Source organism: Bradyrhizobium sp. 956_D2_N1_4 (assembly GCF_052076025.1).
GTDB lineage: Bacteria > Pseudomonadota > Alphaproteobacteria > Rhizobiales > Xanthobacteraceae > Bradyrhizobium > Bradyrhizobium barranii.
In genome coordinates this window covers 4707481-4764232 of the sequence record NZ_CP197237.1, presented here as the reverse complement: position 1 = coordinate 4764232, position 56752 = coordinate 4707481, and the positions used below count along the sequence as shown (strand labels likewise).

Below are 56752 nucleotides of genomic sequence, written 5' to 3'. Positions count from 1 at the left end.
CAGCAGATAAAACATGGATAAGGCAACGACGGATCCTGTCATCAAGAGATTGCGCCATACCAGGCCATAAAGGGCACCAATCATCAGAACGACGAACAATGAACCCGATACGCCGAAATCCGAGATGAACCAGGTGAACGCGGAGTGCCAGGTTGTCCAGAGACTCCAATCGTATTTCTGTTCAATGACCGGAAGAAGCGTATGGAAGTACCAGCTGTCGCCAAGAAGGACCCTGGCCTTCCTCAAGATGACCAAGGAGTTGGTAAGTCCCAGCCCGAGTCCATAGTCGGTTTCTGCCAGCGCGAGGGAAAGTCCATAGTAGCCGACGCCGAGATATCGCGTCACGGTCTCGTAGCCCGGGTACAGCGCCGGCGGAAGGATTCCGTAAATCGCTCCGGATCTCTGCGCGTCAAGATTCAAAGGCGTGAAGTGGCCTATGTTCGAGGCGGGATCGCGGAACGAGATGAAGAAGACGAAGATCCACAAGAACAAGGCCGTGCCAACGACTGCGGAGGAGAGCAAGATCCAGATCGTGCGCCGTGAGGTCAGTCCTGAAAAGAGATAATAGAGCCCAAAGGTCAGCGGCAGCAGCACCGACAATTGGAATAGACCGCGATTAACGCCGATGTGCGTGTAGACCAGCAGAAAAGTGAGACAGGCGAAGATGTACGCAATCCGGTAGGGCCACCCTAGCCGACGCCAATGCTGAATTGCTCCGGTCAGCGCAAGAAAGAAGAGCGGGCTGAACAAGGCGAACGCATACTCGAAGTAGGTCCACCATCCTCGCGTGAAGTTCCTCGCAACGAAGATATCGTAGTTGTAGTTCGCGCGCGAGAGCTGAAGCGAAACCGGTGGAAGGAGCGAGTCGGTTCGCGCCACGGACAAGATCAGCACGCTGAGAACCATGACCAGAATCGCAACTTTGATCGTTGCAGTTTCGCGATGACTTGCGATGGGCGATCGCCACGGAAGTGATGCGAGGGTGCCGCCGATCGAGCCAATGAAGAACAGGGCGATGGCTGCCGTGAGATAAAGGTAGACGTACTCCGGCTGTCGCACTGGCCAGGGCCATGGGCCGAAACGAAAGGCCAGGACTGTCAATGCAAGATAGATCGTCATGGCAACTGGCGCGCCGGCCAGCCGAAGGACACTGAGACGCTCGGGAGTCCTAAAAGCCATGTGCACCGATCTTTGTGACGATAGGAATCATGACGACATCAGCTGGTGCGTCGAAAGCGTCCAAACAGGCGGGCGATCGGTTGCTTGAGCTGAGGGGGGATCACCGCGCGAACGAGTCTCGACATCGCCTTCAGGTTGAGGCTTGCAGGATCGTATCTGTAGGCGGTCATGATTGACCGGGCGAACCGGGTCAGCTGACCGTTGCGTAGATGTCCGCGAGCTGCAACGAGGTTGGCGTTGGCTACCGCAAGGTTCTTGCTGGCCCGAAGCGAGCTGGGACAAAACGGGCCATCGAAGAACTTGTCCGCGACGTAGATGAACTCATCGACCAGCTTGTCCGACACGATTCCGCTGATTGAAAGAGATCCGGAATGGACCCTATACAGCGCCAGCACCTCTGAATTGAAATCGATGCGGCCAAGACACCCCACCCGCATCCAGAATTCGCGATCTGGTCCGAGCTTGCAGTGAGGGTCCCACCCGCCGACCGCGTCATATACGCTGCGACGAAATATTGCGCCTGGGCCAATGTAACACTCCTGTTCGATCACGAGTTCGGCCAGGGAAAACGGCCGGCCCCCGCGCTCCCTGACGACCCTGCCGTTCTGATCGATCAGATTCGTGTTTGGGAATGTTGCGACCGCCTCAGGTTCCGCTTCCAGATGCTTGACTAGGGTGGTGACCGCGTCCGGGAGCAGGATGTCGTCGTCGCTCAGGTAACCGAGATATGTTCCGCTTGATGCGCCCCAGCCTGCGGTCAGAGCTGCGACTTGTCCGGCGTTCGATTGTCGCAAGACTTTGACGCTCGGAGGAAGCGTCGCGAGATACTCTCCGGTCGAGTCGGTCGAACCATCGTCGACGATGATGAATTCGATATTGCGATAGCTTTGATTGAGGACCGAGTTCACCGTCTCCGGCAGATATTTGGCGCGGTTATAGGTGGGCGTCACTAAGCTTATCAGTGGCAGTTCCGTCAACATATATCTCCAACTTTGTCCCTGCCACACCCGAAAGTTGCCGGTGATCCGTGATTACTACAGGCTGGCTATCTGGCGCAATTCCCAGTAAATCATCGAGCTTAGTCTTGCGACTTTCGGCCTTGGGGCGACCCGTCGTGCTTCGCGACCGCCGTGGTTGCGGTCAGCTGGCCGGCGATGGTCTCCGTCGCGCGACTGACACATTCGCCTGGATTCGAGATCGCGTTCCTTTTGGAAGGGAATATTCCGCGCTTGACGTTGCCAAATGTCGATATTGCCGCGACAGTATCGTTCACTTCCGGCGCGTGAACCAGATCATCATGAAAGTCTTGGCATTTAACAGGCACTATCTGCCGGGCTTCAAAGCGGGTGGTCCGATCAGATCGCTGGCGAACATGGCTGAAGCGCTCGGCGACGAGATCAGATTTTTCATCGGGACAACTGATCGCGACCTGGGGGACGCCGAACCGTATCCGGAGGTTGATACGAGTGCCTGGATCAGGATCGGCAAGGTCGAGGTTCGATATTTTGCACCCGGAGCCGTTTCCATCCGAGCCATCCGCGCCCTGATTGACGAGGTTCGGCCTGACTGTATTTATCTCAACAGCTTTTTCGACCCGATCTTCAGCTTGCGCGTCTTGGTCGCTCGGCGAATAGGTCTTATTCCACGCATACCATTGCTTCTTGCGCCGCGTGGAGAGTTTTCGCCCGGGGCCTTGACGCTCAAGAGCCTGAGGAAATTGGCCTACATCAAAAGCGCCTCGGTGTCTGGGCTGACTCGGGATGTCATGTGGCATGCTTCGACCGCAATCGAGGCTGACGATATTTCCCGAGCGATGTCGATCGGCTCGTCTTCGATCGCAATCGGATCTGATCTGGCCACCGCGCCGCCTTCAAATGCCGCTTCAGCGTGGAGTCCACGTGAGAGTGCTAGTCCGTTTCGCCTTTGTTTCTTGTCCCGCATATCGCCCAAAAAGAATCTGACCGGCGCGTTGCGGGCGGCCGGCCTCGCGAAGGCGAGCATCGTTTTCGATATCTACGGGCCGAAGGAGGACGAGACCTATTGGGCGGAATGCCAGAAGCTCATCGACGGGCTGCCACTGCATGTCCGTGTCACCTATCGCGGGGAAGTCGCGCACCAGGACATCGCGTCGGTCTTTGCCGGCTATGACCTGTTCTTGTTTCCGACGTTAGGCGAGAACTACGGGCACGTCATTTTCGAGGCAATGAGCGTCGGGCTCCCTGTGCTCACCAGCGATCAGACCCCGTGGAACGATCTGCGCGAAGCGGGCGCGGGATGGGCAATTGCGCCGGACCCGAGCACCGTCGCGGCTTGTATAGATGAGGCGGCGCATTGGACGTTGGCCGAACAGTCCGCGGCGAGATCTGCGTGCATACGATATGCTGAACTAATCTTGCAGGATTCGCAAAGCATCGAGCAGAACCGTCAGTTGCTTTTTGCCGCCGCGAGGATTGGAGGAGGATGATCGACCTCCATGTCCGATCTCTCGTGAACTCCGGCGCAATGCAGCGCGCGCAACGGCGTTCCAGAGCCCCGGGGCGGCCAATGATACCTCTGGCCCGGATGATCGCCGGGCCGCGCGGGAACTCGTCGTCGGCTGATCGTCGCTCCAGGGTAGGTAAGCCGACGCCAAGATCTGTTGGCAAATATCCTGGGGATTAGAGCCGGACTGGCTGTTGGTTCACGACGATGGAACATATTTCAGCGATTCTGTGCGCGACCGGGATTCTTGGCCGACGATGCTTCGGCTGATTCGTGGCAGGATTGCAGACGGGCCCGCCAATGGCGCTGGGCCGCGGCCAATCCAGCTCATCAGAATGGTTCGGGCGGTCGTATCGGACCTTTACCGTGGGTTGCGTATCCGCTTTAAGACATTCGGCGGAAGCTGTGAGCGCGTCAGGACAATAGGATGCCGTTTCGGATACTGGTCACCGGCTCATCAGGCTTCATCGGCGGGGCGGTCTGTTCCGCCTTGTCGTCCGCCGGGCATCATGTCAGGGCGGCGTCGCGCAAGCCGGGCAGAGTGGGGAACAATCTGGAATGGGTGAAATTGCCCGATCTCGAAACCCAGTTGGACTGGCATCCGCTCCTTGAGGGCATCGACATCGTCGTGCATCTGGCCGCAATCGCCCACCGGAGCCGCGTCGATAGCGGCAACTACACGCGAGCCAATCGTGTTGCGACAAAAGGCTTGGCAGAGGCCTGTCGGCATCACGCGATCAAACGCTTGATTTTCATGTCGTCCATCGGTGCCCAGGCGGGCTCGGCGGCGGATGGCCTCGTTACGGAAAATGACAAGGCGTGCCCGGTCACGGCTTACGATCGAGCAAAGCTCGAGGCGGAAGAGGAAATTAAACTCTCTGGCGTGCCATTTACGATTCTCAGGCCCGTGATCGTCTACGGGCCGGGAGCCAAGGCCAATATCGCGTTGATCGTCCGTATTGCGGCGCTGCCTATTCCGCTGCCCTTTGGAGCGTTCCGCAATCGACGCTCTCTTCTATCAATTAAGAATCTGTCAGAAGCAGTCTTGTTCTGTCTCAGTGGATCCGCCACGCTGAACCAGACCTTCATCGTTTCCGATCCGGAGCCCATCACTATCGCTGAAATCTTTGCCACGCTAAGGGAAGGAATGGGACGTTCGCCTGGACTAATTTCGATACCGCCGCAGGCACTCAAAGCCATGGTGATTGCAACAGGGCGCCGGTCGCTTTGGGATCGAATCGGGCGGGAGCTCGTTGCAAGCTCTGCCAGCTTGCAGAAGGCTGGATGGTCTCCTCGAGTTGAGACCAAGGCGGGCCTCCGTGCCATAGTCGAGCCGCCGTCGGATCGTTGGAGTGATTGATGAAGCGGGCGTTCGATTTTGCAGCCTGCGCGCTGTTTCTTTTGATTTCCTGGCCGGTGCTCCTCGTAATCGCCATCGCCATTCGGCTTCAGAGCCCGGGTGCAGCGATCTTTGCGCAGGTTCGCGTCGGAAAAGGCGGGCAGCCATTTACCTGTTACAAGTTCCGGACGATGTGTGCGGGAACCGCGAATGTTCCTACCCATCAGGTCGAGGCGTCCTCGGTCACCGCGCTCGGTCAGTATCTTCGGCGTTTCAAGGTCGATGAAATCCCGCAGCTCTACAACGTGCTGGCTGGCGATATGAGTCTCGTCGGACCTCGGCCTTGCTTACCGTCCCAGGTGGCCCTGGTTGAGGCGCGCAAGCGATTAGGCGTCCTGACGGTTCTGCCTGGCATTACGGGCCTTGCGCAAAGCCGGGGTATCGATATGTCGGACCCCAAGCGTCTGGCTGAAGTGGATGCCGAATATATCCGTAGACAAAGCTTTGCCGGAGATCTGAAGCTGATCTGGTCGACCCTTCGCGGGCATGGTGTCGGAGTCGATCGTGTCGTTCGGGACAAGACCTCTGGTTAGCAACACCAGGCAGCCGAACCCTGCGTTCAGATGACGATCAAGACGGTTTCTTGACGCGCGATTGATCAAACAACGGGTGAAAAGTCCGAGGCTTCCAGCCGAAATCCTGTGATGCAGGCCTCGAATCGAAAATCATGTCTTTCGTCATGCGAGTGCCCATCGCCACGTTCGCACCTGGAAAGAGTGGTTTCGCGAAAACGAAGGCGGCCTTCCAGAGGGCCGCTGGAATCGAGACGGTTCGTTGGGGTATCCCCATTCCTTCGAAAATCCGGCCTATCATTTCACGATAAGTCAGCGTCTCGCCGCCGGGGAGCGAATAGAACTTGTTCGCAGCGGAAGCGGCTGATGCTGCTGCAATGGCTCCGACGGCCAGGTCCTCTGCATGCACCGGCTGTCGGAGGCCCGAGCCACCGCCGACCAGCGGCATGAAGCCAAATCGTCGTATGAGGCGCGAGAGCGGCGTAATGTTGGTGTCACGGCCGGGGTCGTAGATCAATGTCGGACGCAAGATCGTCCATTCGACATCGTTGCGTACGCAAGCTAGCACGATCTTGTCTTCAGCCTCGGCGAGCCTTCCTAACAACTCCCGCTCTTCGGCGACCTCGCTATCTCGCTTGGTCATGACACTGGTGGAGCTGAATACGACGATCCGCTTCAGCGAAGGATTGAAGATATGGGGAAGCGCGTCCGCCAACAGAATAGCATCGGCGGTACAGTAGAGGGTCGTGAACGCCGAGAAGTTCAGGGCTTCGGGCCTTACGAGGTCACCGCAAAACCAGTCGACGTTTGCAGCGCTCTTTCGTGATCTGGAGAGGGCGAGCGGCCGTTGTCCGCTCTGCAGCAGCAGCCGGAGAATATGGCCGCCGACCAGCCCCGTGGCGCCAATAACCAGGCATCTTTCTGCGTCCGCCGAACTCATTCTGGAAATCATTGCTGAATGATCCAGAATCGCACGTCCAGAAAACAGCGTCCAGTGACGCCTTTGCAGATTTGACCGAATGAAGGTTCCCCTTGTTCGTTTTGCAATTGCTCAAACTCCGGTTCGTCAGGACTGCGGTAATGATCGCGGCAACATTGTAGACCTCAGGGTGTTATTCTATTATTCGACCGCAGTGAGATCTGATCGCAACAAGCTAGGGGTATGACAGTGGCTTTGTCGAATATGCTGGATGTCGTCAAGATCAAGCTGTTCCCTCCGAACTATGACGCATGGATCGCCAAAAGCCACAAGTACAAGGAGCGCCTTGCTTCGTCAGGGGCGGCCTATGCAGACCAGTGGCGGCCGCTGGATCGTCTCAGTTTTGCCGACTACAGCGGTGACATCATCAACGCGTCCCACCAGCACCTTGCTGACGCGCCGCTCGGTCATCAGGGCGTTGAATTCCTGATCGAGCTCGGCATCACCGGCTATTTGCGGCGGGGCGATGCGCTGAAGCTTTATGATCTGGCGTTCCGAGCCCCCGGAGATATTCTGGAGGCTGGCACCAACAAGGGACTATCGACCTCGATCCTGGCGCAGGCCGTTCATGATCGAGGCCACGGCTCCATCGAGACAATCGAGCTGGACCGCGAAAACAGCTCTGAAGCCGAGCGGAATCTAACAGGACGCCCAGGCAGCGAGAGCGTGACATTCATCGTCTCGGATGCGACACGACGCATGAGCGAGCTTGCTGCGGAGGGGAAAAAGTACGGCTTCATTTTCATCGATCACTGGCACGGATATCAAGCTACGATCGATGCCGCCGAACTCACCAAAAAACTTCTGGCCGACGGCGGTTTCGTCATGTTTCACGATTTCCTCGATCCCGGGAATGCGGATCGGCGACACGTGTATGGTGTCTACCAGGCAGTGCTCGACCGAATAGTTGACGATGATCGCTTTTCCTTTGCGGGCGTCTCCGGCTGTTGCGCGATCTTTCAGTATAGTGGTGTTCAAAACGCTCTGTAGCGCCTGAGAAGCTGCCAAGGTTTGCGAACGGTTATGAGGGTGGCGAACCACAATCCGGCGGACGTCTTCAGCGCCCAGGAGTGGCCAAGCTTCGCCGTCCGGTCATGATCGCGCCTGATCGAAATCCGCTCTAGCGAACCGCTTCCCGGGCGGGGTTTGTGCCGGTCGGCTGCTCGGCTTGCCCTTCCTTTGGCCGCTCAGCGGCTGGAAGTTGGCGCAGGCGTTGGCGCTCCTTCATCCAGGCATCGTACTCCGGGGTGCCCGCCCGTGGCGGTGCGTCGGCCGGCAGGCCGCCGGCCCATTGCGGGACGTAGTCGCCCACGCTGGCGGAGAGCTTTTCGTTGACGGTGCCGCAGCCGGACAGCCCCGCGGCGAGCGCTACGAGGGTGAGGACGGTGCGGAAGGGCTTGAGCATTGTGCGCGCGCGAATTCAGTCAGGTTGGACGCCGGGTTAGGCTGGCGCGGGAAGAGTAGTCTTCAACAAGGTAAAATAGACTTATTCGAGGTAGGTATTTGGCTACCAACTTGCAGTGAACCGAAGCCTCGCCGGTGTCCGAATTCTGCAAAAGAAAGACGAAATTCTCCATCCACGCGGCCGGCCGCTTTCTAGACTGTTGTGCCAAGGGGCGCGCGACAAACTGGCTTGGTCGGCGGCGGGGCTTTTTCGTTGACAGGTCCATTTTATTTGTACAATCGTACAAATAGGAGCGACCAGGATGGGGATGCTCGGGTTACCCGGACGTAACCACGGCATCGCTCCCTGTCGTCGGCAATCGGGACGCGCGGCTTGCGCCGAATGGTCGCCAAACGTCCGATTGACAATAAGGGCGCGAAAGACGCCATGTGGCGCGACATCGCGCGTGCGTGAGCTAGGGTTGAGCCAAGGACCGGGCACTCGGTCCGGCGCACAAGAGGTCAGGAATGAAGGGGAGGGACATCTGATGTTCGAACGGAAGACGTTTTCTTATAAGGTCTCTTGGACCGCAGCAGCGGCCGCCATCGCCGGCCTCGCGGCCATCGTGCCGGCCAAGGCCGAGGACACCGTCAAGGTCGGCCTGATTCTGCCGATGACCGGAGGTCAGGCCTCGACCGGCAAGCAGATCGAGAACGCGATCAAGCTCTACATGCAGCAGAAGGGCGACACCGTCGCCGGCAAGAAGATCGAGATCATTCTCAAGGACGACGCCGCGATTCCGGACAAGACCAAGACGGCCGCGCAGGAGCTGATCGTCAACGACAAGGTCAATTTCATCGCCGGCTTCGGCGTGACGCCGGCCGCGCTCGCGGCCGCGCCGCTCGCAACCCAGGCCAAGATCCCGGAAGTCGTGATGGCGGCCGGCACCTCCATCATCACCGAGCGCTCGCCCTACATCGTGCGCACCAGCTTCACGCTGGCGCAGTCCTCGACCATCATCGCCGACTGGGCGGTGAAGAACGGCATCAAGAAGGTGGCGACGCTCACCTCCGACTACGCGCCGGGCAACGACGCGCTGAACTTCTTCAAGCAGAATTTCACCGCCGGTGGCGGTGAGGTGGTCGAAGAGGTGAAGACGCCGCTCGCCAATCCCGATTTCGCGCCGTTCCTCCAGCGCATGAAGGACGCCAAGCCCGACGCGATCTTCGTGTTCGTGCCGGCCGGCCAGGGCGGCAACTTCATGAAGCAGTATGCCGAGCGTGGCCTCGACAAGGCCGGCATCAAGGTAATCGGACCGGGCGACGTCACCGACGACGACCTGCTCAACAACATGGGCGACGCCGTGCTCGGCACGGTCACCGCGCATCTGTATTCCGCGGCGCATCCCTCGCAGATGAACAAGGATTTCGTCGCGGCCTACAAGAAGGCCTACGGCAACCGTCCGGGCTTCATGGCCGTGAGCGGCTATGACGGCATCCACCTCATCTACGAGGCGCTGAAGAAGACCAATGGCGACACCGACGGCACCAAGCTGGTCGAAGCCATGAAGGGCCAGAAGTGGGAAAGCCCGCGCGGCCCGATCTCGATCGACCCCGAGACCCGCGACATCGTGCAGAACATCTACATCCGCAAGGTCGAGAAGGTCGACGGCGAGCTCTACAATGTCGAGTTCGCGACCTTCGAAGCCGTCAAGGATCTCGGCAAGACCAAGAAGTGACGCGCGAAAAGCGCGTCATCCCCGAGCGCGCTTAGCGCGCATCGGGGATCTCGACGTGATGGAAATGGATTCCGGGTTCAGCGCTGCGCGCTGCCCCGGAATGACGAGTGATTACCAGGGTTCACCCGCTTCCGATGACCTCTATCCTCACCAACCTGTTCGATGGCGTTGCCTACGGCATGCTGCTGTTCGTGCTCGCTTGCGGGCTTGCGGTCACGCTCGGCCTGATGAACTTCGTCAACCTCGCCCACGGCGCCTTCGCCATGGCCGGCGGCTATGTCTGCATGGTCCTGGTCAACCGGATGGGCTGGCCGTTCTTCGCTGCGCTGCCGCTCGCCTTCGTCTCGTCGGCTGCGATCGGCATCGTGCTCGAGCGAACGCTCTACCGCCATCTCTATGCGCGCAGCCATCTCGACCAGGTGCTGTTCACGATCGGTCTGACGTTCATGTCGGTCGCGGCCGTCGACTACATCCAGGGCTCGTCGCGCGTCTTCATCAACTTGCCGGCTGCGCTCCAGGGCCAGTTCGACGTGTTCGGCGTCGGCATCGGCCGCTACCGGCTGATGATCATCGTGATCTGCGGCCTGCTCACTATTGGTCTCCAGATGGTGCTGGCCAAGACCCGGTTCGGCAGCCGGCTGCGCGCCGCGGTCGATGATCCCCGTGCCGCGAGCGGCCTCGGCATCAACGTGCCGCAGGTGTTCGCCTTCACCTTTGCATTCGGTTGCGGGCTTGCCGGCCTCGGCGGCGCGCTGAGCGCCGAGATCCTCGGCCTCGATCCGTATTTCCCGCTGAAGTTCATGATCTACTTCCTGATCGTGGTCACCGTCGGCGGTTCGTCCTCGATCACCGGGCCGTTCCTGGCCTCGCTCCTGCTCGGCATCGGCGACGTCGCCGGCAAATATTATGTGCCGAAGATGGGCCCCTTCGTGATCTACACCATGATGATCGTGATCCTGATCTGGCGCCCGAACGGCCTGTTCGGCCGCACGGCCGCGCGTTGAGGCCGCCGATGAGCGCTTCCTCCGACGTCGGTTATCACGCCCAGCGCCACGCGCGCTGGCACTATGGCGAAGTCGCCTTCTGGCTCGTCGTGCTGGCCTGCGGCTTCGCCTTTCCCACGCGCTATCTGATCATGACTGACATCCTGCGGCTGGCGCTGTTCGCGATGTCGCTCGATCTCATCCTCGGTTATGCCGGCATCGTCTCGCTCGGCCACGCCGCTTTCTTCGGCGTCGGCGCCTACGCCGCGGGGCTTCTCGCCTTGCATGGGATCATCAGCGAGCCAGTGCTCGCGCTGATCGTCGCCGGCCTTGCCGCGATGGTGCTGGGTTTCGCCACCAGCTTCCTGGTGATCCGCGGCGTCGATCTGACCCGGCTGATGGTCACGCTCGGTATCGCGTTGCTGCTGGAGGCGCTCGCCGAGCGCTTCTCCAACATCACCGGCGGCACTGACGGCCTTCAGGGCATCGAGATGCAGCCGATCTTCGGCGAGATTGCGTTCGACATGTTCGGCAAGACCGGCTTCTTCTACTCGCTGGCGGTGCTGTTCCTGTTGTTCCTGTTCGCTCGCCGCGTCGTGCATTCGCCGTTCGGCCTGTCGCTGCGCGCGATCAAGAACAATCCGCTGCGCGCAGCCGCCATCGGCATCCCCGTCAACCGCCGCCTGATCGCGATCTACACGCTCGCGGCGTTCTATGCCGGCGTCGCGGGCGCGCTGTTCACCCAGACCACGGCGATCGCCTCCCTCGACGTGTTCGCCTTCGAGCGTTCGGCCGATTTGATGCTGGTGCTCGTCATCGGCGGGACCGGCTATCTCTATGGCGGACTGGTCGGCGCGGTGATCTTCCGTATGCTCCAGGAAGTGTTCTCCACCATCACCCCGCAATACTGGCAGTTCTGGATCGGCCTCGTACTGGTCGTGATCGTGCTGGTCGGCCGCCAGCGCCTGCACCGCTGGGTGCTCTATGTGCCCAACCTGGTCATCAAGCAGGTTGCCGGACGCAAGGCTGTCGTCGCTGTGCCGGAGAGCGACGCATGACCATTGCGCTCGAAACCCAGAACCTCGAAAAGACCTTCGGCGGCCTGCGCGTGACGCGGGACCTGTCGCTCAAGATCGAGCAGGGCGCCCGCCACGCGCTGATCGGCCCGAACGGCGCCGGCAAGACCACGGTCATCAACCAGCTCACCGGCGTGCTGAAGCCGAACTCGGGCCGGATCCTGCTCGAAGGCCAGGACATTACCGATCTGCCCGTGCACAAGCGCGTGCTGCGCGGCCTGTCGCGTACCTTCCAGATCAACCAGCTCTATCCCGACCTGACCCCGCTCGAGACCATCGGCCTTGCCGTCTCCGAACGCCTCGGCCATGGCGGCGACTGGTGGCGGCGGATGGGCACGCGGAGCGACGTCAATGGCGAGATCGCCGATCTCCTGAGGCGCTTCCATCTGCTCGACGTCATGAACGAAGAGACCGTGACGCTGCCTTACGGCAAGCAGCGCCTGCTCGAGATCGCGGTCGCGATCGCCGCCAAGCCGCGCGTGCTGCTGCTCGACGAGCCCGCCGCCGGCGTGCCCGAGAGCGAACGCCACGACATTCTCGCGGTCGTAGGCAGCCTGCCGCGCGACGTCACCGTGCTCCTGATCGAGCACGACATGGACCTCGTCTTTTCCTTCGCCGACCGCATCTCGGTATTGGTCTCGGGCGCGCTGCTCACCGAAGGTCCGCCCGACGTGGTCGCGCGCGACCCGCAGGTCAAGGCCGTCTATCTCGGCGAGGAGGCGGTCAATGTCTGACCTGCTCGCGATCGACGCCCTGCGCGCCGGCTATGGCGAGGCGGTGGTGCTGCCCAACATGTCCCTGCGCCTCGCCGAGGGGCAGGTGCTTGCGTTGCTGGGCCGCAACGGCACCGGCAAGACCACGCTGATCAATTCCATCGTCGGTGTCACCCGCCGCTTCTCCGGCTCGGTCGCGCTGGCCGGCACCGATGTCACGAGCTTGCGGCCCGATCAGCGGGCGCGGGCCGGCATTGGCTGGGTGCCGCAGGAGCGCAACATCTTCCGCTCGCTGACGGTGGAAGAGAACATGACCGCGGTGGCGCAGCCCGGCCCCTGGACGGTCGAGAGGGTCTACGAGATGTTCCCGCGGCTGAAGGAGCGGCGGAGCAATTTCGGCAACCAGCTCTCCGGCGGCGAGCAGCAGATGCTGGCGATCGGCCGGGCGCTGATCCTCAACCCGAAGGTCCTGCTGCTGGACGAGCCGACCGAGGGCCTCGCCCCCATCATCGTCGAGGAGCTTCTGAAGGCGATCGGCGCCATCACCCGGGCGGGCGGCATCTGCTCGATCATCGTCGAGCAGAACGCGCAAAAGATTCTGGGGCTCGCCGACCGTGTTGTGATATTGGAGCGCGGAACGATCGTCCACGACGCCCCGAGCGCCGCGCTGAAGGCCGACCCGTCGGTCCTCGAGCGCCACCTCGGCGTCGCAGGGGCGGCGGCCCACTAGAAATACGGGAGAGACAAGAAATGCAGCGAACCAAAGCCCCCTTCCGCGCCGACGAGGTCGGCAGTCTCCTGCGTCCGGCCAAGATCAAGGAAGCCCGCGTCAGGCTCGAGAAGGGCGAGATCTCGGCCGACGATCTGCGCAAGATCGAGGACTTGGAGATCGAGAAGGTCGTGCACAAGCAGGCCTCGATCGGCCTGAAGCTCGCGACCGACGGCGAATTCCGCCGCTCCTGGTGGCACTTTGACTTCCTGGCCAAGCTCACCGGCTGCGAAATGTTTCACCCGGACACGGGGATCCAGTTCGCGGGCGTCGAGACGCGGCATGATGCGGTCCGCGTGATCGGCAAGCTCGATTTCCCCGACGACCATCCGATGCTGGATCACTTCCGCTTCCTGAAGAAGTCCGCCGACCAGGCCCACGTCACCGCCAAGATGACGATCCCCTCGCCGGCGGTGCTGCACTTCCGCGGCGGCCGCAAGGCGATCTCCAAGGACGTCTATCCCGATCTCGACGCGTTCTACGAAGACCTAGGCAAGACCTACCGCAAGACCGTGAAGGCGTTTTACGATGCGGGCTGCCGCTATCTCCAGTTCGACGACACCGTGTGGGCCTATCTCTGTTCGCAGGACGAATTGAAGAAGGCGCGCGAGCGCGGCGACAATCCCGAGGGTCTCCAGCAGATCTATGCGCGCGTCATCAATTACGCGCTGGCCGAGAAGCCGGCCGACATGGTGGTGACGACGCATGTCTGCCGCGGCAATTTCCGCTCGACCTGGATCTCCTCGGGCGGCTACGAGCCCGTGGCCGAGACCATGCTGGCCGGCACCAATTACGATGGCTACTTCCTCGAATACGACTCTGACCGCGCCGGCGGCTTCGAGCCGCTGCGCTTCCTGCCCAAGGGCAACAAGGTTGTCGTGGTCGGCGTCATCACCTCGAAGTTCGGCGAGCTCGAGAAAAAGGACGACATCAAGCGTCGCCTCGAAGAGGCCGCCAAATTCGCGCCGCTGGAGCAGCTCGCGCTGTCCCCGCAGTGCGGCTTTGCCTCGACCGAGGAGGGCAACATCCTCTCCGAGGAAGAGCAGTGGGCGAAGCTCGGCCTTGCGGTCGAGATCGCCAAGGAAGTGTGGGGCCAATAAGGCTCCGCGCAGCCGTGAGTGACGGGGGCCTCTCCACACTCTCACTGTCATTCCCCGCGAAAGCGGGGAATCCAGTACGCCGGCCCCTCCGTATCTCACCGCTGTCTCTGGAATACTGGATCGCCCGGTCAAGCCGGGCGATGACAGCTGGGGCGAACGCGCGGCGCGCTTGACTACGGCGCCGTCCGCATCATCGGCCCCAGCATCTCGTGCACGTCATAGGTCATGACCGCGAGCAGGGCTGCGAGCGCGAGATAGGCGCCGCCATATTCGAGCTTGGTCTGGAGCGGCACGCCGTAATAGGCGACGTTCTCCGGCGCGTGCGGATCGTGCCGCCAGGCGCTGATCAGCTGCGGGGCCGCCAGGATCGCCACGATGAGCAGCATCGGGCTCGGCCGATACAGCATCAAGGCAACCAGGATCGGCACCCCGACGAACCAGATTCGCGGGCCGAGGACGGCCGTCACCCGGCCGCCATCGAGCGGTGAGATCGGCAGCAGGTTGAAGAGATTGAGGAACAGCCCCGCATAGGAGATCGCGAGCAGGAGGGCGCTGTCCTCCGATCTCGCCCACAGATAGACCGCGAGCGCCGCCGCTGTTCCGACCACCGGGCCCGCGATCGCCACATAGGCCTCCGTCTCGACATCGACAGGCTTGTCCTTGAGCGCGATCCAGGCACCGACGAATGGAATGAAGGTGGGCGCGCCGACGTCGAGGCCTCGCTGCCGCGCGGCGATGTAGTGCCCCATTTCGTGCGCGAACAAGAGTGCGATGATGCCCGCGGCGTAGCGCCAGCCCCAGATCGTCGCGTAGACCGCCAGAGACAGCAGCATGGTGCCGCCGCTGGTGGCGAGCTTTCCCCATTTCAGTCCGGAGAACAGCAGCAGGAAAAGCGTCTTCATGCGGCGCCGCCGGCGGAATCGTCGCGCGGCTTGCGGCGGAAGAATTTCATGACGCCGGCACCGGCCACTGCGAGGCCGAAGATGATGACTTTCGCGAATTTCAGCACGAAGGCGAGCGCCAGGGCAAACAGGCCGAGCTTCTTGGCGGCGACGCCGCCGACCAGCGCGAGCAGTCCGTATTCGGCGATGCGGTCGGTCGAGGCGCTGAAATCCTCGTAACGCTTACCGGATTGATAGGAGAGGTTGGCGAGCAGCTCGTGCGCCGCCCCCTTGTCTGTTGCGATCCGGCTCGAGTCCGACAGCAGGTTCAGGCTGAAATACCCGTCGCGCCCCAAAGCGTAGGTGTTGTAGTTGACGTCCTTGCGCGCGTCGTCCGGTGCGCCCTTGTCCTTGCCGAGGATCGACCAGACCAGCCGATGCGCCACGGCATCATATTTCGGCGGCTCGATCCAGCCGATCACCTCCATCTCGGGAAATCCGCGGGCGGCGCGGTCCTTGTTGGACTCTTCGACACCTTCCTTCAGGTTCTTCAGGAGATCGTCGGCGTTCCAGTCCTTGGCGGCATCATCCTTGATGTAGCCTTCCTTGATATAGTTGATCACCACCAGCCAGCGGTCGTTCTGACGGGTGCCGAGCACGAGGCCAACAAAATTCGTTTCGTGAACCGTGTTGCCGAGCGCGCGCATCACCCGTGCCGCTTCGGCCTTCGGCACGAAGAAGTCACCGGCCGGGATTTTCAGCGTCGCCTGGTCGATCAGGGGAATGTCGGCGGGGCCGGCCGTGCCCGCATTGCCGGCCGCCTGCCATGAGGCGGCCAGCTCCGCTTTGCGCGCTGCCTCGCTGGACGGAGCGTTTTGCGAGAGGCCGGGCTGTGCCCCGAATATGACGGACAGAATGATGCCGACAGCGGCGATGAATTTTCTCACAAGATTCCCCAGCGATCAGTACACCGATGCCCGGTGTTGCCGGCACTGTAGGATAACGATATGCGACAAAATAGAGCAGCCGCAGGTTGCGTGCGACTATCTCACGGGTTGTTGCAAATTTGGCGCGTTGGCGCGATGGCAGATGCTTCGTCCTCCGCTGTCATTCCCCGCGAAAGCGGGGAATCCAGTACGCTGCGGCTTCTCGGTGAATCACTGGTGTCTCGGATTACTGGATCGCCCGGTCGAGCCGGGCGATGACACCGAGTGAGTGGCGGGCAGCGTCGCACCTTTGAAAACCAGTGCGCTCACCCGCCCTCACTTCTCCGCCAGATAGACCTCGCCCAGCAGCGACGAGTTCGACCACGGCACCTGCTTGTTCTTCGTGCTCGAGACCACTTCCGCCCGCACGCGCGTCAGCATCTGCTGCACCTCCAGCCCCGGCGTGCCGAGATGGCGGGAGAGGGCGGCGGAGAACGGCGAGTTGGCGCCTTCGCCGTCGAGCGCGACCTGGCCCGGCGCGGTGGCGAACGCGATCAGCGTGCCCGCGCCCAGCGTTGCACCGGCGCCCAGGCTCGTTGGCGCTGCGAGGCCCGAAGCGCCCTCGATGCCTCGGTTGGTGCCGGCGGCTGCGACCTGCTGCGCCATCGGATTGTTGCGGCAGGCATCGAAGATCAAAATGTTGGTGCGGACCTGGTCGTCGAGGCCGGCCATGATCGTGTCCATGTCGATCATCGCCTCCGTCATGCCCGCGCCGGGCTTGAGCTCGACGTCGACGGGGATGAGATAGTTGCGGCCGTCGACCTGCACGCCGTGGCCGGCATAGTACACCAACGCGACCTGTGCCCGCGCCGCCTCGCGCAGGAAGTCGCGCGTCACTCTCTGCATCGCTGCGCGGTCGAGATCGATGCCCTCCGACACCGTGAAGCCGATGTCGCGCAGGCTCCTGGCGACGGCGCGCGCATCGTTGGCCGGATTGGGCAGCGCTTTCACATGCGCGTAGGCGCCATTGCCGATCACCAGTGCGAGCCGCTTGCCAGGCGTCGCCGGGGCAGGCGAGGGCGCAGGCGCCGCGCCCGTTTGCTGCGGGGCCGGCTGCGTCACCGGTGACGGCGCATCGCGCGGGATGGGGGTGAGCGCATCCGTCACCAGCGACAGCCGCACCTTGGCGGTCGCCTGGTTGGCCTTGCTGCCGGCATCGGACGCCACGATCGCCAGCGTCGCCTTGTAGTCGTCGCGCGCATGGGCGTAGTCGCCCTTCGCCTCATAGGCCAGCGCGCGGTGGATATAGCCGGAGATCAGCACGCTGTTCGGCGGCGTCATGATGTTGACGGGCGGTTTTTCTTTCGCAAGCCGGATCGCCTCGCTGCCGTCGGCAATGGCGCGATCGAGATCGCCCCGCACGCGCCAGATCGCGGTGCGATTGATCAGCGGCTGCGGCAGTGTCGGGTCGAGCCGGATCGCCTGGTTGATGTCGGCAAGCGCGCCGTCGAGATCGCCGAGCGCCTCCTTCGCGATGCCGCGGTTCTGGAACGAGAACGTCGATTTGGGCTGCAGCTTGATCGTGGCGTCGTAGTCGGCAATCGCCTTGGCGTAGTCGCCCTTGCCGCGCCAGGCGTTGCCGCGATTGTGGAAGATGGTGCCATCAGGCGGGCCGAGCTTCAGCGCATCGTCGAAATCGGCGATCGCGATGTCGTAGTCGCCCTTGTCGTAATAGGCCGATCCCCTGAGATTGTAGACCGCCTGGCTCGGCTGGAGCCGGATCGCCTCGGTGGTGTCGGCGATGACCTTCGAATAGTCGCCCTTCTTGTTCCAGCCCACCGCGCGCCAGAAATAGATCGTCGCGAGCTGCTCGCCTTTGAACACCTTCAGCGCCACGATCTTGTTGCAGGCGTCGATCATCTGGTCTGGCGGCGTGGTGTCGGTGGTGCAGAGCGGCCCGAGCTGGCTGCGCGCCTGCGCGAAGGCGGCCGCGGCCCACATGGTTGCCGTGAGCAGGCAGAGCGCGACGAGCAGGCGGCGCATGGCGATGGTCCCTTGAAGGAGAAGCGCTTGTTTGTTGCCCGGCGGTGCGCCGGGGTTCACGCGCTCGTCATTGGACGTGGGGTAAAGCCAAGAGAGGGTATTCCCTCGGTGGGCAGATTTTGCTACGACGCTGGTCCCAACAGTTCTGCCCACCGCTTTCCCACTCATGAAGAACGACGAAATCCTTAGCCAAATCACCGAGTTCTGCCGCAAGGCGGACATGGCGGAATCGACGTTTGGCCGGCGCGCGGTGAACGATGGGAAGCTGGTCCATCGCCTGCGCGAGGGAAAGCGCATCACGATCGACACGCTGGAGCGGATCCAGGCCTATATCGCCGCATCGACGACTGGCGGTCTGCCGCCGCCGCGGGGGCTCCAGGTGCCCCCGGAAAAACGCGATCCGCGCGGCAATTTCCGTTTCTTCGAGAACCGGCAGAAATACCTGTTGTTCGTCCACACCTGCAGCGAGAAGCGGGTGGTTGCCGAGCGCGTCGCGCTGGAGCTCGCCAGCATCCATCCGCGCCCCCCGGCGCTGCGCATCTTCGACGCGGGGGTCGGCGACGGCACGGTGCTGGCCCGGGTGCTGCGCGCAACGCACCAGCGCTACCCGCACATGCCGTTCTACGTCGCCGGCAAGGAGCTCAGCCTCGAGGACTTGCGGCTGACGCTGGAGAGGGTCCCGGACCGCATTTTCGAGCATCCGGCGTCGGTGTTCGTCTTCACCAACATGTTCTACTCCGAGGCGCCCTGGCTCACGCCGGCATCGCCTGCGGCGGCGGCGGCCACCGTCTGGCACGAGGTTCCGCTACGGGGCGCCTCGTCGGGCGAATTCGAGCAGCAGATCGCCGAGTTGAGGCCGTTCCTGGAACAGAACTGGCGCGCCGCGATCAGCCCGCGCACGGCCATGCCGCTCTACGAGCGGCCCGTCGTCCTGGTGCTCTACCGCGAGGACCACAGGTTCCTGCTGGATTCGACCATTCCGCGGCCGGGCCAGACCGAGGCCAATTTCGACCTGGTCATTGCATCCCAGCCCTACCGCGCCCTGTCCTCGGTCAATTTCCGGGCAAAACGGATCATTGCGCCGCTGGCGCGGGCGCTTCGGCCGGGCGGGCGCCTGATCGGTATCCACTCCCACGGTCACGATCCCGGCATGGAAATGATCCAGGCGATCTGGCCTGGAGAAAATCCTTTCGCGGTCAGCCGTCATGAGCTATTGCGCGCGGTAAAGTATGAGCTCGGGTCGTTGGGCCGTGACCTAAATTTTAATGCTTATGCGGACAACCGTTCGATCTTCAGGTATGATATGGAAGCGCTGCCCAACGAGGTGACGGGTACCATCGGAACCTCGACGGCCTTTGCAGCGTGGAATGCGGCGGTGTATGTGGCGCAGATCGAGGACGACCGATTGACAGAAATGACTCAAAACGGCCGCACTCTGGATGCCGCCCGGGACGTGCTGCGGAAGTACAACGGGCTCTGGTTTCTCGACGAGTCCTACGTCATCTCGCGACGGCGTGATTGACATAATCCAAGGTTAAACATCGCAAACGCCCGCCAGGTTAACGGCGGAACAAGGGGTTACTGATGCGCGCGTCCTATCTCTTCACCAGCGAATCCGTGTCCGAGGGTCATCCCGACAAGGTCTGTGACCGGATCTCCGATGAAATCGTCGATCTGTTCTACCGCGAAGGGCCGAAGGCCGGCATCGATCCGTGGCAGATCCGTGCGGCCTGCGAGACGCTCGCGACCACCAACAAGGTGGTGATCGCCGGCGAGACCCGCGGTCCCGCATCCGTCACCAACGAGCAGATCGAAGGCGTCGTGCGCGCCGCGATCAAGGACATCGGCTACGAGCAGGACGGCTTCCACTGGGAAAAGGCCGACATCGAGATCCTGCTGCATCCGCAGTCGGCCGACATCGCGCAGGGCGTCGATGCGCTGCAGCCGGGCGAGATCAAGGAAGAGGGCGCAGGCGACCAGGGCATCATGTTCGGTTACGCCACCAACGAGACGCCTGATCTGATGCCGGCGCCGATCTTCTACGCCCACAAGATCCTGCGCCTCATCTCGGAAGCGCGTCACTCGGGCCGCGAGAAGGTGTTGGGTCCGGACTCCAAGAGCCAGGTCACCGTGCAGTACGAGAACGGCAAGCCGGTCGGCGTGCGCGAGATCGTCGTGTCGCACCAACATCTGGTCGAGGACATCTCGTCGAAGCAGATCCGCGACATCGTCGAGCCCTATGTCCGCGAGGCGCTGCCGAAGGACTGGATCACGCCGAAGACCATCTGGCACATCAACCCGACCGGCAAGTTCTACATCGGCGGTCCGGACGGCGATTCCGGCCTGACCGGCCGCAAGATCATCGTCGACACCTATGGTGGCGCGGCCCCGCATGGCGGCGGTGCGTTCTCCGGCAAGGATCCGACCAAGGTCGACCGTTCGGCGGCTTACGCGGCGCGCTACGTCGCCAAGAACATCGTCGCCGCCGGTCTCGCCGATCGCTGCACCCTCCAGCTCGCCTACGCCATCGGCGTCGCGCGTCCCCTGTCGATCTACATCGACACCCACGGCACCGGTAAGGTGTCGGAGGACGAACTCGAGAAGGCCGCCGCCAAGGCGATGGATCTCACCCCGCGCGGCATCCGCAGCCATCTCGACCTCAACCGCCCGATCTACGCGCGCACCTCGGCCTACGGCCATTTCGGCCGCACGCCCGACAACGAGGGCGGCTTCTCCTGGGAGAAGACCGATCTCGTCGAAGCGCTCAAGCGCGTAGTCTAAGTACCAACGTCATTCCGGGGCGCCGCGACAGCGGCGAACCCGGAATCCTCATCCATCATGTCGAGATTCCGGATCGCCTCTTTGAGGCGATCCGGAATGACCAATTCAACAACAGGACCTCCGCTATGAATGCGAAGCCCGGCTTCACCGATTACATCGTCAAGGACATTTCGCTGGCCGACTTCGGCCGCAAGGAACTCTCGCTGGCCGAGACCGAGATGCCCGGCCTGATGGCCACCCGCGAGGAGTTCGGCCCGAAGCAGCCGCTGAAGGGCGCGCGCATCGCCGGCTCGCTGCACATGACGATCCAGACCGGCGTGCTGATCGAGACGCTGGCAGCCCTCGGCGCCGACATTCGCTGGGTCTCCTGCAACATCTATTCGACGCAGGACCACGCCGCCGCGGCGATCGCCGCCGCCGGCATTCCGGTGTTCGCCGTTAAGGGCGAGACACTCGCCGAATACTGGGACTACACCGCAAAACTGTTCGACTGGCACGGCGGCGGTCACCCGAACATGATCCTCGATGACGGCGGCGATGCCACCATGTACGTCCATCTCGGTCTGCGCGCCGAGAACGGCGACACCGCCTTCCTCGACAAGCCCGGCTCCGAGGAAGAGGAAGTCTTCTTCGCGCTCCTGAAGAAGCAGCTCAAGGAGAAGCCGAAGGGCTACTTCGCCGAGATCGCCAAGAGCATCAAGGGCGTTTCCGAAGAGACCACCACGGGCGTGCATCGTCTCTATGACATGCAGAAGGCCGGCACGCTGCTGTGGCCGGCGATCAACGTCAACGACAGCGTCACCAAGTCGAAGTTCGACAACCTCTATGGTTGCCGTGAATCGCTGGTCGACGGCATCCGTCGCGGCACCGACGTGATGATGTCGGGCAAGGTCGCGATGGTCGCGGGCTTCGGCGACGTCGGCAAGGGCTCGGCCGCGTCGCTGCGCCAGGCCGGCTGCCGCGTGATGGTGTCGGAAGTCGATCCGATCTGCGCGCTCCAGGCCGCGATGGAAGGCTACGAGGTCGTGACCATGGAAGACGCCGCCCCGCGCGCCGACATCTTCGTCACCGCGACCGGCAACAAGGACATCATCACGATCGAGCACATGCGCGCGATGAAGGATCGCGCCATCGTCTGCAACATCGGCCACTTCGACAACGAGATCCAGATCGCGGGTCTGCGTAACCTGAAGTGGACCAACATCAAGCCGCAGGTCGACGAGATCGAATTCCCCGACAAGCACCGCATCATCATGCTGTCGGAAGGCCGCCTCGTGAACCTCGGCAACGCGATGGGCCATCCGTCCTTCGTGATGTCGGCCTCCTTCACCAACCAGACGCTGGCGCAGATCGAGCTGTTCGCCAACAACAAGGACGGCAAGTACAAGAAGGAAGTCTACGTGCTGCCGAAGTCGCTGGACGAGAAGGTCGCGCGCCTGCACCTCGCCAAGATCGGCGTCAAGCTCACCGAGCTGCGCAAGGACCAGGCCGACTACATCGGCGTGAAGCAGGAAGGTCCGTACAAGTCGGACCACTACCGCTACTGAGATCGCATCCAGCTGCGACACGAAGGCCCCGGAGCGATCCGGGGCCTTTTTTTGTAGACTCATTGTGCTACGCTCGGAGGTAGAGCCAAAACAAGCCCGCCACTTCTGAAGCGGGTGGCCGCGTTTCCCACGTTCATTGTCAAATGCATATGGAGGGAATGCGATGTCCTGCGAAGCCAACGTTCAGTTGCTCAAAGAAGCTTATCGTCGGTGGAACGACAGCAAAGGCGGGAGCGTCGACTATTGGTTCGACAGCGTCATCGGCCCGCAGATCAAATTCGACTCGCTTCCGCAGGGGGCTCCGGCGGTGCCCTTTGCCAAGTGTTATGACGACCGCGCGCAGCTGCGTGGCTATTTCGACGGTCTGCTGGCTGACTGGAGCATGCAGTACTACACCATGAATGAATACGTCGCGCAGGGCGACGCTGTTTTCGCGCGCGGCTCATGTGCCTGGACCAACAAAAGGACCGGGAAGATCGCTGAGACCCCGAAGGTCGATTTCTGGCGTTTCAAGGATGGCAAGGCAGTGGAATTCTACGAGTATTTCGACACAGCCCTTGTCTACGGCGCTGCCACCGCCTGACGGTTGCAATTCGGCACGGCGTCGCCCATCCTGTGCCGGGGAGAACGCCATGGCTAAAGCCGCAGAACATTTCGACGTGCTCATCGTCGGTGCCGGCCTGTCCGGCATCGGCGCGGGCTATCATCTTCAGAGCAAGTGCCCGGACAAGAGCTACGTCATCCTCGAAGGCCGCGACTGTATCGGCGGCACCTGGGACCTGTTCCGCTATCCCGGCGTCCGCTCCGACAGCGACATGTTCACGCTCGGCTACTCCTTCAAGCCGTGGACCGATCCGAAGGCAATCGCGGACGGGCCGCAGATCCTGAACTACGTGCTTGAGACAGCAGCCGAGAACGGCATCGAGAAGCACATCCGCTTCCGTCATCGCGTCAAGCGCGCGGCGTGGTCGACGCCGGACGCGCGCTGGACCGTCGAGGCCGGGTGCATTACGGGCGAGGGCGCAACCGAGCTCGTGCGCTTCACCTGCAATTTCCTATTCATGTGCTCGGGCTATTACAAATACGAGGCGGGTTATACGCCGGAGTTCGCGGGCGTGGCGGATTTCGCCGGCCGCATCGTGCATCCGCAGAAATGGACCGAGGACATCGACTACGCGGGAAAACGCGTCGTCGTGATCGGCTCGGGCGCAACCGCGGTGACGCTGGTGCCGGAGCTCGCCAAGAAGGCGGCGCAGGTCACCATGCTCCAGCGCTCGCCGACCTATGTGGTGTCGCGCCCGGCGCAGGACCCCGTGGCCAACAAATTGCGCCGCAATCTGCCGACGCGGCTTGCCTATCATGTCATCCGCTGGCGCAACGTGATGTGGGGGATGTTCTTCTTCCAGCTCAGCCGGCGCCGGCCTGCCAAGGTGAAGGAGCTGGTGCTCAAGGGGGTGCAGATGGCGCTCGGCCCCGACTACGACGTCGCGACCCATTTCACGCCGCGCTACAATCCCTGGGACCAGCGGCTCTGCCTCGTGCCCGACGGCGATCTGTTCAAGGCGATCCGCGAGCAGCGCGCCGCCGTCGTCACCAACGAGATCGACACGTTTACGCGCGACGGCATTCGCCTGAAGGATGGCCGCGAGCTTGCGGCCGACATCATCGTCACCGCGACGGGGCTGGTGCTCCAGGTCGTCGGCGGTCTCGAAATCAGCGTCGACGGCCGCGCCGTCGATTTCGCCAACACGCTGACCTACAAGGGCATGATGTATGCCGACGTGCCGAACATGGCGTCGGCCTTCGGCTACACCAACGCGTCCTGGACGCTGAAATGCGATCTCACCTGCGAATATGTCTGCCGGCTCATCAACTACATGGACCGGCATAATTTCCGGCAATGCATGCCGCACAATGACGACCCTGAAATCACCGCGCAGCCGTCGCTCGATTTCACCTCGGGCTATGTGCAGCGCTCGGTCGCGAAGATGCCAAAGCAGGGCTCGAAGCAGCCATGGCGGCTGTACCAGAACTACGCGCTCGACATCGTCACGTTGCGCTTCGGCAAGATCGACGACGGCGTGATGCAGTATTCCTGACCACGCCGCCGCCCGCTTTATGCCTTGCGCGTGGTGAGCGCGAGCCCAAGATCGATCGCGAGCGCGAGCACCGCGGCGCCGCCGCCAAGTCCGAACAGCACCAGATAGTCGCCGCCGGTCTGCGCGTAGATCCAGGAGAAGCCGTAAGCGGCCGCTGCCTGGAACAGCGCGAAGCTGGTTGTGGCGTGGCTCCATGTCGCGCGCTGCTGCTCGGTCGAGTGCGGCACGAGCTCGTGAATGCGCCCGAGCACCAGCGGTACGATACCGGGTGTGAAGCCGCCGACCACGACGCTCGACACGATCAGCGAAACCGGCGCGGTGCTGACCGTGGGCAGCAGCACGGCGGCCGCCTCGATCAGGAACGCGGCGCGCAAGGCCGGTCCGAATCCCGAACGGTCCCCGAGATGGCCGGTGACGAGCGGGCCGACGATGGCGCCGAGACCGTACAGCACCCAGTAGCGCGAGCCCGCGGCAATGCCCTGGCCGAGGCCACGCGCCACGAAATCGACGATGAAGACCATGTGCGGCACCAGGGCCACCGCGTTGAGGCCATACTGGACCAGAAGCGCGCGGACGGCGGGCGAGGCCTGATGGGACTTCGCGTGATGCGAAGGCGCGGCATCGCTCCTGGCCTCCGCAGGCCAGTTCCACCAGCTCGCGAGCGTGAGCACGGCGGAGAGCGCGCCGAGGCCATACCAGCTCTGCTGCAAGCCCTGTTGCAAGAGCAACGGCACCAGCGTGCCCGATGCAGCGACGCCAAGGCCGACGCCGGCAAAGATCACGCCGCCGACGATGCCGCGCCTCGCGGCCGATACGTGCGGCAGAATGACGGAGGCCGCCAGCACCATGATGATTCCGCCGGTGAGGCCCGACAGAAAGCGCCAGGCGAAAAACCAGGTGAACGACACCGGGGTAGAGCTCGCGAAGAAGGAGAGGGTGGCAAGCAGCATCATCGCCCGCAGCGCGCGGACTGCGCCGATGCGATTGGCCAGGGCGCGTGCCGCGAGCGCGCCGGCGAGATAACCGGCGAGGTTGGCAGCGCCGAGATAAACGACGTCGGATGCGCTGAACCACTTTGCGGCGATCAGCGCCGGGATCAGCGGCGTGTAGGAAAAACGGGCAAGGCCAAGCCCGACCAGTGATGCGGACAATCCCGCCACGGCGTACCGCCAAGCCTGTCGCGAAGTCGATTGCGATCCCGGCCGCTGATGCGGCCGGGCGTGGTGCCCAGTGTTTGCATTGAGTTCGGTCATGTCATCCTCCTGCGCACACAATGGCGCGCGGATCATCCTGTCTTTGCGGCGCGGCGGCGCCGGAAGTCCTGCACGGGCAGGCCGCCCCAGCCCCAATTGTCGGTGTCGACTTCCTCGATCACGACGAAGGTGGACTCGAGCGGCTTGCCGAGCACGTCGAGCAGCAACCGGCTCGATCCCTTGATCAGCGCGGCCTTCTCCTCCGCCGTGAGCGACGCCGCTCCCGGCGTCGTTCCTTCGCGGGTCACTTGAATGGTGACGATCGGCATGGTGTTTCTCCGCGCTCAGTGGCCGGCGCTCTGGCCGCCGTCGACGTGCAGGATCTCGCCGGTGACGAAGCTCGCCTGCTCGAGATAGAGCACGGCACCGACGATGTCGGACATCTCGCCCATGTGGCCGACCGGATGCAGCGCGCCGAGCTGGGCATGCGTCGCAACGGGATGCATCGGCGACTTGATGATGCCGGGCGCCACCGCGTTCACGCGGATGCCGCGCCTGGCGTATTCGATCGCGAGCGACTTGGTCGCGGCATTCAGTCCGCCCTTGCTCAGCGAGGCCAGCACCGACGGCACGTTCGAATTGGCCTGATCGGCCAGGGTGGTCGTGATCTGGACGACGTGACCCGAACCCTGCTTCTCCATCTCCGCAATGGCGAGCTGAGTGATGTGGAAAAAGCCTGCGACGTTGGTGCCCATCACCGCCGCATAGTCCTCGGCCGTGTACTGCGTGAACGGCTTTGCGACGAAGATGCCGGCATTGTTGACCAGCGTATCGACGCGGCCAAAGCGCGCGACGGCCTGCGAGACCACACGTTCGGCGGTGGCCCGGTCGGCGATGTCGCCGGGTACGGCGAGGATGTCATCGTCGCCCGACGGCTTGATGGAACGCGCCGTTGCGACGACGCGATAGTTGCGATCGCGAAAACCCTGGACCAGGGCGGCGCCGATGCCCTGCGATGCACCGGTGATGATGGCGACCTTCTGCTCGATACCCATGACGGACTCCTGTTGTTGGCTTTCAGAACCTGCGCCAGCAGCGGCTGGCCTGCGTGCTGAAGTACGCCGCGGCGGCCCGGCTGCGAATACACGTTGTCCGGCAGACACTGTTACGTGGCGCGAACGAATGCCGGACCGGCCTTTGGCGGCGGTTGTCGCGGCGGGGGCGAACGCCTAGCTTGTCACTGGAATTTGATGGGGCGACGGGTAGGCATGGATCGTCTGGATGCGATGAAGGTGTTCGTCCTTGCGGTGGACGAGGGCAGCTTGGCCGCCGCGGGGCGCAAGCTCGGCCGCTCGCCGGCGGCGGTCAGCCGCGCCATCGCTTTCCTGGAGGAGCGGGTCGGCGTCGAGCTGCTGCACCGGACGACACGATCGATCAAGCTGAGCGAGGAGGGCGAGCGCTATGTTGCGATCTGCCGCCGCGTGCTCACCGAATTGGAGGAGGCCGACGACATCGCGGCCGGTCCGCGCACGGCACCCCGCGGCCTGCTCACGATAACTGCCCCCGTGGTCTCGGGCGAGATGGTGCTGCGGCCGATCCTTGATGCATTTCTCGATGCCTATCCGACGGTGTCGGCGAAGCTCCTGCTGTTCGACCGTTCGGTCAATCTGATCGAGGAGGGTGTCGACATCGCGCTTCGAATCGGGCCTCTCGCGGATTCGGCGATGGTGGCGATGCGGGTCGGCGAGATCAGCCGCGTCGTCGTCGCAGCGCCCCGCTACCTGAAGCAGCACCCGCGCATCGCTGAACCCGGCGATCTCGCCAAGCACCAGATCGTGGCGATGGCGCACCTGCCCAATTCCTGGACCTTTGCGCCACAGGCCGGCTCATCTGCAGCCAGGACAGTCCAGTTCACGCCGCGCCTCGTCGTCAACAGCACCTACGCGGCGGTGGCGTCCGCGGTCGCCGGGCGCGGCGTGGCACGGATGTATTCGTATCAGGTGGCCGAGCAGGTCGGGCGCGGCGAGCTCGAGATCGTGCTGGCCGGCGATGAGGATCCGGAGATGCCCGCGCATTTGATCTGCCCGCAGGGCCGGCTCGCGGTGCCCAAGGTACGGGCCTTCACCGACTTCGCCGTGCCCCGGCTGAAGAAGCACTTTGCGCAGCTCAAGAAGAGCCTCGGTGCACGCTAGACATTGCGGCCGCGCGGCGACTGCCAATGCGTTGTTTTGCGTATACGGCCGCCGGGCTGAATCGGCGATGGTTCTAGAACGGTTAACGCCGATTTAACGGATGAGTCCTAGCCTGTCTCGGCCGGGGTTACTCGCAAGGCCGAGGTGAGCCCAATGGAAGCCCAGAAGATTGCGGTCGACGCCGTCGTCGCGCTGACCGATTGCGACCGCGACGCCGTCATCGCCTTCATCCGCCGGCTCTATCTCGCCGGAGTCACCGACCCCAAGCGCCTCACGTTCAAAGGCCTGCAGGCGCTGTCGCGGGCTTGATCGGACATAATCGAATCTACTTGATGGTCGGATCGCTGATCCGGATCGAGGTGACGCGGTCCTGCCTCACCTCGAATGAGAAGGGCCATGGCTCGTAATTCCAGAGCTCGGTCTTCTCCAACCCGCTCGGCCCGACGTGGAATGGGCCGCCGAACTGCGCCATCAGTTTGTCGGTGCTGTCGCCGAGATTGACCCGGTTGAAGCTGTAGGCGGCGACCGGTGCCTCGCCGCTGATCTGGAGCGCGACGGTGCGGTTCGCTTTCACGATGGCGGCAAGATAGGGAAACTCGCCGGTCTTGCCGAGGAAGTAGACATAGGCCGTCGCGTTGTTCGGTTGCGGCAGCTTGCGGTGCGGCTCGCCGAGCACGGCCTTGAGCGAGGTCTCCGAGATGCCGACGCCGAGCGCACCCATGCGCTGGCAGGCAAAGCTAAGCACGTCGGGATCGGGCGGGGTGATGCGCTTACCGGCTTCGACCTTGCAGGCGAATGTCTGCCCGACCCGTAGCCACTGGCCGCGCAGCTCCGGATCCGGAGGCTTGCCGCCTTGGGGTGACGGCGAAGTGCCTTGGCCGTTCACGGGTGCGAATATTCCAAGCAGAACCAGCGCGAGCGCGGAGCCCGCCAACGACCGCCACATCCCCAAGACGCACCCCGATTTTCCAACCCTGGAACCAGGATAGCACGCCGCAAACCGACCGCAACGCGGGGATTGGCGGCGGGTCAGCTACGATTTCAAATTGTGCGCGGCACGGCCCAAGACGGCCCAATCACAACCTGCGGAACAGCCTCAGGATGCACGCCAATATCTTGCAGCTCGGGCCGGGTCGGAGTAGATCACGTCCCCGGCTGGGTCACTCGGGATTTGGGGAAATGCTGAAACAGCTTTTTGCGCCGCAACTTGTCATTCTCTATGTGCTCGCGGCTTCGACCATTTACGTTCACTTCCGCGGCAAGCAGCGACTGCGCTTCGCGCGCCAGCTCGGCGATCACTCGACCTATCTCGCGCCCTACAACGTGCTGATGTATGCGGGCTCGGCCGTGCCGAACAAGCCGGTGATCCCGGTCGAGCAGTTTCCGGAGCTGAAGCCGCTCAGCGAGAATTGGGAGACCATTCGCGACGAGGCGGTGCGCCTGTTCGACGAAGGCTTCATTCGGGCCGCGGCGAAGAACAACGACTGGGGCTTCTACTCGTTCTTCAAGAGTGGCTGGAAGCGGTTTTACCTGAAATGGTATGACGACTTCCTGCCGTCGGCGAACACGCTGTGCCCGAAGACGGTGGAGCTGCTCAAATCGATCCCGAGCGTGCACGGCGCGATGTTCGCGATGCTGCCGCCGGGCGGCAAGCTTGGCGCGCACCGCGATCCGTTCGCCGGCTCGCTGCGTTATCACCTCGGCCTCGTCACGCCGAACTCGAACAAGTGCCGCATCCTCGTCGACGGCGTCGAATGCGTCTGGCGCGACGGCGAGGCCTTCATGTTCGACGAGACCTTCATCCACAGCGCGGAGAATGCGACCGACGTCAACCGCATCATCCTGTTCTGCGACGTCGAGCGCCCGATGAAGTACGGCTTCATGACCGCGATCAACCGCTGGGTCAGCCATCATATCGTCAAGGCCTCCGCGACCCAGAACGTGGACGGCGAGAGCGTCGGCGTGCTCAACAAGGTATTCGGCAAGCTCTACGAAATCCATCTCGGCAGCCGCAAGGTCAAGGAGTGGAACCGCAACGTCTACTACACGCTGAAATATTCGCTGACGGCGCTGATCCTCGGTCTCATCGTGATATCGGCGCTGCGCTAATCCGCCCTACGAAAAACCCCGGAGCAGGCTCCGGGGTTTTGTTTTTGCGGACGTTGCTGCGGCCTCACACCGGCTTGGCGCCGGTATTGATGATCGACCCCACATGCTGCCCGCGCAGCGCCGCCGCGATCCGGCCGGGAACGAGACCGTTGACGACCTGCACGCGCGTGATGTGCCGCGCGTTGGCCATCACCTCGAGCAGCGCGGGATCGAACGGCAGTGTGCCCTTCAGCTTCGCAAGATCGGCAAAGCTCGTCTCTTTCAGCAGCTCGGCCTTCTTGCCATCCGCGCCATTGGGATCGGTCGTGTAGACGCCGTCAACGTCCTCCACGATCGTGAGCCCGGCAGCGCCAAGCGCGTCGGCGAGCAGGAAGGCGCCGGTATCGGCCCGATGCAGCGGGATGCGCGCGGTCGGGAATTCATGATGGTGGTAGGGCGGGAACGCGCTGCCGACGACAGCGCGCGCCGCCTGGAGGTGAATGGCGAGCTGGCTCGCGATGGTCGGGTGCTCGACATAGGAGACACCCTCCGGTGCGAGCAGGCTTGCCAGGATGTGGCCGTTCTGACCGGCCTCGCTGGCGGCGAGCGGTGCGAGCGAACCCACGGGAAGGCCGAGATCGAGGCCGACGCTGTAGAGATGGCGGGCGCGGATGCCGGCGCCGGTCAGGATGAGCAGGCGATGCTCCGGCAAGAGCGACCGCAGCTCGTCGACGAGCGGGAGGATCGCTTCGTGACCGCGGTCCATGATGCGGCCGCCGATCTTGATGACCTGCAGCCAGGGCAGCAGCTTGATCGGGCGGTTGCCGGCAACGGGGCGGGTGAGATCGCTGTCGAGCAGAGTCTGGCGCGCGAGCGGCGAGGCGACGTGCTTGATCTGGTTGGTATCAGCCATGACGGTGCTCTCTTCAGCTCGCGGTGATGATGGTGCCGACATGCTCGCCCGCAAGCGCGCGGGTGAGATTGCCGGGGACGAGGCCGTTGATGATCTGCACCTGCCGGACATGGCGCGCCGAGGTGAGGAGATCGAGCACCGGGAATTCCAGGATGGAGTCCTGCAGGCCCTTGGCCTTCATCTCCGCCACAGAGATTTTCGGGATGAAGGTGGCGTTCTTCGACGTCTTGGGGTTCGCGGTGTAGAGGCCGTTCTCGTCCTTCACATAGATCATCGCCTTGCAGCCGAACTGTTCGGCGACGAGGAAGCATCCGGCATCGGTGCGATAGGGCGGGATCACGCCCTCGGCCGCGGGCCGCATCCACAGACTATAGGGCGGCATGCCGCTGAAGATCACCGCGTTCACCTCGGCGAGGAACAGCGGCACGGACGACAGCCCGGCGCTGGAGACGGCGGAGATGCCGTGCTTGGCCAGCAGCTGCCCGAGCATCGCGGCGTTCTGGTCGGCGACGGAAGCGCCGAGCTGCGACAGCACGCCGGCGGGCAGGCGGAGCCCGGCCGCGATCGAATACAGATGCCGCGCACGGGTACCGGCACCGGTGCCGATCAGGAGCTTGTGGGCCTTGCGGGCGGCGACGATCTCTTCGACGATTGGATAGACCGCGGCACGGCCGCGATCGATCATGCTCTGGCCGCCGATCTTGATGACAGTTGCCTCGGGGAGGATGCGGAAGTCCGCTGCCTTTTCCGCTGCGGCCAGAAGCTGCGGGTCGGTGAGCGAGCGCTGCATCAGCAGCCCCTCGAGCTCCGTGATCGTGTTCGACATCCGAGACATCCTCTCGTTTTCTGATGCAGTCTCTGCGGCGGACCCTTCAGCCTCGACCGCGAATCTTGCCGCACACTTCAGTCCATGGCAACAAGGTCGCCGCGATTTAGCGGCCAAACATGGAGCAGGCAATGGCCCCGTTGCCACTTGCGAACACCGAGATCGTGCAGTTCTTCCGCGAGTGGTTGGATACCTTCTCAGCCTGTGTCCGGGAGGTCGACTACGCTTCGGCGCGGCCGCTCTTTCATCCGGACGTGCTCGCCTTCGGCACGCATAACGATGTCATCCCCGGCCTCGACCAATGGGTCTCGTCCCAATGGAACAACGTCTGGCCGAGGACGACCGACTTCCGCTTCGTCCTTGATCAGGTCTCGATCCTGGCATCCCCCGACGGCACGATGGCGACGGTGGTCGCGCCGTGGACGAGCACGGGCTACCATCCCGATGGCAGCGCGTTTCCTCGCCCCGGCCGTGCGACGATGGTGTTTTCAAAAAATGGCGACAGCTGGCTGTGCGTGCATTCGCACATGTCGCTCAATCGCGGTGTGCCGCAGGCAAGCCACGCCAATCGGCCGGTGAAGGCCTGGTAGAAATGCAAAAGGCCCCGGACGTGTCCGGGGCCTTTCGATTTCCAGATGTCATTCAGCCTATTCCGGCTGGCCGATCGAGACCTTCAGCGTGCCGACGCCGTCGACGCCGCATTCGAGCTTGTCGCCGGGCTGGAGCTGCGACACGCCGGCCGGCGTGCCCGTCATGATGATGTCGCCTGCGGCGAGCTTCACCTGCTGGGAGAGCTGCCAGATGATCTCGGGCACGTTCCAGATCAGCTCGGTGAGATCGCCCTTCTGGGCTTCCTTGCCGTTGACGGTCAGCCAGATCTTGCCTTTGGCGGGATGGCCGATCTTCGAGGCCGGCTGCACTGCGGAGCAGGGGGCGGAGCCGTCGAACGACTTGCCGATTTCCCACGGACGCTCCTTCTTGCGCGAGGCGATCTGGAGGTCGCGGCGGGTGAGGTCGATGCCGACGGCATAGCCGTAGACGTGGTCCAGCGCCTTGTCGGCGGGGATGTTGAGGCCGCCGCTCTTCATCGCGACGATCAGCTCGACCTCGTGATGCAGATCCTTGGTCAGCGGCGGATAGGGAATGGTGGCGCCGTCGGGCACCAGCATGTCGGCGTGCTTGGCGAAGAAGAACGGCGGGGCGCGCTCGTCGTTGCCCATCTCGCGGATGTGCTCGAGATAGTTGCGGCCGACGCACCAGATGCGGCGCACCGGGTAACGGCCGCTCTCCCCGACGACGGGAAGCGAAGCCTGGGGCGGAAGCGGGATGACGTAGGAGGCGGCGTTCATGGAGCGATCTCGCTGCTCTTGAGGTTGATGAGGAACTCTATGCGGTTGCGCTGATCGGCGCCAGAGCGCCGGCGTCGTGGTGTTGCAGGCGGAAGAACGAGGCGTAGCGGCCGGAGCGGCGGAGCAATTCGTCATGCCGGCCCTGCTCGACGATCTCGCCGCCCTCGACCACCAGGATCGCATCGGCGTGCATGATGGTATGCAGGCGGTGCGCGATCACGATGGTGGTGCGGTTCTGGCAGAGATGCTCGATCGCCTCCTGCACCTGCCGCTCGGACTCGGAATCAAGCGCGGCGGTGGCCTCGTCCAGCAGGATGATCGGCGCGTTCTTGATCAGCGCGCGCGCCACCGCGATGCGCTGGCGCTGGCCACCGGAAAGCTGCGTGCCGTGCTCGCCGACCGGCGTGTCGTAGCCGAGCGGGAAGCTCATGATGAAATCATGCGCGCAGGCGGCTTTCGCAGCATCAATGATTTGCTCTTCGCTCGCGCCGGGTTTGCCGAAAGCGATGTTGCTGCGGATGGTGTCGCGGAACAGATACACGTCCTGGCCGACATAGGCGGTCTGCGCGCGCAGCGATTTGCGCGAGATCGCGCCGATCGACTGACCGTCGATCACGATGTCGCCTTGCGTCACCTCGTAGAAGCGCAGTAGCAGCCCCAGCACGGTCGATTTGCCGCCGCCGGAGGGGCCGACCAGCGCGGTGACTTTTCCGGGCTCGGCAACGAAGGACATGCGGTTGAGGACGGTCTCGCCGGTCCGGTAGGAGAAGCTGACGTCGCGCAGCTCGATCTTCGCTTCGGACAGCTTCAGCGCTGGCTTGTCGTCGTCGGAATGTTCGCTCGCCGGGCTGTCGACGACCTCGAGCAGCATGCGCGCGCCGACGAGCTGGCTGTTCAGGTCGATGTTGAGCCGCGCCAGCCGCTTGGCCGGCTCGGTCGCCATCAGGAACGCGGTCATGAAGGAGAAGAACGCGCCGGGCGTGGCGTTGAGCGCAACCACGCTGTAGCCGCCATAGAGCAGGCAGCCGGCGACCGCGAAGCCGCCCAGCATCTCCATCAGCGGGTTGGAGCGGTTGGCGACGCGGGCCATCTTGTTGGCATTGCGCTCGACGATCGCGATGTTCTCGTCGATGCGCTTCTGCATGGTGTCTTCGAGCGTGAATGCCTTCACCGTGCGGATGCCCTGGAGCGATTCCTGCATCGTCTCCAAGATGTCTGCGGTGCCGGTGAACTGGTTGAAGGCGAGGCCCTTGATGCGCTTGACCAGCTTGCGCAGCACCAGCATCGCCGGCGGCACCACGACGAGGCCGATGAACGACATCACCGGGTCCTGCCACACCATCACGCCGATCATCGCGAGCAGCATCATGAGGTCGCGGCCGACGGCGTTGACCAGCATGTTGAGCACGTCGGTGATGGATTTGGCGCCGGCGGTCAGCCGCGCCAGGAATTCAGACGAATGCCGTTCGGAGAAGAAACCGACGCTCTCACGCATCAGCTTGGCGAACAGCTGGCGCTGGTTGGTGGCGAGGATCGCGTTGGAGATCTTGGTCAGGATCACCATGTGGCCGTAGGTCGCCACGCCCTTGATGAAGAGCAGGATCACCGTGATGCCCGAGAACATCGCGATGCCCGGGATGTTCTTGTCGACATAGGCCTGGTTGATGACCTGGCCGAGCACGTAGGTCGCGCCCGCGGTCGATCCGGCGGCAAGCGCCATCAGCGCGAAGGCGACGAGGTAACGCCGCCAGTAGATGATCCCCTGTTCCGTGACCAGGCGGCGAATCAGGATTGCCGCCGTATAGGGATCGTCGGTGATTTTCTTTGGAAACTGGGCCATCCGGTGTCCATTGACGGGGCAAGGAAAAGCCTGCCCGCGCGTCAGGGATCGAAGGGCCTCTGTGCCCGCTAAAGCCGCGCTTTTCAAGCCCAATTAAGGGCTTGCGCTGGGATGGAATCTAGGCCGAGACGGCGTGGCGGAGCTCGCCATGGCGCTCGCGGAACAACTTGTCCTCCCAGGCCAGCGCGTGGGCCGCGATGGTCTCGAGGTCGTCGTATTGCGGCTTCCAGTCGAGCAGGCCGCGGATGCGGCTGGTGTCGGCGACCATGGTCATGATGTCGCCGGGCCGGCGCGGGGCGTATTGCACGGCGAAGCTGCGCCCCGAAACCCGGCGCACCGCGTCGATGGTTTCCAGCACCGAATAGCCGCGGCCATAGCCGCAATTGAGCGTGGTTGAGGCGCCGCCATTGCGCAGGTAAGCGAGTGCCGAGCGATGGGCCTGCGAGAGGTCCGAGACGTGGATGAAATCGCGGATGCAGCTGCCGTCCTGGGTCGGATAGTCGGTGCCGAACACGTCGATCTTGGCGCGCTGGCCGGTCGCGGCCTCGACCGCGATCTTGAGCAGATGCGTGGCGCCGACGGTGGCCAGCCCGATGCGCGCCTGCGGATCGGCACCGGCGACGTTGAAGTAGCGCAAGGTCACGTATTGCATGCCATAGGCGGCGGCGACGTCGTGCAGCATGATCTCGGTCATCAGCTTCGACGAGCCGTAGGGCGACAGCGGTCGCGTCGGCGCGTGCTCGGGCACCGGCACCAGGTCCGGATTGCCGTAGACAGCTGCGGTCGAGGAGAAGATGAAGCGGCTGATGCCGCGCTTGACCGCGACGTTGAGCAAATTGCGCGCGGTCATGAAATTGTTGCGGTAGTAGCCGAGCGGATCGCGCATCGACTCCGGCACGACGACGGAGCCCGCGAAATGGATGATGCTCTCGATGTTGTGCTGGGCGATCACGCCTTCGACCAGGTTCTCGTCGCCGGCATCGCCAATGAACAGCGGCACGCCCTCGGGCAGATAGGCGGAGAAACCGGTGGAGAGATCGTCGATCACGACGACGTCCTCGCCGGCTTCCGCCAGCGCCAGGACCGTGTGACTTCCGATATAGCCGGCGCCGCCGGTGACTAGCACAGTCATGATCTCACCCGTCTTCGATCAACGCGCCACGTTAACGTTTGCGCGGTGAAGAGGGGGTTTCGGCAGCCCTGAACTGGTCACTATGCTTAATGTTGCGTATAGGGGGCTTCCGTAACGGAGCATGACGTGGCGAATTCCCCCGGCGATCTCGAAGTGATCGTGCCAAATTTGCACAGGCGCTATTCCGGGGTCACCGCGACCAACCGGATGGTGGCGCCACGGCTGGCAAAGCTCTATCGCGCGGCGTGGTTCGGCTCGGATGCGCCGGAGGGGATTTCGCTACTGAGCGCTGCCGATTTCCTCAGGCTATGGGGCCGCAAGACGCCATTGATTTGGCATGCGCGGCGCAACAACGAGATGATCGCAGGCGTGCTCCTGCGCGCGCTCGGCTGGCCGCTCAAACTCGTGTTCACGTCGGCCGCGCAGCGCCATCACAGCTGGATCACGCGCTGGCTGATCCGGCGCATGGACGCGATCATCGCGACATCAGACATCTCGGCCTCGTTCCTGAAGGTGAAGGCGACGGTGATCCCGCATGGCGTCGACACTGATGTCTATGCGCCGCCAAACGATCGCGCCGCGGCCTTCGCGGAAGCCGCGCTGCCGGGCCGCTACGCGATCGGCTGCTTCGGCCGGGTGCGCGCGCAGAAGGGCACCGATGTGTTCGTCGATGCGATGTGTCGCCTGCTGCCGCGCTATCCTGACTTCACTGCAATCGTCGTCGGACAGGTCACGCCGGAGCAGACTCCCTTTGCGAACGATCTGAAGAAGCGGATCGAGGCCGCCGGCCTGCAGTCGCGCATCGTCATCACCGGTGAACTGCCGATCGAAGCGGTGCAGCGCTGGTATCAGCGGCTGACGATCTACGCCTTCACCTCGCGCAACGAAGGTTTTGGTTTGACGCTGATCGAGGCGATGGCGGCCGGCAGCGCGCTCGTCGCCGCGCGCGCCGGTGCGGCCGCGCTCGTGGTCGAGGACGGCTCGACAGGTGTGCTGATCCCGACTGGTGACGCTGATGCGTTGGCCGCCGCGCTCGAACCGCTGATGCGCGACCCGGACGCCGCGCTCGCCATGGGCGCGCGGGGGCGGGCACGGGTGCTGGCGAAGTTCAGCCTCGATGCCGAAGCGGCGCGGATCGGCGACGTTTATCGTCCTCTGCTCTGAACTGCCGTTTTCGCGACCGCAAACAAAAATCTCGAAAACAACCCCATGCAAAGTAGCCGGTGCCAGCGGAATCAACGGGTTAACGGCCGGTGCGATGCGTTGCGGATTTTACGAGGCCGTTTGACACGTCGGGCAAAACAGCGGCACGATGTCATCATCGGCCGCAGTTGCGATACCCGGATCATCCATCCAGGTTCCTTCAAACCGTCGCGGTCGACTTCACATTGGGCAGCGCACATACGGCATTTGCACTGGCACCGGCTCCTTGGAGCTGAGTGTGATATTATTCTCTCCGGAGAATGTCAGGTCGAATGCGACGTCTGAAATCGCGACGCCGTCCGAGCACGACGCGATTATTCGCATATTCGGCCCGTCATCGCGCAACGATTTGACCGTGCATTTTTCAAATGTGCCGGTTACTTGCCTTCCCTGGACGATTAAACCGCCCGCGTGGAGATCAGCATCTTTCTTGAAGGCAAGCCTGTTGTTCTCTTTCGTGAATATTTGGCCACAGGCCGAGGCGTCGATTGTCCAAGCTCCGTTCAAATCCGCAGCCTGAATCGAGGCCGATTGCGTCACGAGAAGTACCAACGTCACCAAAGGATTGAAGGTCCTCATGAAACTCTCCGACTAAATGGTCAATACTGCCAAATCAGCCTCTTCGACGCCGATGGGGGCGCAGCAAGACGCGCCCCTTCGTATCGGTCTTGAGCAGTATTTGGGTGCGGCGAACTGGCGAAGCTGTTGTTGATCTAAGTCAATAGGCTCTGCAGAGCGCTCGTCTGCTTGAGGCAAAGCGCAGCGTAGCGCGATGACGAGTGCGATCTGTCAGAGCTGGAAAGGCCGCCGCATTTGTCCGGCGGCCTCCGCGCTTGAGTGGCTTGCGGGGCGGCGCCCCAGCTAGAGATCGATGCTAACGGCGATGTTGCGGCCCTGTAATTGGGAAATCTTCATTCCGTCAGCCTGCACTTGCGCGAACTCCGGGTCGTTTGCCACGGCTTCCTGCACTTTGCCGTAAACTTCCCAATTGGAATAGCGCGTCGCAACCAGCAACTCTCCTGCCCACTGGCCAGTGTGGAAGCGGGAGAGCCGAAGAAATTCGGCGCCGTGTTTCTCAAAGATTTTCTTCGCCTGCCTGACGATCTTGATCATTTCCTCGGGCTTGTCGGTCTTGAAGCGAGTGAATTGAACGATCGGCATGGGGCTACCTCCATAACTGTGTAAAATGTCCAAGAGGCATGTATCGAGCGACGTTTGAGGAGCGAACCTCTTGTTCGAATCTCGATGAAGATTCGTCTTTGTCGACGTGATCTTGGTTCAGCCTTCACAAGCGGCAGCGACGCAGCCTTATCCCGCGAATGAACTGACAACGTCACTGACTAAAGCTGGCGGACGGAAAGACCTGCTGTTGGATTCGCTGCCAGTTGCCCGACCAACGCATGGCGTCAATGAGTTCACACTCCGAGCACCCGCTGCGCGATCGCCACCACCTCGCTCGCCGCGATATCCCGCATGCAGCGGTGGTCGTTCATCTTGCAGATCGTGCTCTGGCAGGGCTGGCATGAGAGCACGCTTTTGTCCTGGACCACGGTCGCGGCGAGGCCGTTGAGGGGGGCCCAGAGATAGGGGCTGGTCGGGCCGAAGATGCCCATGGTGGGTGTGCCGAGCGCGGCTGCGATATGCATCAGGCCGGAATCGTTGGAGATGGCGACGCCGGCCGCGGCCATCGCCAGCACGCCGTTCCGCAGATCGTTGCCGGTGAGGTCCCGCACGCCCGGACCGCCCGCGGCGACGATCTCCTGGGCGAGGCCCTTTTCGGCGGGGCCGCCAACCACCCAGACCTCCAGGCCGCGCTCGGCCAGCAGGCGGGCAGCCTCCGGATAGTAGGTCCAGCGCTTTGAGGCGCCGACTGAGCCGGGAGCCAGCGCGACCGCCGCCCCGGCGCTGAGGCCATTGGCCTGCCGCCAGCGGACGATGTCCTCGGCCGGGACCCGCAATTGCGGCACCGGCCATTCCGCGGGCAGGGGGGCGCCATCGGGTTGGGCCAGGGCGGCGTTCTTGTCGATGAAGCGGGGCAGCTTCTTCTCGCCCCAGCGCCAGCGGTTGAGCAGGCCGAACCGGAACTCGCCGACGAAGCCGACCCTTTCCGGAATCCTGGCCAGCGCGGGCGCGATGGCCGCCTTCCAGGTCCGGGGCAGCACCAGGGCTGTCCCGTAATTCCGCTCGCGCAGGAGCTTCGCCAGGCCGAACTGGCGGCCAACGGCGAGCCGGCTGCGCGGCAGGTCCCACACGATGCCATCGCGCACGCCGGGCATGTAATCGACCAGGGGGGCGCAGAGGGAGGTGGTGAGGAGATCGACCGGCCGGTTGGGCCAGCGCTCGTTCAGGACCCGGACAACGGTGTGATTCCGGACGAAATCGCCGATCCACATATAGGGGACGATCAGGATCGGGCGTGTGTCGCCCCGATCTGCATCTCGACCAAATTGCGAATCTTGATTCATTCGTTAATAGGACCGGGAACGTGCTGATGTGGCGGTTCGGTTACCCGCTCCGGACCTGCAGGTAAAGCGGGGACAGCGCCGATCCCAAAACCGCTTACACTTTGGCGGATCATGCGCTAGGGCAGGACCGGGCCGTGAAAATCGGGCAGGGCAAAACCTGGCAGGGTAGGTGGAATGTTGCTGGTGACCGGTGGGGCCGGTTTTATCGGATCGAATGTCGTCGCCGCGCTGAACGAGGCCGGTCGCAGCGATGTCGTCGTCTGTGATCTTCTCGGGACCGAGGGCAAGTGGCGAAACCTCGCCAAGCGCCAGCTTGTGGATATCGTCCCGCCGGCCGAGCTGCCCGACTGGCTGAAGGGCCGCAAGCTCGACGCCGTGATCCATCTCGGGGCGATTTCCGAGACCACCGCGACCGACGGCGACCTCGTGATCGAGACCAATTTTCGCCTGTCGATGCGCCTGCTGGACTGGTGCACGACGGGTGCGGTGCCGTTGATCTACGCCTCCTCGGCCGCGACCTATGGCGATGGTGCCGACGGCTTTGACGACGACGCCTCACCGCCCGCATTGAAGAAACTGCGGCCGATGAATCTCTACGGCTGGAGCAAGCACCTGTTCGATCTCGCCGTCGCCGAGCGCGTCGCGCGCGGCGAGAAGCTGCCGCCGCAATGGGCCGGCCTGAAATTCTTCAACGTGTTCGGCCCCAACGAATACCACAAGGGCTCGATGATGAGCGTGCTGGCGCGCCGCTTCGATGATGTGAGGGCGGGCCGTGTCGTGCAACTGTTCAAGTCGCACCGAGAGGGCATCGCCGACGGCGATCAGCGCCGCGATTTCATCTATGTCGACGACGTCGTCCGCGTCGTCATGTGGCTGCTGGCGACGCCGTCGGTGTCCGGTCTCTTCAACGTCGGGACCGGCAAGGCGCGCAGCTTCAGGGACCTGATGCTCGCTGCCTATGCGGCCCTCGGCACCAGGCCCAACATCGAATATGTCGACATGCCCGAGCAGATCCGCGGCAGCTATCAATACTTCACCCAGAGCGAGGTCGATCGCCTGCGCCGCGCCGGCTATAACGGCGGCTTCACGACGCTCGAGGATGCGGTGAAAGCCTATGTCGGCGATTATCTCGACCGGCCAGACCGCTTCCGCTGAGGCTTCAAGGACCATGCCGACGCCCATTCTCGATTTCGACGCTCTCGCGCAAGCCATCTCAGGCCGTACGGTGCTGTGCATCGGCGACATCATGCTGGACGAGTTCGTCTATGGCGAGGTGTCGCGGATCTCGCCGGAAGCGCCGGCGCCTGTCATCGCCGCCCAGCGCAGCGAGATCCATATCGGCGGCGCCGGCAATGTCGCGCGCAATATCGCCTCCCTCGGGGCGCGCTGCATCTTCGTCGGCCTCGTCGGCGAGGACGATGCGGGCAAGCGGCTCGAAGCGGCACTTGCGGAGCATGCCGGCATCGAAAGCGTGCTGGTGTGCGATCCGTCGCGGCCGACCACGCGAAAAGTCCGCTTCGTCTCCGAGCATTTTTCCACGCATATGCTGCGCGCGGATTGGGAGCAGGCGGTGCCTGCCTCCGACGACATCGAGACCACGCTGATCGACGCAATCCTGCCTCAGATCGCGCGCGCCGACATCGTGCTGCTCTCCGACTACGCCAAGGGCGTGCTGACCGCGCGGGTGATCCGCCACACCATCGACGCCGCGCGAACGCTCGGCAAGCCCGTGATCGTCGATCCCAAGAGCCTGAACTGGGCGATCTATCGCGGCGCCACGCTGCTCACGCCCAATCGCAAGGAATTTTCGGAGGCGACCCGCAGCCGCGCCGACACGCCGCAGAGCATCGTCGATGCCAGCGAGGACGTGATGCGGCTCGCCGATTGCGAGGCGATCCTGGTCACGCAAGGCGAGCACGGCATGACGCTGGTGCCGCGCAATGGCGAAGCCGTTCATGTTCCGGCTGTCCCCGTGAAGGTGCGCGACGTCTCCGGCGCCGGTGACACCGTCGCCGCCGCGCTTGCGGTGTCGCTCGCGGCAGGCGCGGACTGGGACACGGCGTTGCGGATGGCGAATGCGGCCGCTGCCGTCGCCGTCGGCAAGCAAGGCACGGCCAGCGTGAGCGCGGCCGAGCTGCGGCGGAAGATCCTGCCGCATGCTTATCTCGCGGCTGAGGAGAAGATCGTGCTCGAGCCTGATACGCTCGACGCACAGCTCGCGGAATGGCGCCGGCAGGACCTGCGCGTCGGATTCACCAATGGCTGCTTCGACATCCTGCATCCCGGCCACGTCAAGGTGTTGACCGCGGCGCGCGGAGCCTGCGATCGCCTGATCGTCGGCCTCAACAGCGATGCCTCGGTGCGGCGGCTGAAGGGCGCCGATCGCCCGGTTCAGGACGAGCGGGCGCGTGCGGAAGTGCTCGCGGCGCTCGAAGCCGTCGATCTCGTCGTCATCTTCGAGGAGGATACGCCGATCGATTTGATCACCCGGATCAAGCCGAGCGCGCTGGTGAAGGGCGGCGACTACACCCGCGAGCAGGTGGTCGGCCACGAGGTCGTCGAAGCCGCCGGCGGAATCGTCGTGCTGGTCGACATCCTCCAGGGCTTCAGCACGACCGCGCTGGTCCATCGCGCGCGGGGAGGGGGCAAGTGACGGACCAAGCGACGACGCTCGCCCGGGAGACGACCGCCCAGATGCTGTGGCGGCGCTTTCGCAGCCCGGCGGCGTGGTGCGAGACGGCCGACCTGTTCGCGATCCTGACCGTGGCCTCATTGCCCTGGTCGACCTCGCTCACGGCGATCTTCAACGCTCTGTTCCTGGTCTGCATGGTGCCGTTCCTCGACGTCCGCGCATTCCTGCAATCGCTGAAGCGCCCGATCGCGGCCGCGCCGATCGCGCTGGTCCTGCTCGCGCTGGTGGGCACGCTGTGGTCGGATGCGGCCTGGGGCGCGCGCCTCTATGCGGTCAATCCGACCGTCAAGCTGCTCGTGCTGCCCGTGCTGCTCTATCATTTCGAGCGCTCGTCGCGCGGGCACTGGATGTTCATCGCGTTCCTGGTGTCCTGCGCGCTGCTCTCGGTGATATCGTGGCTGGTGGCCTTCTATCCCAACCTGACGCTCAAGCCCGATCACCTCGAGCGCGGCATCTTCGTCAAGAACTACATCGACCAGAGCCAAGAATTCGCGCTGTGCGCGGTCGCGCTCGCCTATCCCATCGTGATGCTGCTGCACGAGAAGCGCTATTGGTTCGCGGGACTATTGATCGCGTTGGCTCTGAGCTTCTTCGTCAACATGGCCTTCGTGGTGGTGTCGCGCACCGCGCTGGTCACCGTTCCGATCATGTTCGGCGTGTTCGCGTTGCTGCACCTGCGCTGGCGTAGCATCGCGATCATCTCGGTCGCTCTGCTCGCCGGCGCCGCTCTCGCCTGGCAGGCCTCGCCGCAATTGCGCAAGACCGCGGACACCTTCGCCAGCGACTACACGCGCTATGTCGAAAAGGGCGAGCCGACCTCGCTGGGCCTGCGGCTCGAGTTCTGGCGGAAATCGCTCGGTTTCTTCGCGGAGGCGCCGATCAAGGGGCACGGCACCGGCTCGACGCGCGGATTGTTCGAAGCGGTCGCGACGCCCAGCGGCCACTACCAGGCCTCCGCCGAGGTGATCGGGAATCCGCATAACCAGACGCTGAATGTCGCCGTGCAATGGGGCGTCATCGGCATCGTCGTTCTCTACGCGATCTGGATCCTGCATCTCCTGCTGTTCCGCGGCGACGGGCTGGCCCATTGGGTTGGCCTGCTGGTGGTGGTGCAGAACGTCTTCACCTCGCTGTTCAACTCCCATCTGTTCGACTTCCACGAGGGCTGGATGTATGTCATCGGCGTCGGCGTTGCCGGCGGCATGGTGATCCGGGCCCGACACGCCGAGGCGAAGGTGGGGGAAGCCGGTTCCTGAACGGCCGCGCGGCTGGCAAGCCTTGTACTGGCAAGTCTTGTCGAGATGGGCTATCAGCGCGGTCAGGTTGCATCTAACTGGGATTTCATCGGTCGGCGGATGACGCGTCTTTCGCATCTCACCTTGCGCAATTTCCTGATCGCGCTCCACGACCTGCTGGCGACCACGGCGGCGCTGTTCGCAGCCTTCTACCTGCGTTTCGAGGGCGGCGACGGCTTCTTCGACCGCTTGCCGCTGCTGTTCCAGATCCTGCCCTACTTCCTCGCCTTCAGCGTGGTCGTGTTCTTCGTCTTCAACTTGACCACGACGAAATGGCGCTTCATCTCGCTGCCTGACGCGCTGAACATCATCCGGGTCGCGACCGTGCTGACGGTTGCCCTCCTGGCGCTCGACTACATCTTCGTCGCCCCCAACGTCCGCGGCGCCTTCTTCCTCGGCAAGGTGACGATCGTCCTCTACTGGTTCCTCGAGATCGCCTCCCTCAGCGCGTTGCGCATGGCCTATCGCTATTTCCGCTATACGCGGGTGCGGCGGCATGCGAGGGGCGAGGATGCCGCGCCGACGCTGCTGATCGGCCGCGCCGCGGATGCCGAGGTGCTGTTGCGCGGCATCGAGAGCGGGGCGATCAAGCGCATCTGGCCGGTGGGCGTGCTGTCGCCGTCGAGATCCGATCGCGGCCAGTTCATCCGCAACGTGCCGGTGCTGGGCGACATCGACGACATCGAGGACGTCATCGGCGACTTCGCCAAACGCGACAAGCCGATCGCACGCCTGGTGATGACGCCATCCGCGTTCGAGCCGGACGCTCGTCCGGAATCGATCCTGATGCGGGCGCGCAAGCTGGGCGTGATCGTCAACCGCATGCCCTCGCTGGAGAGCGGCGATGCGCCGCGCCTCACGGCCGTCGCGGTCGAGGACCTCCTGCTGCGGCCGAGCGAAAAGATCGACTACGCGCGGCTCGAAGCTCTGATCAAGGGCAAGGCTGTGATCGTCACCGGCGGCGGCGGCTCGATCGGCTCCGAGATCTGCGAGCGCGTCGTCGCCTTCGGCGCAGCGCGCCTCCTGATCGTGGAAAATTCCGAACCGGCGCTCTACGCGGTCACGGAGACGCTGGCTGCGCAGGGCGCGGCGGCCGCGATCGAGGGGCGGATCGCCGACATCCGCGACCGCGAGCGCATCATCCGCCTGATGGCGGAGTTCAAGCCGGACATCGTGTTCCATGCCGCCGCGCTCAAGCACGTGCCGATCCTGGAGCGCGACTGGAGCGAGGGCGTCAAGACCAACATCTTCGGCTCGATCAACGTTGCCGATGCGGCGCACGGCGCCGGCGCCGAAGCCATGGTGATGATCTCGACCGACAAGGCGATCGAGCCGGTGTCGGTGCTCGGCCTCACCAAGCGCTTCGCCGAGATGTACTGCCAGGCGCTCGACCACGATCTTGCCGCAGGTAGCGGCAGTGCCAGGCCGCCGATGCGGTTGATCTCGGTCCGGTTCGGCAACGTGCTGGCGTCGAACGGCTCGGTGGTGCCGAAGTTCAAGGCCCAGATCGAGGCCGGCGGCCCCGTGACGGTGACGCATCCCGACATGGTCCGCTACTTCATGACGATCCGCGAGGCCTGCGATCTCGTCATCACGGCGGCAACGCATGCGCTCGGAACGCAGCGTCCCGACGTCTCGGTCTACGTGCTCAACATGGGCCAGCCGGTGAAGATCGTCGATCTCGCCGAGCGCATGATCCGCCTCTCGGGCCTTCAGCCCGGCTACGACATCGAGATCGTGTTCACCGGCATGCGGCCGGGCGAGCGCCTGCACGAGATCCTGTTCGCCTCCGAGGAGCCGACCCGAGAGATCGGTGTCGCCGGCATCATGGCCGCGCAGCCGAACGAGCCGCCGATGCAGACGCTGCGCAAATGGATCGCGGCGCTGGAGCAGGCGATCGCGCGGGACGATCGGGCCACGATCAGAACCATCCTGAAGGATGCGGTTCCGGAATTCGGGATGAATGCGAGCGCGGCATCCTGAGGCCAATCGCGGTTGGCCGTGCTGCTAGCGGAGCTGAAAGATCCGCCGCGCAAAGCGCAGAAAGAACGCAGGATCGATGATCGGCGCGTTCAGATGCTGCCTGCGGGATCGCAGGCACTCCAGATTGCCGCGCAGGGTAACGCGCCAGCTGCTGGTACTGATGCCGCCGATCTTGAAATCGGCAAAGACACGCGGGAGATAGGTGACCCTGAAATCGTTCAGCGCCAGCGCCCGAAGCATGTAGTCGTAGTCGGCCGTCGTGATGTAGCTCAGATCGTACTCGCCGACCTTGTTGCCCACCTCGCGCCTCATGTAGAACGTCGGGTGCGGCGGGACCCAGCCGAACTGAAACGAATAGCGTCCGAAGCGCCCGCCGCGCCATGCGCGCACAATTGTCTTGGTACGATGGTCGGTGACCATATTGAGGTCGCCGTAGACGATGTCGGCCTGTTCCAACGCCGCCGCGATCGCCGCCATCACCGTCGAATCGTGGAATGTGTCGTCCGAATTGAGGAAGCCGATGGCGTCGCCAGTGAACAGATGCAGGCCCTTATTCATGGCGTCGTAGACACCCTTGTCCGGCTCGGAGATCACCCGAACGTCCCTAGAGCCGAACGACTCGACGATTCTGAGGGTCGAATCCGTGGACGCGCCATCGATGACGAGCATCTCCTTGTCGGCATGCGTTTGTCCGAGAAAAGATTCGATGGTGGCGCCGATGGTCGCCTGGGAATTATAGCTGGCGGTGATGACGCTGATCTTCATTCCGGATCCGTGAGGCGACGCCGGACGTTATAGGAAATGAGACCCACATAATAGTCGCCTGATTTGAAATTGCGGTGTCGAGCGCGATCCGTGTGAACGCTTATTCACGGATTTTGAGCGGCGCCGACCCTTTCGCGGCCTTCTCCGCGCTGAGGATCCAGACCAGGCCGCCGATCGCGCCGACGATGAAGAGCACGGCGCCGAACAGCAGCGAGACGTTGACGCCTTCGTTGGCGGAAAGCCCGGCGAAACCGAAGGCCAGGCCCATCGTGGCCTCGCGCACGCCCCAGCCGGCGATCGAGATCGGCATCAGGGTGATCAGCATGATCGGCGGAATGAGGAGGAATGTCTGGCCGAAGCTGACCGGTGCGGCGATCGACTGCACCACGCACCACGCTATGACGACGGCGAGCACGTGAACGAGAAGCGACAGAATTGCGACGATCGGTCCGCGCTTGGCATTGAAGATCACGCGGTTGGCAATCACGGCGCAGGCGTGGATGTGATGGGTGGCCCACCAGGTCTTCAGCCACGACCATTTCAGCGCGCCGAAGATCAGGAAACCGACGCCGCCCGCGAGCGCGGCGAAATCGACGAGCAGCAGCGCCGAGCGTCCGTGCGGATCGGTGATGAGCTCGTAGCTCCAGGGCAGGCTCGCGACGACGACTATCGCGAGCGCGACGAGGCCAATCGCGCGATCGACGAAGATCGAGTAGGTGGCCGCACGCCATCCGGCGCCGGCGCGCGCGACCAGCCACAGCCGCACCGCATCGCCGCCGATTGCCGAGGGCAGCGTCTGGTTGAAGAAGGCGCCGATCACGTTGTAGCGCATGGCGCGAGCGAGCTCGAGCGGCGCGCCGCATTCGGCGCTGATCTCGCGCCAGCGCAGCACGCCGATGAAGATCTGCAGGAACGTGACCGCGATCGCCATGGCGATCCAGAACAGGCTCGTCGCAGTGAAGCGCGACAACAATTCGGTCAGATCGACCTTGCGCAACGCCAGATAGAGCAGCGCCACGGAAATCAGGATCTTGGCCGTCGACAGCAGGATTCGGCGCATCTCGCCCGCATGAACAGGGTTTGCGAAGATTTGAGGCAACCCGACGCGAGGCGTCGAATTCGGCCGCTTTGGTATGGTCTTGGCGCCGATCTTGCAATAGCGCTTATCCGGAGCGGTGATGAATAGCCGGCGGGGCTATTGCGACGGCCTCGATACCGCGGCTAAAGAGGCGCCGCGGGGCCGGCTTGGGGACCGCGTGGCAACAGATCGCTTGGGAACAGGATGACGGATCAGGCGATTTTGGTCACGGGAGCCGCCGGGTTCATCGGCTTTCACGTCGCCCGGCAGCTTCTGGCCGAGGGCCGGCCCGTGGTCGGGCTCGACAATCTCAACAGCTATTACGATCCGGCGCTGAAACAGGCGCGCCTGGCGCTGCTTCGGAACGATTCCCGCTTTACCTTCGTCGAGGCCGATCTTGCCGACCGCGAGACCATCGCGGCGCTGTTTGCGCGACATCGATTTGACAAAGTCGTGCATCTCGCGGCCCAGGCCGGCGTGCGCTACTCGATCGACCATCCGCACACTTACGCCGATTCCAATCTCCAGGGCTTTCTCAACGTGCTGGAGGGCTGCCGCAACAACTCTTGTCGTCATCTCGTCTACGCCTCGTCATCCTCCGTTTATGGCGCCAACACTAAACTGCCATTTGCCGTGCAGGACCGCACCGACCATCCCGTGAGCTTCTATGCTGCGACCAAGAAGGCGAACGAATTGATGGCGCAGTCCTACAGCCATCTCTACCGGCTGCCGGTCACGGGCCTGCGCTTCTTCACCATCTACGGCCCGTGGGGACGGCCCGACATGGCCCTGTTTCTGTTCGTGAACGCCATCATGGCTGAGCGTCCGATCCGGCTCTTTAACCATGGCAAAATGCGTCGCGACTTCACCTATATTGACGACGTCACCCGTGTAGTATCCAAGCTGATCGATCGGGTGCCCGCGGATGACCCGGCTGCCGCAAATGCGCCGTCTAAGGTCTACAATGTCGGCAACCACCATCCGGAAGAGCTGATGCATGTCGTCGGGCTTCTGGAGCAGGAGCTGGGTCGGACCGCAATCAAAGAATTGCTGCCGATGCAGCCGGGAGACGTCTTGGAAACGTTCGCGGATGTCGAGGATCTGACGCGCGACACCGGCTTTGCACCGTCAACGCCGATCGCGCTCGGGGTCCGTAATTTTGTCACCTGGTATCGGGACTACTTCAAGGTTTGAAATGACGATGGACAAACGCATTATCCCCCTGATCATGTGCGGCGGTGCCGGCACGCGGCTGTGGCCGGCTTCGCGCGAGGTGCGCCCAAAACAGTTCCTGCCGCTGTTCGGCACGCGCTCGACCTTCCAGGACACGCTGCTGCGCGTGTCGGATGCCTCGCTGTTCGATCGTCCGATCGTCATCACCAATGCGTCCTATCGCTTCATGGTGCTGGAGCAGCTCGCCGAGATCGGCATCGAGGCCGACGTGATCCTCGAGCCGATGCGGCGCGATTCCGGCCCCGCGATCGCCGCGGGCGCGGTGTTCGCGCAGAACCGCGCCAGTGACGCGATCGTGCTCGCGCTCGCCGCCGACCACGTGGTGCAGGACAATGCGGCCTTCGTCGCGGCGTGCCGTGAAGGCCTCACCGCCGCGAGCGCCGGGCGCATCGTCACCTTCGGCGTCAAGCCGGAGCGGCCGGCGACCGAATACGGCTATATCAGCCCGGGCGAGGTGATCTCCGGCGAGGTGCACGCCGTCGCGCGCTTCGTCGAAAAGCCTGATGCCGTGAAGGCGGCCGACTACGTCAGTTCGGGCTATCTCTGGAACAGCGGCAACTTCATGTTTCCGGCCACGGTCCTGCTCGACGAATACCGCAGGGTCGACGCGGCGAGCGTTGAGGCGATCTCCACTGCGGTGAGCAATGCCGGCCGCGATCTCGGCTTCGTGACGCTGGAGCCCGAGGCGTTCGGCGCGGCGAAGGCGATCTCGATCGACTATGCGGTGATGGAGAAGACCTCGCGCGCAGCGGTCGTGCCGGTGTCCTGCGGCTGGTCCGACGTCGGCTCCTGGCACGCGGTGTGGGAATTGTCGGAGAAGGACGCGCAAGGCAATGCTTCGCACGGCAGCGCGGTGTTCGAAGACTCGCGCAACTGCAACGTCACCACAGATGCAGCGCTGGTCGCGCTTGAAGGCGTCGACGATCTCGTCGTGGTCGCCACCGCGGATGCGGTGCTGGTCTCGCGCCAGAAGGATGCCAACGGCCTGAAGCGCCTCGTGACCAAGCTGAAGGCGGTCGCACCGAAGGTCACCGAGGAGCATCTCAAGGTGCACCGGCCCTGGGGCAGCTACCAGTCCGTCGACAACGGCGAGCGCCACCAGGTCAAGCGCATCGTCGTCAAGCCGGGCGGGCGGCTGTCGCTGCAGAAGCACCATCATCGCGCCGAGCACTGGATCGTTGTCCGCGGCGCCGCCCGGGTGACCGTCAACGAGACCGTCAAGACCGTGCACGAGAACGAGTCCATCTACATCCCGATGGGCGCGGTGCACCGGATGGAGAACCCCGGCAAGATCATGCTGGAACTCATCGAGGTCCAGACCGGAAGCTATCTCGGGGAAGACGACATCATCCGGATTGAAGACGACTATCAAAGGTCGTAACCAGCAAGCTCCGAATCACGCGACCCGGGCCGGAAGGCGCAAGCTTTTGGCGCTAAGGCCCGGGGAACGTGTAACTTTTTGAATCAAATCGTGTCCGGTCAATTCGGCTGACATTCGCCACAAATGTGGCGCCCGTGCTAGAAGCGGCCCGGGGATTTGCGTTGAATCGGGGTTTACTCAGATGAGTTCCAAAGGGTTTGCACCGGCAAAGGCCGGCTTGCGCGTTGGCGTCGTCGGCGCGGGCGTGATGGGCAGCAACCATGCGCGCGTGCTCGCGGGTCTTCCAGGCGTCAGCCTCGTCGGTGTGGTCGATCCGTCGCCAGCGCATCTGACCCGCACCGCCGAGCTTGCCAGCTGCCAGGGTTTCGAGACGCTCGACCAGCTCCTCGCCGAAGGCGTCGACGCCGTCACCATCGCCGCGCCGACCCATCTGCATCACGAGGTCGCGCTGGCCTGCATCGCCAGGAACGTCCACGTTCTCGTGGAGAAGCCGATCGCCTCAACGGTCGCGGAAGGCCGCGAGATCGTCGCCGCCGCGCAAAAGGCCGGCGTCACGCTGATGATCGGCCATGTCGAGCGCTTCAATCCGGCGGTCGCCGCCGTCAAGCAGGCGATCGCGGGCGAGGATATTCTCTCCATCGCGATCACCCGCGTCGGCCCGTTCCCGCCGCGCATGTCCAATGTCGGCGTCGTCATCGACCTTGCCGTGCACGACATCGATTTGATCCGCTGGTTCACCGAATCCGACATCGTCGAGGTGCAGCCGCAATTGTCGAGCGCGGTCGCCGAGCGCGAGGACATCGCGCTCCTGCAGTTCCGCACCGCCAACGGCGTGCTCGCGCACATCAACACCAACTGGCTGACGCCGTTCAAGGCGCGCAGCGTCACGGTCGCGACCCGCGGCAAATACGTGATGGGCGATCTGTTGACGCGCCAGGTCACCGAGTGCTTCGGCTTCAAGCCGGACGGCAGCTATTCGATGCGGCATCTGCCGGTCGGCCACGACGAGCCGCTCCGCGCCGAGTTGATCGCGTTCCTGAAGGCCGTCCGCAACGGCGAGACGCCGGCGGTCACCGGCGACGAGGGCGTCGCCAGTCTCGAGATCGCCACGCAGTGCCTGGAAACACCGTCCCGGCCCGCAGCCACGTCGTCCGCCCGCAAGGGTCCGCGCCGCGTCGCGGGCTGATCTCTTCTCCATGTCGACCGCTCAAAACCCGCAAGGCGCCATGAACCAGCATCTGCGTTCCGAACCCATTCCCTTCGTCGACGTCGCCTCGCAGCGCCGCCGGCTCGGCGCCTCGCTCGATGCCGCCGTCAAGCGCGTCCTCGACCATTGCCAGTTCGTCAATGGTCCTGAAGTCGCCGAGCTCGAGAAGCAGCTTGCGGCCTATAGCGGCGCCAAGCACGTGATCGGCTGCGCCAGCGGCACCGATGCGATCCTGATGGTCATGATGGCGAAGAATGTCGGCCCCGGCGATGCCGTGCTGTGCCCGTCCTTCACCTTCATCGCAACCGCGTCGCCGGTGGCGCGCACCGGCGCGACGCCTGTCTACGTCGATGTCGATGAAGCCACCTTCAACATGAGCCCGGAGTCGCTGAAGCGCGGCATCGCGACCGCCCGCAAGGCCGGCCTGAAGCCGGTCGCGGTGATTCCGGTCGATTTGTTCGGGCAGCCCGCCGACCACGATGCCATCGCCGAGATCGCCAGGGCCGAAGGCCTGTTCGTGCTCGACGACGCCGCACAGGGTTTTGGTGCGAGCTACAAGGGCCGCAAGCTCGGCACCTTCGGGCTCGCCACCGCGACCAGCTTCTTCCCGGCCAAACCGCTCGGCTGCTTCGGCGACGGCGGCGCGATCTTCACCGATGACGACGAACTCGCAGCGACACTGCGCAGCATCCGCGTGCACGGGCAGGGCGTGGACAAATACGACAACGTCCGCCTCGGCCTGACCGGCCGGCTCGACACCATGCAGGCCGCGATCCTGATCGAGAAGCTGAAGATTTTTGACGACGAGATCGCCGCCCGCAACAAGGTTGCGGAGCGTTACGCGCGTGGCCTGTCCAACGTTGTCACTGTGCCGCGTCTGGCACCGGGCAACACCTCGGTCTGGGCGCAGTACACCATCCGTCTCCCTGAGGGCACCGACCGCGACGGCTTCGCCGCCGCGCTGAAGGCCCAGGGCGTGCCGACCGCGATCTATTACGGCAAGTCGATGCACCAGCAGACCGCCTACAAGCAGTATCCGGTCGCCGACGGCGGCCTGCCGGGCTGCGAGAACCTGTCGCAGGACGTCATCAGCCTGCCGATGCACGCCTACCTGACGGAAGCCGACCAGGAGCGAATCATCGCCGCAGTCCGCGGCGCGATCGCGGGCTGATTTCGCTGTTTTGCCCTCCTTTCCCTCTCCCCCTGTGGGAGAGGGTGGCATAGGCGGCCTTCGGCCGCCGTTCTTAACGACGCCGATGCTTCGCATCGGCTATCGCGATAGCGGCGAGACGGGTGAGGGGTCTCTCTCCGCACGGAAAGCTGGGAGAGAGACCCCTCACCCGATTGAGTTTGTATCTACCTGCGGCGTGGCCCTCTCCCACAAGGGGAGAGGGCACAGCAATGCACATCGCAAGCCGAGCGCCCGTCTTTTTTGATCACGTCAAACTTCAAAGCCTTATCGTTGGGCTGATAAGTCTCTAAAACAGACGCATGCTCGGACGCATCTTCACGGTTGGTGGTTACACGCTGCTCTCGCGGCTGACGGGATTTGCCCGCGACATCATGCTCGCGGCGATCCTGGGCGCCGGCCCCGTGGCCGACGCCTTTTTCGTGGCGCTGCGGCTGCCCAATCATTTCCGCGCGATCTTCGCCGAGGGCGCCTTCAACGCCGCCTGGGTGCCCGCCTATGCGCATGTCCATGGCGAGCGCGGGGAGGGGGCGGCAAAATTGTTCGCCGACCGCATCTTCACGCTGCTGCTGGCCTCGCAGGTGGTGCTGCTGATCGTCGCCTGGCTGTTCATGCCGCAGGCCATGAGCATTCTGGCGCCGGGCTTTTCCGAGGATGCCGAGCAGCGCAAGCTCGCGATCGAGCTGACCCGGATCACCTTTCCCTATCTGCTGCTGATCACGCTGGTGACGCTCTATGGCGGCATGCTCAACGTGATGCAGCGCTTTGCCAGCGCTGCGGCGGCATCGATCTTCCTCAACATCTCCATGATGATGACGCTGGCGCTGGCCGCCTGGTTTCCCAGCGCGGGCCACGCCGCCGCCTGGGGCGTCCTGATTTCCGGCTTCCTGCAATATTTCCTGCTCGCGGGCGATCTCGCGCGCCATGGCGGCCTGCCGCGCTTTGCGCCGCTCAAGCTCGACGAGGACGTCCGCAGCTTCTTCAAGGCGCTTGGGCCGGCGACGCTGGGATCGATGGGCACGCAGGTCGCGCTGTTCGCCGACACCATCATCGCGACCTTCCTGCCCGCAGGCGCGCTGTCGGCGCTCTATTATGCCGACCGCCTCAACCAGCTACCGATCGGCGTGATCGGCATCGCGATCGGCACGGTTCTGCTGCCGGAGATGTCGCGGCGGATCACCGCCAACGATCATGACGGTGCGATGAAGGCGCAGCGCCGCGCCTTCGATTTCACGCTGCTGTTCTCGATCCCGTTCGTGGCGGCCTTCATCACTGTGCCCGACGCGATCATGCGTGCGCTGTTCGCCCGTGGCGCGTTCTCGAAGGCCGATGCCGCCGCCGCCGGCGCCACGCTCGCGGCCTATGCCATCGGCCTGATCCCCTTCGTGCTGATCCGCAGCGCAGTCGCGACCTTCTATGCCCGCAAGGACACCGCCACGCCAGTGCGCGCCTCGCTGACCGGCATCGCGGTCAATGTCGCCCTGAAGGTGGCCTTGATGGGTTCGCTCGCCCAGATCGGTTTGGCGCTGGCAACAGCCGTCGGTGTCTGGACCAATCTGCTGCTGGTGCTGTTCTTCGCCGTGCGGCGAGGCTTTCTCGTGCTGGACCGCGCGTGGCTGATGTCGCTCGCCAAATTCCTGCTGACCGGACTGATCCTCGCCGCCACGTTCTGGCTGATCGCGCGCTTCAGCGGTTCTATGCTGGGCTCGATGCACTTCCGCGATGAGCTGATGCTGGTGCTGCTGGCCGTCGGAGGCACCATCGTCTACGCGCTCGCGATCCTCATCCTGTTCGGCCGCAGCTGGTTGGTCTCGCTGGTGCGTGGCTAGGCCTGTATCAATCCGACGGGCCAAAGCCTGCTGCAGCAGGCGAGACACGCCGGAAGCAGCCATCACGTATATGGCTCTCCTCTGGTTCCCGGTACATGGTAACGTTTAACCTCGGTCGAGTTCGAAAGGGTGCGGTCTCACCAACGGTTATGCGATGACCAGACGGGCGAAAAAGGCGACCTCGCCGCGGAAAGGGCGGGTTGGTGCTACCCTTGCGTCCCCCAGTTTGCAGGGTCGCGCGCAGGACATTGCGCTGATCGATCACCTGATCGAACGGATCGACCAAGGTGGATCCACGCTTGTTATCAGCGGTGAGCCCGGCATCGGAAAATCTGCGCTCCTCGATGTTGCCAGGCACAGAGCCAGTGAACGCGGCTTCTCCGTCTTGAGCATGACCGGCGTCCTCGCCGAAGTCCATTTGCCGTTTGCAGCACTTGAACAGGCCTTGCGTCCGCTGATGAAAGGGGCCGAGGGCCTTGTCCCTCGCCAGCGATCGGCCTTGCTGGCCGCTTTTGGCATGCATGACGACGCGGGGCCGCCCGATATCTTCCTGGTTGCGCTCGCGACGCTGTCTCTTCTGAGCGAAAGGGCGACGCGCGAGCCTCTGCTGCTTGTTGCCGACGATGCCCAATGGCTGGATCAGGCGACATTTGAGGTGCTGGCCTTCGTCTCGCGCAGACTGAGCTCGGACCCGATCGTTCTCGTGGTCGCCATGCGCGACGACTTCAAGAGTTCGCTTGGCGACGCCTCCACCCAGAGGCTGCGCCTTTCAGGGCTCGATCAAGCCGACGCCGAGCGCTTGCTGGACGCCAACGCGCCGGGCCTTCCGGCGGAGCTGCGCAGCCGCTTCCTTCGGGAGGCCTCGGGCAATCCGCTGGCCCTTGCGGAGCTGCCCCGCGGAGAACGAGCCGCTGGAGATGCGCCGTGGCTTCCGCTGACCGACCGGCTCGAGCGCGCCTTCTCCAGTCGCTTGTCCGACCTCCCGCACATCGCGCAATTGCTGTTGTTCGTGACGGCGGAGAACGACGGGACATCGCTCCACGAAATCCTTTCCGCCGCCGAAGCCGTGTTGGGCGAGCGCGTGGGTATCGCTGCCATCGCGCCCGCGGTCGCCGCGAAGCTCATCGAGATCAACGGGACGGAGGTGAGGTTTCGGCATCCGCTCGTTCGCTCCGCCATGCACCAGGCCGCCGACCCGGCGACCCGCCAAAGGATCCACGCCGCGCTTGCTGCCGTGATTCACGATCAGCTCGACCGCCAATTGTGGCATCGTGCCGCAGCAACGATCGGACCTGACGACGAGCTCGCCGGCGAATACGACCTGATGGCGGCGCGCGCGTTGCGGCGCGGCGCCGTGGCGATGGCGATCGAGGTTCTGGAAAGCGCGGCACGGCTGAGCAGCACGGCGAAGGCGAGAGGCGACCGGCTGTTGCGAGCGGCCGAACTCGCCGCCGATCTGGGGCAGCCGGAACTCATGGAGCGCCTGCTGCGGCAGGCCGACATCGACGAGACGAACCAGTTGGCGCTGGTCCGGATCGCCTGGTGCCGTGAGATCAGCCAGCCCCCGGCGGTCAACGACCCCGCAAAGATTCTCGCATTGATCGGGTTCGCCGCGAAAGCCCACGCCGCCGGCGCGATCGATCTGGCCGCCAATCTTCTTTGGCGAGCCGCGCAACGCTGCTGGTGGAGCAGCGCAAGCGATGAACTCTGCACAAGGGTTCACGATGCGGCTGCGCGGCTGGAATTGCCTGACGGGGACCCCCGCCTGATCGCGATATCCGCTTACGTCGAGCCGCTGCGGCGGGGGGCGGACTTGTACCTCAAGCTTCAGGGGCTCGCGGGAACGGCGCACGGCGATCCCACCGTTGCGAGCATCCTCGGCAGCACCGCCAATGTCATCGGGACCTTCGACATCGGCGTGAACTTTCTCGCCGAGTCCAGTGCCGTGCTGCGCATGCAGGGACGGCTCAGCGATCTCGCCCGGGTGCTTTTCGCCCAAGGGTGGGCGGAAATGGAAGTCGGTGACTGGCGGGGCGCCATGAGGGAGGCCGAGGAATCCGCCCGGCTTGCCGAAGAGACCGGCGGGCTTCCGTGGATTGCCGCAGCCACGATCCTGAAAGCCAGGCTCGCAGGAATGCAAGGCAATCTGGAGCAATCCGAAGCGTATGCGGCGCAGGCGGAAGCCCAGGCCCTGTCCATCGGCGCCAGTTTCCTGCTGGCCATGTTGCAGATCGCACGAGGCGTATCCGCAATCGGCGCGGGCCGTCATTGGGAGGCCTTTGAGCATCTGCGACGCCTGTTCACGCCGG

General features: G+C 63.7%; 51 protein-coding genes (2 of these 51 running past the window's edge). 30 read left to right on the top strand and 21 right to left on the bottom strand.

Annotated elements, in window-relative coordinates; genetic code table 11:
• Both AB7535_RS22655 and AB7535_RS22650 read right to left on the bottom strand, forming a co-directional pair.
• Positions 1-1119, bottom strand: the 5' portion of a protein-coding gene (locus AB7535_RS22655) for a hypothetical protein (RefSeq protein ID WP_439036881.1). It extends 180 nt beyond the left edge of the window; the window shows 1119 of its 1299 coding nt (coding positions 1-1119); the start codon lies at positions 1117-1119; its stop codon lies off the left edge, out of view.
• 98 nt (positions 1120-1217) lie between these two features.
• Entirely contained in the window at positions 1218-2159 is a 942-nt protein-coding gene (locus tag AB7535_RS22650; protein WP_441279798.1) for a glycosyltransferase, read from the bottom strand.
• Positions 2160-2293: 134 nt separating this feature from the next.
• Here AB7535_RS22650 and AB7535_RS22645 point away from each other — a divergent pair, with 134 nt between their 5' ends.
• The 3 genes from AB7535_RS22645 to AB7535_RS22635 all read left to right on the top strand — a co-directional run bounded on the left by AB7535_RS22645 (position 2294) and on the right by AB7535_RS22635 (position 5592).
• Positions 2294-3643: a glycosyltransferase gene (locus AB7535_RS22645; protein WP_439036879.1), complete on the top strand. Its 1350-nt coding sequence runs from the start codon at positions 2294-2296 to the stop codon at positions 3641-3643.
• Positions 3644-4087: 444 nt separating this feature from the next.
• On the top strand, positions 4088-5020 hold the full coding sequence (locus tag AB7535_RS22640; RefSeq protein WP_439036878.1) for an NAD-dependent epimerase/dehydratase family protein: 933 nt from the start codon (positions 4088-4090) through the stop codon (positions 5018-5020).
• A complete protein-coding gene (locus AB7535_RS22635; protein WP_439036877.1) occupies positions 5020-5592 on the top strand; it encodes a sugar transferase in 573 nt (190 codons plus the stop codon). Before AB7535_RS22640 ends, AB7535_RS22635 begins: the two co-directional genes overlap by 1 nt.
• Positions 5593-5629: 37 nt before the next feature.
• Here AB7535_RS22635 and AB7535_RS22630 read toward each other — a convergent pair whose 3' ends face one another.
• Entirely contained in the window at positions 5630-6511 is an 882-nt protein-coding gene (locus tag AB7535_RS22630) for an NAD-dependent epimerase/dehydratase family protein (protein ID WP_439036876.1), read from the bottom strand.
• A 243-nt stretch (positions 6512-6754) separates the two neighbouring features.
• Here AB7535_RS22630 and AB7535_RS22625 point away from each other — a divergent pair, with 243 nt between their 5' ends.
• Positions 6755-7540 (top strand): O-methyltransferase, encoded by a 786-nt coding sequence (locus AB7535_RS22625; protein WP_439036875.1) that lies wholly within the window; start codon positions 6755-6757, stop codon positions 7538-7540.
• 130 nt (positions 7541-7670) lie between these two features.
• On the opposite strand, the gene AB7535_RS22620 is transcribed toward AB7535_RS22625, so the two are convergent.
• Positions 7671-7955 carry a hypothetical protein gene (locus tag AB7535_RS22620; protein ID WP_439036874.1) on the bottom strand — a complete coding sequence of 95 codons (285 nt, stop codon included), beginning with the start codon at positions 7953-7955 and terminating at the stop codon, positions 7671-7673.
• Positions 7956-8481: 526 nt separating this feature from the next.
• Between AB7535_RS22620 and AB7535_RS22615 the strand changes: the two genes are divergently transcribed.
• The 6 genes from AB7535_RS22615 (at position 8482) to AB7535_RS22590 (ending at position 14313) form a co-directional block, all read left to right on the top strand.
• Positions 8482-9672: an ABC transporter substrate-binding protein gene (locus AB7535_RS22615; RefSeq protein ID WP_063982179.1), complete on the top strand. Its 1191-nt coding sequence runs from the start codon at positions 8482-8484 to the stop codon at positions 9670-9672.
• A gap of 134 nt (positions 9673-9806) precedes the next feature.
• Complete coding sequence (locus tag AB7535_RS22610) at positions 9807-10676, top strand: branched-chain amino acid ABC transporter permease (protein ID WP_007612509.1); 870 nt, start codon at positions 9807-9809, stop codon at positions 10674-10676.
• Between the two features lie 8 nt (positions 10677-10684).
• Complete coding sequence (locus tag AB7535_RS22605) at positions 10685-11713, top strand: branched-chain amino acid ABC transporter permease (RefSeq protein WP_439036873.1); 1029 nt, start codon at positions 10685-10687, stop codon at positions 11711-11713.
• Entirely contained in the window at positions 11710-12465 is a 756-nt protein-coding gene (locus tag AB7535_RS22600; protein ID WP_071912046.1) for an ABC transporter ATP-binding protein, read from the top strand. The genes AB7535_RS22605 and AB7535_RS22600 overlap by 4 nt, the downstream gene beginning before the upstream one ends.
• A complete protein-coding gene (locus tag AB7535_RS22595) occupies positions 12458-13174 on the top strand; it encodes an ABC transporter ATP-binding protein (RefSeq protein ID WP_439036872.1) in 717 nt (238 codons plus the stop codon). The genes AB7535_RS22600 and AB7535_RS22595 overlap by 8 nt, the downstream gene beginning before the upstream one ends.
• Before the next feature lie 20 nt (positions 13175-13194).
• Positions 13195-14313 carry a cobalamin-independent methionine synthase II family protein gene (locus tag AB7535_RS22590; RefSeq protein ID WP_439036871.1) on the top strand — a complete coding sequence of 373 codons (1119 nt, stop codon included), beginning with the start codon at positions 13195-13197 and terminating at the stop codon, positions 14311-14313.
• A gap of 173 nt (positions 14314-14486) precedes the next feature.
• Here AB7535_RS22590 and AB7535_RS22585 read toward each other — a convergent pair whose 3' ends face one another.
• From AB7535_RS22585 to AB7535_RS22575, 3 genes are all read right to left on the bottom strand, one after another.
• A complete protein-coding gene (locus AB7535_RS22585) occupies positions 14487-15215 on the bottom strand; it encodes a site-2 protease family protein (protein WP_439036870.1) in 729 nt (242 codons plus the stop codon).
• A complete protein-coding gene (locus AB7535_RS22580) occupies positions 15212-16141 on the bottom strand; it encodes a DUF2167 domain-containing protein (protein ID WP_439036869.1) in 930 nt (309 codons plus the stop codon). The genes AB7535_RS22585 and AB7535_RS22580 overlap by 4 nt, the downstream gene beginning before the upstream one ends.
• A gap of 315 nt (positions 16142-16456) precedes the next feature.
• The gene (locus AB7535_RS22575) at positions 16457-18163 is read right to left on the bottom strand and encodes a caspase family protein (protein WP_439036868.1); all 1707 of its coding nucleotides are present in this window, start codon (positions 18161-18163) and stop codon (positions 16457-16459) included.
• Between the two features lie 166 nt (positions 18164-18329).
• Between AB7535_RS22575 and AB7535_RS22570 the strand changes: the two genes are divergently transcribed.
• From AB7535_RS22570 to AB7535_RS22550, 5 genes are all read left to right on the top strand, one after another.
• Complete coding sequence (locus tag AB7535_RS22570; RefSeq protein WP_038957543.1) at positions 18330-19685, top strand: hypothetical protein; 1356 nt, start codon at positions 18330-18332, stop codon at positions 19683-19685.
• A gap of 62 nt (positions 19686-19747) precedes the next feature.
• Positions 19748-20944, top strand: a complete 1197-nt coding sequence (gene metK, locus AB7535_RS22565) for a methionine adenosyltransferase (RefSeq protein WP_439036867.1) — start codon at positions 19748-19750, stop codon at positions 20942-20944.
• Positions 20945-21069: 125 nt separating this feature from the next.
• On the top strand, positions 21070-22491 hold the full coding sequence (ahcY, locus tag AB7535_RS22560; RefSeq protein ID WP_063982186.1) for an adenosylhomocysteinase: 1422 nt from the start codon (positions 21070-21072) through the stop codon (positions 22489-22491).
• Between the two features lie 163 nt (positions 22492-22654).
• Positions 22655-23074 carry a nuclear transport factor 2 family protein gene (locus tag AB7535_RS22555; RefSeq protein WP_439036866.1) on the top strand — a complete coding sequence of 140 codons (420 nt, stop codon included), beginning with the start codon at positions 22655-22657 and terminating at the stop codon, positions 23072-23074.
• A gap of 49 nt (positions 23075-23123) precedes the next feature.
• Positions 23124-24590, top strand: coding sequence for a flavin-containing monooxygenase (locus AB7535_RS22550; RefSeq protein WP_439036865.1), 1467 nt, complete (start codon positions 23124-23126; stop codon positions 24588-24590).
• 17 nt (positions 24591-24607) lie between these two features.
• Here the strand turns inward: AB7535_RS22550 and AB7535_RS22545 are convergent, their stop codons facing one another.
• The 3 genes from AB7535_RS22545 to AB7535_RS22535 are packed head-to-tail and all read right to left on the bottom strand — an operon-like array spanning position 24608 to position 26838.
• Positions 24608-25843: a YbfB/YjiJ family MFS transporter gene (locus AB7535_RS22545; RefSeq protein ID WP_439036864.1), complete on the bottom strand. Its 1236-nt coding sequence runs from the start codon at positions 25841-25843 to the stop codon at positions 24608-24610.
• Between the two features lie 32 nt (positions 25844-25875).
• On the bottom strand, positions 25876-26112 hold the full coding sequence (locus tag AB7535_RS22540; RefSeq protein WP_354080884.1) for a tautomerase family protein: 237 nt from the start codon (positions 26110-26112) through the stop codon (positions 25876-25878).
• A gap of 15 nt (positions 26113-26127) precedes the next feature.
• Positions 26128-26838 (bottom strand): SDR family NAD(P)-dependent oxidoreductase, encoded by a 711-nt coding sequence (locus tag AB7535_RS22535; protein ID WP_028154477.1) that lies wholly within the window; start codon positions 26836-26838, stop codon positions 26128-26130.
• A 213-nt stretch (positions 26839-27051) separates the two neighbouring features.
• Between AB7535_RS22535 and AB7535_RS22530 the strand changes: the two genes are divergently transcribed.
• Positions 27052-27975, top strand: a complete 924-nt coding sequence (locus AB7535_RS22530; protein ID WP_439036863.1) for a LysR family transcriptional regulator — start codon at positions 27052-27054, stop codon at positions 27973-27975.
• 153 nt (positions 27976-28128) lie between these two features.
• Positions 28129-28284, top strand: a complete 156-nt coding sequence (locus AB7535_RS22525) for a hypothetical protein (protein ID WP_014493894.1) — start codon at positions 28129-28131, stop codon at positions 28282-28284.
• A 16-nt stretch (positions 28285-28300) separates the two neighbouring features.
• Here AB7535_RS22525 and AB7535_RS22520 read toward each other — a convergent pair whose 3' ends face one another.
• Entirely contained in the window at positions 28301-28921 is a 621-nt protein-coding gene (locus tag AB7535_RS22520) for a hypothetical protein (protein ID WP_439036862.1), read from the bottom strand.
• Between the two features lie 233 nt (positions 28922-29154).
• On the opposite strand from AB7535_RS22520, the gene AB7535_RS22515 reads away from it, so the two are divergent.
• Complete coding sequence (locus AB7535_RS22515) at positions 29155-30084, top strand: aspartyl/asparaginyl beta-hydroxylase domain-containing protein (RefSeq protein ID WP_354126549.1); 930 nt, start codon at positions 29155-29157, stop codon at positions 30082-30084.
• A 64-nt stretch (positions 30085-30148) separates the two neighbouring features.
• On the opposite strand, the gene AB7535_RS22510 is transcribed toward AB7535_RS22515, so the two are convergent.
• Together AB7535_RS22510 and AB7535_RS22505 are read right to left on the bottom strand one after the other, a co-directional pair.
• On the bottom strand, positions 30149-30976 hold the full coding sequence (locus AB7535_RS22510; protein ID WP_038957553.1) for an amino acid kinase family protein: 828 nt from the start codon (positions 30974-30976) through the stop codon (positions 30149-30151).
• A gap of 13 nt (positions 30977-30989) precedes the next feature.
• Positions 30990-31802: an amino acid kinase family protein gene (locus AB7535_RS22505; protein ID WP_439036861.1), complete on the bottom strand. Its 813-nt coding sequence runs from the start codon at positions 31800-31802 to the stop codon at positions 30990-30992.
• Between the two features lie 131 nt (positions 31803-31933).
• On the opposite strand from AB7535_RS22505, the gene AB7535_RS22500 reads away from it, so the two are divergent.
• Positions 31934-32392 carry a YybH family protein gene (locus AB7535_RS22500; RefSeq protein ID WP_439037358.1) on the top strand — a complete coding sequence of 153 codons (459 nt, stop codon included), beginning with the start codon at positions 31934-31936 and terminating at the stop codon, positions 32390-32392.
• 57 nt (positions 32393-32449) lie between these two features.
• Here the strand turns inward: AB7535_RS22500 and AB7535_RS22495 are convergent, their stop codons facing one another.
• From AB7535_RS22495 to galE, 3 genes are all read right to left on the bottom strand, one after another.
• The gene (locus AB7535_RS22495) at positions 32450-33151 is read right to left on the bottom strand and encodes a fumarylacetoacetate hydrolase family protein (RefSeq protein ID WP_071912070.1); all 702 of its coding nucleotides are present in this window, start codon (positions 33149-33151) and stop codon (positions 32450-32452) included.
• A gap of 37 nt (positions 33152-33188) precedes the next feature.
• On the bottom strand, positions 33189-34991 hold the full coding sequence (locus tag AB7535_RS22490; RefSeq protein WP_354124014.1) for an ABC transporter ATP-binding protein: 1803 nt from the start codon (positions 34989-34991) through the stop codon (positions 33189-33191).
• A gap of 118 nt (positions 34992-35109) precedes the next feature.
• Complete coding sequence (gene galE / locus AB7535_RS22485) at positions 35110-36123, bottom strand: UDP-glucose 4-epimerase GalE (RefSeq protein WP_028153516.1); 1014 nt, start codon at positions 36121-36123, stop codon at positions 35110-35112.
• Between the two features lie 126 nt (positions 36124-36249).
• Between galE and AB7535_RS22480 the strand changes: the two genes are divergently transcribed.
• Positions 36250-37287, top strand: coding sequence for a glycosyltransferase family 4 protein (locus tag AB7535_RS22480; RefSeq protein ID WP_439036860.1), 1038 nt, complete (start codon positions 36250-36252; stop codon positions 37285-37287).
• Between the two features lie 219 nt (positions 37288-37506).
• Here AB7535_RS22480 and AB7535_RS22475 read toward each other — a convergent pair whose 3' ends face one another.
• The 3 genes from AB7535_RS22475 to waaF all read right to left on the bottom strand — a co-directional run bounded on the left by AB7535_RS22475 (position 37507) and on the right by waaF (position 39791).
• Complete coding sequence (locus AB7535_RS22475; protein WP_028153514.1) at positions 37507-37905, bottom strand: hypothetical protein; 399 nt, start codon at positions 37903-37905, stop codon at positions 37507-37509.
• A 282-nt stretch (positions 37906-38187) separates the two neighbouring features.
• Positions 38188-38487 (bottom strand): hypothetical protein, encoded by a 300-nt coding sequence (locus AB7535_RS22470; protein ID WP_028153513.1) that lies wholly within the window; start codon positions 38485-38487, stop codon positions 38188-38190.
• 254 nt (positions 38488-38741) lie between these two features.
• A complete protein-coding gene (gene waaF / locus AB7535_RS22465; protein ID WP_439036859.1) occupies positions 38742-39791 on the bottom strand; it encodes a lipopolysaccharide heptosyltransferase II in 1050 nt (349 codons plus the stop codon).
• Between the two features lie 174 nt (positions 39792-39965).
• Here waaF and rfaD point away from each other — a divergent pair, with 174 nt between their 5' ends.
• From rfaD to AB7535_RS22445, 4 genes are all read left to right on the top strand, one after another.
• Positions 39966-40946 carry an ADP-glyceromanno-heptose 6-epimerase gene (gene rfaD, locus AB7535_RS22460; protein WP_439036858.1) on the top strand — a complete coding sequence of 327 codons (981 nt, stop codon included), beginning with the start codon at positions 39966-39968 and terminating at the stop codon, positions 40944-40946.
• Between the two features lie 13 nt (positions 40947-40959).
• Positions 40960-42444 (top strand): D-glycero-beta-D-manno-heptose-7-phosphate kinase, encoded by a 1485-nt coding sequence (gene rfaE1, locus AB7535_RS22455; RefSeq protein ID WP_028153510.1) that lies wholly within the window; start codon positions 40960-40962, stop codon positions 42442-42444.
• Between the two features lie 41 nt (positions 42445-42485).
• A complete protein-coding gene (locus AB7535_RS22450) occupies positions 42486-43739 on the top strand; it encodes an O-antigen ligase family protein (RefSeq protein WP_439037357.1) in 1254 nt (417 codons plus the stop codon).
• Between the two features lie 99 nt (positions 43740-43838).
• Positions 43839-45761 carry an SDR family NAD(P)-dependent oxidoreductase gene (locus AB7535_RS22445; RefSeq protein WP_439036857.1) on the top strand — a complete coding sequence of 641 codons (1923 nt, stop codon included), beginning with the start codon at positions 43839-43841 and terminating at the stop codon, positions 45759-45761.
• Positions 45762-45785: 24 nt separating this feature from the next.
• Here the strand turns inward: AB7535_RS22445 and AB7535_RS22440 are convergent, their stop codons facing one another.
• Positions 45786-46526 (bottom strand): glycosyltransferase family 2 protein, encoded by a 741-nt coding sequence (locus AB7535_RS22440; RefSeq protein ID WP_439036856.1) that lies wholly within the window; start codon positions 46524-46526, stop codon positions 45786-45788.
• A 100-nt stretch (positions 46527-46626) separates the two neighbouring features.
• Positions 46627-47586 carry a lysylphosphatidylglycerol synthase transmembrane domain-containing protein gene (locus AB7535_RS22435; RefSeq protein ID WP_439036855.1) on the bottom strand — a complete coding sequence of 320 codons (960 nt, stop codon included), beginning with the start codon at positions 47584-47586 and terminating at the stop codon, positions 46627-46629.
• A gap of 222 nt (positions 47587-47808) precedes the next feature.
• On the opposite strand from AB7535_RS22435, the gene AB7535_RS22430 reads away from it, so the two are divergent.
• From AB7535_RS22430 to AB7535_RS22405, 6 genes are all read left to right on the top strand, one after another.
• Positions 47809-48798: an SDR family NAD(P)-dependent oxidoreductase gene (locus tag AB7535_RS22430; RefSeq protein ID WP_439036854.1), complete on the top strand. Its 990-nt coding sequence runs from the start codon at positions 47809-47811 to the stop codon at positions 48796-48798.
• A 7-nt stretch (positions 48799-48805) separates the two neighbouring features.
• Positions 48806-50218 (top strand): mannose-1-phosphate guanylyltransferase/mannose-6-phosphate isomerase, encoded by a 1413-nt coding sequence (locus tag AB7535_RS22425; RefSeq protein ID WP_439036853.1) that lies wholly within the window; start codon positions 48806-48808, stop codon positions 50216-50218.
• A gap of 181 nt (positions 50219-50399) precedes the next feature.
• Positions 50400-51404: a Gfo/Idh/MocA family protein gene (locus AB7535_RS22420; RefSeq protein ID WP_354112736.1), complete on the top strand. Its 1005-nt coding sequence runs from the start codon at positions 50400-50402 to the stop codon at positions 51402-51404.
• Positions 51405-51444: 40 nt separating this feature from the next.
• Positions 51445-52596 carry a DegT/DnrJ/EryC1/StrS family aminotransferase gene (locus tag AB7535_RS22415; protein ID WP_439037356.1) on the top strand — a complete coding sequence of 384 codons (1152 nt, stop codon included), beginning with the start codon at positions 51445-51447 and terminating at the stop codon, positions 52594-52596.
• Between the two features lie 320 nt (positions 52597-52916).
• On the top strand, positions 52917-54443 hold the full coding sequence (gene murJ, locus AB7535_RS22410) for a murein biosynthesis integral membrane protein MurJ (RefSeq protein ID WP_439036852.1): 1527 nt from the start codon (positions 52917-52919) through the stop codon (positions 54441-54443).
• A gap of 154 nt (positions 54444-54597) precedes the next feature.
• Positions 54598-56752, top strand: partial view of a helix-turn-helix transcriptional regulator gene (locus tag AB7535_RS22405; RefSeq protein ID WP_439036851.1) — the 5' portion only. Its footprint extends 653 nt past the window's final position; only the first 2155 of its 2808 coding nucleotides appear in the window; the start codon lies at positions 54598-54600; its stop codon lies off the right edge, out of view.

Bases quoted from the DNA above. Each gene is read 5' to 3' on its own strand.
- waaF (WP_439036859.1), bottom strand. From the start codon at position 39,791: ATGAATCAAGATTCGCAATTTGGTCGAGATGCAGATCGGGGCGACACA.
- AB7535_RS22595 (WP_439036872.1), top strand. From the start codon at position 12,458: ATGTCTGACCTGCTCGCGATCGACGCCCTGCGCGCCGGCTATGGCGAG.
- AB7535_RS22545 (WP_439036864.1), bottom strand. From the start codon at position 25,843: ATGACCGAACTCAATGCAAACACTGGGCACCACGCCCGGCCGCATCAG.
- AB7535_RS22450 (WP_439037357.1), top strand. From the start codon at position 42,486: ATGCTGTGGCGGCGCTTTCGCAGCCCGGCGGCGTGGTGCGAGACGGCC.
- AB7535_RS22445 (WP_439036857.1), top strand. From the start codon at position 43,839: ATGACGCGTCTTTCGCATCTCACCTTGCGCAATTTCCTGATCGCGCTC.
- AB7535_RS22525 (WP_014493894.1), top strand. From the start codon at position 28,129: ATGGAAGCCCAGAAGATTGCGGTCGACGCCGTCGTCGCGCTGACCGAT.
- AB7535_RS22600 (WP_071912046.1), top strand. From the start codon at position 11,710: ATGACCATTGCGCTCGAAACCCAGAACCTCGAAAAGACCTTCGGCGGC.
- AB7535_RS22590 (WP_439036871.1), top strand. From the start codon at position 13,195: ATGCAGCGAACCAAAGCCCCCTTCCGCGCCGACGAGGTCGGCAGTCTC.
- murJ (WP_439036852.1), top strand. From the start codon at position 52,917: ATGCTCGGACGCATCTTCACGGTTGGTGGTTACACGCTGCTCTCGCGG.
- rfaD (WP_439036858.1), top strand. From the start codon at position 39,966: ATGTTGCTGGTGACCGGTGGGGCCGGTTTTATCGGATCGAATGTCGTC.
- AB7535_RS22535 (WP_028154477.1), bottom strand. From the start codon at position 26,838: ATGGGTATCGAGCAGAAGGTCGCCATCATCACCGGTGCATCGCAGGGC.
- galE (WP_028153516.1), bottom strand. From the start codon at position 36,123: ATGACTGTGCTAGTCACCGGCGGCGCCGGCTATATCGGAAGTCACACG.
- AB7535_RS22505 (WP_439036861.1), bottom strand. From the start codon at position 31,802: ATGTCGAACACGATCACGGAGCTCGAGGGGCTGCTGATGCAGCGCTCG.
- AB7535_RS22425 (WP_439036853.1), top strand. From the start codon at position 48,806: ATGGACAAACGCATTATCCCCCTGATCATGTGCGGCGGTGCCGGCACG.
- AB7535_RS22435 (WP_439036855.1), bottom strand. From the start codon at position 47,586: ATGCGCCGAATCCTGCTGTCGACGGCCAAGATCCTGATTTCCGTGGCG.
- AB7535_RS22550 (WP_439036865.1), top strand. From the start codon at position 23,124: ATGGCTAAAGCCGCAGAACATTTCGACGTGCTCATCGTCGGTGCCGGC.
- AB7535_RS22570 (WP_038957543.1), top strand. From the start codon at position 18,330: ATGAAGAACGACGAAATCCTTAGCCAAATCACCGAGTTCTGCCGCAAG.
- AB7535_RS22640 (WP_439036878.1), top strand. From the start codon at position 4,088: ATGCCGTTTCGGATACTGGTCACCGGCTCATCAGGCTTCATCGGCGGG.
- AB7535_RS22575 (WP_439036868.1), bottom strand. From the start codon at position 18,163: ATGCGCCGCCTGCTCGTCGCGCTCTGCCTGCTCACGGCAACCATGTGG.
- metK (WP_439036867.1), top strand. From the start codon at position 19,748: ATGCGCGCGTCCTATCTCTTCACCAGCGAATCCGTGTCCGAGGGTCAT.
- AB7535_RS22430 (WP_439036854.1), top strand. From the start codon at position 47,809: ATGACGGATCAGGCGATTTTGGTCACGGGAGCCGCCGGGTTCATCGGC.
- AB7535_RS22555 (WP_439036866.1), top strand. From the start codon at position 22,655: ATGTCCTGCGAAGCCAACGTTCAGTTGCTCAAAGAAGCTTATCGTCGG.
- rfaE1 (WP_028153510.1), top strand. From the start codon at position 40,960: ATGCCGACGCCCATTCTCGATTTCGACGCTCTCGCGCAAGCCATCTCA.
- AB7535_RS22510 (WP_038957553.1), bottom strand. From the start codon at position 30,976: ATGGCTGATACCAACCAGATCAAGCACGTCGCCTCGCCGCTCGCGCGC.
- AB7535_RS22635 (WP_439036877.1), top strand. From the start codon at position 5,020: ATGAAGCGGGCGTTCGATTTTGCAGCCTGCGCGCTGTTTCTTTTGATT.
- AB7535_RS22625 (WP_439036875.1), top strand. From the start codon at position 6,755: ATGCTGGATGTCGTCAAGATCAAGCTGTTCCCTCCGAACTATGACGCA.
- AB7535_RS22630 (WP_439036876.1), bottom strand. From the start codon at position 6,511: ATGAGTTCGGCGGACGCAGAAAGATGCCTGGTTATTGGCGCCACGGGG.
- AB7535_RS22415 (WP_439037356.1), top strand. From the start codon at position 51,445: ATGAACCAGCATCTGCGTTCCGAACCCATTCCCTTCGTCGACGTCGCC.
- AB7535_RS22620 (WP_439036874.1), bottom strand. From the start codon at position 7,955: ATGCTCAAGCCCTTCCGCACCGTCCTCACCCTCGTAGCGCTCGCCGCG.
- AB7535_RS22420 (WP_354112736.1), top strand. From the start codon at position 50,400: ATGAGTTCCAAAGGGTTTGCACCGGCAAAGGCCGGCTTGCGCGTTGGC.
- AB7535_RS22585 (WP_439036870.1), bottom strand. From the start codon at position 15,215: ATGAAGACGCTTTTCCTGCTGCTGTTCTCCGGACTGAAATGGGGAAAG.
- AB7535_RS22470 (WP_028153513.1), bottom strand. From the start codon at position 38,487: ATGCCGATCGTTCAATTCACTCGCTTCAAGACCGACAAGCCCGAGGAA.
- AB7535_RS22495 (WP_071912070.1), bottom strand. From the start codon at position 33,151: ATGAACGCCGCCTCCTACGTCATCCCGCTTCCGCCCCAGGCTTCGCTT.
- ahcY (WP_063982186.1), top strand. From the start codon at position 21,070: ATGAATGCGAAGCCCGGCTTCACCGATTACATCGTCAAGGACATTTCG.
- AB7535_RS22515 (WP_354126549.1), top strand. From the start codon at position 29,155: ATGCTGAAACAGCTTTTTGCGCCGCAACTTGTCATTCTCTATGTGCTC.
- AB7535_RS22500 (WP_439037358.1), top strand. From the start codon at position 31,934: ATGGCCCCGTTGCCACTTGCGAACACCGAGATCGTGCAGTTCTTCCGC.
- AB7535_RS22440 (WP_439036856.1), bottom strand. From the start codon at position 46,526: ATGAAGATCAGCGTCATCACCGCCAGCTATAATTCCCAGGCGACCATC.
- AB7535_RS22475 (WP_028153514.1), bottom strand. From the start codon at position 37,905: ATGAGGACCTTCAATCCTTTGGTGACGTTGGTACTTCTCGTGACGCAA.
- AB7535_RS22520 (WP_439036862.1), bottom strand. From the start codon at position 28,921: ATGTGGCGGTCGTTGGCGGGCTCCGCGCTCGCGCTGGTTCTGCTTGGA.
- AB7535_RS22650 (WP_441279798.1), bottom strand. From the start codon at position 2,159: ATGTTGACGGAACTGCCACTGATAAGCTTAGTGACGCCCACCTATAAC.
- AB7535_RS22540 (WP_354080884.1), bottom strand. From the start codon at position 26,112: ATGCCGATCGTCACCATTCAAGTGACCCGCGAAGGAACGACGCCGGGA.
- AB7535_RS22610 (WP_007612509.1), top strand. From the start codon at position 9,807: ATGACCTCTATCCTCACCAACCTGTTCGATGGCGTTGCCTACGGCATG.
- AB7535_RS22530 (WP_439036863.1), top strand. From the start codon at position 27,052: ATGGATCGTCTGGATGCGATGAAGGTGTTCGTCCTTGCGGTGGACGAG.
- AB7535_RS22490 (WP_354124014.1), bottom strand. From the start codon at position 34,991: ATGGCCCAGTTTCCAAAGAAAATCACCGACGATCCCTATACGGCGGCA.
- AB7535_RS22605 (WP_439036873.1), top strand. From the start codon at position 10,685: ATGAGCGCTTCCTCCGACGTCGGTTATCACGCCCAGCGCCACGCGCGC.
- AB7535_RS22615 (WP_063982179.1), top strand. From the start codon at position 8,482: ATGTTCGAACGGAAGACGTTTTCTTATAAGGTCTCTTGGACCGCAGCA.